At 71.0% G+C, this 54,820-nt stretch carries 52 protein-coding genes and 1 tRNA gene (2 of these 53 only partly in view); 23 read left to right on the top strand and 30 right to left on the bottom strand.

Annotated features, from left to right (window positions below; genetic code table 11):
- The 3 genes in view from ACFWYW_RS10605 to ACFWYW_RS10615 are tightly spaced (each overlapping or abutting the next) and all read right to left on the bottom strand, a layout consistent with a single transcriptional unit that may run on beyond the window.
- Positions 1-275, bottom strand: the beginning of a protein-coding gene (locus tag ACFWYW_RS10605) for a dipeptide/oligopeptide/nickel ABC transporter permease/ATP-binding protein (RefSeq protein ID WP_379619566.1). It extends 1,678 nt beyond the left edge of the window; the window shows 275 of its 1,953 coding nt (coding positions 1-275); it begins with the start codon at positions 273-275; its stop codon lies beyond the left edge, outside the window.
- Positions 272-1,231, bottom strand: a complete 960-nt coding sequence (locus ACFWYW_RS10610; RefSeq protein ID WP_379619568.1) for an ABC transporter permease — start codon at positions 1,229-1,231, stop codon at positions 272-274. Before ACFWYW_RS10610 ends, ACFWYW_RS10605 begins: the two co-directional genes overlap by 4 nt.
- Positions 1,228-2,826 (bottom strand): ABC transporter substrate-binding protein, encoded by a 1,599-nt coding sequence (locus ACFWYW_RS10615; protein ID WP_379619570.1) that lies wholly within the window; start codon positions 2,824-2,826, stop codon positions 1,228-1,230. Before ACFWYW_RS10615 ends, ACFWYW_RS10610 begins: the two co-directional genes overlap by 4 nt.
- 164 nt (positions 2,827-2,990) lie before the next feature.
- On the opposite strand from ACFWYW_RS10615, the gene ACFWYW_RS10620 reads away from it, so the two are divergent.
- Complete coding sequence (locus ACFWYW_RS10620) at positions 2,991-3,695, top strand: FadR/GntR family transcriptional regulator (protein ID WP_379632762.1); 705 nt, start codon at positions 2,991-2,993, stop codon at positions 3,693-3,695.
- On the opposite strand, the gene ACFWYW_RS10625 is transcribed toward ACFWYW_RS10620, so the two are convergent.
- On the bottom strand, positions 3,686-4,864 hold the full coding sequence (locus tag ACFWYW_RS10625; RefSeq protein ID WP_379619574.1) for an esterase-like activity of phytase family protein: 1,179 nt from the start codon (positions 4,862-4,864) through the stop codon (positions 3,686-3,688). The genes ACFWYW_RS10620 and ACFWYW_RS10625 overlap by 10 nt on opposite strands.
- A 159-nt stretch (positions 4,865-5,023) precedes the next feature.
- Here ACFWYW_RS10625 and ACFWYW_RS10630 point away from each other — a divergent pair, with 159 nt between their 5' ends.
- Entirely contained in the window at positions 5,024-6,397 is a 1,374-nt protein-coding gene (locus ACFWYW_RS10630; protein ID WP_379619576.1) for a glycoside hydrolase family 16 protein, read from the top strand.
- Here ACFWYW_RS10630 and ACFWYW_RS10635 read toward each other — a convergent pair.
- The 4 genes from ACFWYW_RS10635 to ACFWYW_RS10650 form a co-directional block, all read right to left on the bottom strand.
- Positions 6,390-8,915, bottom strand: a complete 2,526-nt coding sequence (locus tag ACFWYW_RS10635) for a M48 family metalloprotease (protein WP_379619578.1) — start codon at positions 8,913-8,915, stop codon at positions 6,390-6,392. The two genes, ACFWYW_RS10630 and ACFWYW_RS10635, sit on opposite strands and share 8 nt — an antisense overlap.
- Positions 8,912-9,373 carry a hypothetical protein gene (locus tag ACFWYW_RS10640; RefSeq protein ID WP_379619580.1) on the bottom strand — a complete coding sequence of 154 codons (462 nt, stop codon included), beginning with the start codon at positions 9,371-9,373 and terminating at the stop codon, positions 8,912-8,914. Before ACFWYW_RS10640 ends, ACFWYW_RS10635 begins: the two co-directional genes overlap by 4 nt.
- 235 nt (positions 9,374-9,608) lie before the next feature.
- Positions 9,609-12,077, bottom strand: coding sequence for a PEP/pyruvate-binding domain-containing protein (locus tag ACFWYW_RS10645; protein ID WP_379619582.1), 2,469 nt, complete (start codon positions 12,075-12,077; stop codon positions 9,609-9,611).
- On the bottom strand, positions 12,074-12,787 hold the full coding sequence (locus ACFWYW_RS10650) for a TetR/AcrR family transcriptional regulator (RefSeq protein WP_379619584.1): 714 nt from the start codon (positions 12,785-12,787) through the stop codon (positions 12,074-12,076). The genes ACFWYW_RS10645 and ACFWYW_RS10650 overlap by 4 nt, the downstream gene beginning before the upstream one ends.
- Positions 12,788-12,899: 112 nt before the next feature.
- Between ACFWYW_RS10650 and ACFWYW_RS10655 the strand changes: the two genes are divergently transcribed.
- Positions 12,900-13,445, top strand: a complete 546-nt coding sequence (locus tag ACFWYW_RS10655; protein ID WP_379619586.1) for a hypothetical protein — start codon at positions 12,900-12,902, stop codon at positions 13,443-13,445.
- 50 nt (positions 13,446-13,495) lie between these two features.
- On the opposite strand, the gene ACFWYW_RS10660 is transcribed toward ACFWYW_RS10655, so the two are convergent.
- Together ACFWYW_RS10660 and ACFWYW_RS10665 are read right to left on the bottom strand one after the other, a co-directional pair.
- Complete coding sequence (locus ACFWYW_RS10660) at positions 13,496-13,999, bottom strand: DinB family protein (RefSeq protein ID WP_379619588.1); 504 nt, start codon at positions 13,997-13,999, stop codon at positions 13,496-13,498.
- Positions 13,996-14,784, bottom strand: a complete 789-nt coding sequence (locus tag ACFWYW_RS10665; RefSeq protein WP_379619590.1) for a 1-aminocyclopropane-1-carboxylate deaminase/D-cysteine desulfhydrase — start codon at positions 14,782-14,784, stop codon at positions 13,996-13,998. Before ACFWYW_RS10665 ends, ACFWYW_RS10660 begins: the two co-directional genes overlap by 4 nt.
- 43 nt (positions 14,785-14,827) lie before the next feature.
- Here ACFWYW_RS10665 and galK point away from each other — a divergent pair, with 43 nt between their 5' ends.
- The 4 genes from galK to bla all read left to right on the top strand — a co-directional run bounded on the left by galK (position 14,828) and on the right by bla (position 19,071).
- Entirely contained in the window at positions 14,828-15,940 is a 1,113-nt protein-coding gene (gene galK, locus ACFWYW_RS10670) for a galactokinase (RefSeq protein ID WP_379619592.1), read from the top strand.
- A 185-nt stretch (positions 15,941-16,125) separates the two neighbouring features.
- On the top strand, positions 16,126-17,259 hold the full coding sequence (locus ACFWYW_RS10675) for a nitric oxide synthase oxygenase (protein WP_379619594.1): 1,134 nt from the start codon (positions 16,126-16,128) through the stop codon (positions 17,257-17,259).
- 45 nt (positions 17,260-17,304) lie between these two features.
- Positions 17,305-18,078: an enoyl-CoA hydratase-related protein gene (locus ACFWYW_RS10680; protein ID WP_379619596.1), complete on the top strand. Its 774-nt coding sequence runs from the start codon at positions 17,305-17,307 to the stop codon at positions 18,076-18,078.
- A gap of 93 nt (positions 18,079-18,171) precedes the next feature.
- Positions 18,172-19,071 (top strand): class A beta-lactamase, encoded by a 900-nt coding sequence (bla, locus tag ACFWYW_RS10685; protein WP_379619598.1) that lies wholly within the window; start codon positions 18,172-18,174, stop codon positions 19,069-19,071.
- On the opposite strand, the gene ACFWYW_RS10690 is transcribed toward bla, so the two are convergent.
- Positions 19,068-19,760, bottom strand: a complete 693-nt coding sequence (locus ACFWYW_RS10690) for a cytidylate kinase family protein (RefSeq protein ID WP_379619600.1) — start codon at positions 19,758-19,760, stop codon at positions 19,068-19,070. The genes bla and ACFWYW_RS10690 overlap by 4 nt on opposite strands.
- A 210-nt stretch (positions 19,761-19,970) precedes the next feature.
- Between ACFWYW_RS10690 and ACFWYW_RS10695 the strand changes: the two genes are divergently transcribed.
- Together ACFWYW_RS10695 and ACFWYW_RS10700 are read left to right on the top strand one after the other, a co-directional pair.
- Positions 19,971-20,231 (top strand): CopG family transcriptional regulator, encoded by a 261-nt coding sequence (locus ACFWYW_RS10695; RefSeq protein WP_379619602.1) that lies wholly within the window; start codon positions 19,971-19,973, stop codon positions 20,229-20,231.
- Positions 20,228-20,641 carry a type II toxin-antitoxin system VapC family toxin gene (locus ACFWYW_RS10700; protein WP_379619604.1) on the top strand — a complete coding sequence of 138 codons (414 nt, stop codon included), beginning with the start codon at positions 20,228-20,230 and terminating at the stop codon, positions 20,639-20,641. The genes ACFWYW_RS10695 and ACFWYW_RS10700 overlap by 4 nt, the downstream gene beginning before the upstream one ends.
- Positions 20,642-20,685: 44 nt before the next feature.
- Here ACFWYW_RS10700 and ACFWYW_RS10705 read toward each other — a convergent pair whose 3' ends face one another.
- Entirely contained in the window at positions 20,686-21,051 is a 366-nt protein-coding gene (locus ACFWYW_RS10705) for a hypothetical protein (RefSeq protein ID WP_379619606.1), read from the bottom strand.
- A 277-nt stretch (positions 21,052-21,328) separates the two neighbouring features.
- Between ACFWYW_RS10705 and ACFWYW_RS10710 the strand changes: the two genes are divergently transcribed.
- On the top strand, positions 21,329-22,315 hold the full coding sequence (locus ACFWYW_RS10710) for a hypothetical protein (RefSeq protein ID WP_379619608.1): 987 nt from the start codon (positions 21,329-21,331) through the stop codon (positions 22,313-22,315).
- A gap of 402 nt (positions 22,316-22,717) precedes the next feature.
- Here the strand turns inward: ACFWYW_RS10710 and ACFWYW_RS10715 are convergent.
- A tRNA-Asn gene (locus ACFWYW_RS10715) sits at positions 22,718-22,790 on the bottom strand.
- Between the two features lie 123 nt (positions 22,791-22,913).
- Here ACFWYW_RS10715 and ACFWYW_RS10720 point away from each other — a divergent pair.
- On the top strand, positions 22,914-23,207 hold the full coding sequence (locus tag ACFWYW_RS10720) for a YtxH domain-containing protein (RefSeq protein WP_379619610.1): 294 nt from the start codon (positions 22,914-22,916) through the stop codon (positions 23,205-23,207).
- Here the strand turns inward: ACFWYW_RS10720 and ACFWYW_RS10725 are convergent.
- Positions 23,201-23,782, bottom strand: coding sequence for a TetR/AcrR family transcriptional regulator (locus ACFWYW_RS10725; RefSeq protein ID WP_379619612.1), 582 nt, complete (start codon positions 23,780-23,782; stop codon positions 23,201-23,203). The genes ACFWYW_RS10720 and ACFWYW_RS10725 overlap by 7 nt on opposite strands.
- A gap of 101 nt (positions 23,783-23,883) precedes the next feature.
- Between ACFWYW_RS10725 and ACFWYW_RS10730 the strand changes: the two genes are divergently transcribed.
- Entirely contained in the window at positions 23,884-24,660 is a 777-nt protein-coding gene (locus tag ACFWYW_RS10730; protein ID WP_379619614.1) for an alpha/beta fold hydrolase, read from the top strand.
- On the opposite strand, the gene ACFWYW_RS10735 is transcribed toward ACFWYW_RS10730, so the two are convergent.
- The 5 genes from ACFWYW_RS10735 to ACFWYW_RS10755 form a co-directional block, all read right to left on the bottom strand.
- Positions 24,657-25,133, bottom strand: a complete 477-nt coding sequence (locus ACFWYW_RS10735; protein ID WP_379619616.1) for a hypothetical protein — start codon at positions 25,131-25,133, stop codon at positions 24,657-24,659. The two genes, ACFWYW_RS10730 and ACFWYW_RS10735, sit on opposite strands and share 4 nt — an antisense overlap.
- Positions 25,130-26,407, bottom strand: a complete 1,278-nt coding sequence (locus ACFWYW_RS10740) for an amylo-alpha-1,6-glucosidase (RefSeq protein ID WP_379619618.1) — start codon at positions 26,405-26,407, stop codon at positions 25,130-25,132. The genes ACFWYW_RS10735 and ACFWYW_RS10740 overlap by 4 nt, the downstream gene beginning before the upstream one ends.
- A 149-nt stretch (positions 26,408-26,556) precedes the next feature.
- Positions 26,557-27,768, bottom strand: coding sequence for an iron uptake transporter deferrochelatase/peroxidase subunit (gene efeB / locus ACFWYW_RS10745; protein ID WP_379619620.1), 1,212 nt, complete (start codon positions 27,766-27,768; stop codon positions 26,557-26,559).
- Positions 27,769-27,771: 3 nt separating this feature from the next.
- Complete coding sequence (gene efeO / locus ACFWYW_RS10750; RefSeq protein WP_379619623.1) at positions 27,772-28,953, bottom strand: iron uptake system protein EfeO; 1,182 nt, start codon at positions 28,951-28,953, stop codon at positions 27,772-27,774.
- A gap of 84 nt (positions 28,954-29,037) precedes the next feature.
- Positions 29,038-29,193, bottom strand: a complete 156-nt coding sequence (locus tag ACFWYW_RS10755) for a hypothetical protein (RefSeq protein ID WP_379619625.1) — start codon at positions 29,191-29,193, stop codon at positions 29,038-29,040.
- Positions 29,194-29,294: 101 nt separating this feature from the next.
- On the opposite strand from ACFWYW_RS10755, the gene ACFWYW_RS10760 reads away from it, so the two are divergent.
- Genes ACFWYW_RS10760 through ACFWYW_RS10790 form a run of 7 tightly spaced genes read left to right on the top strand, consistent with a single transcriptional unit; the run spans position 29,295 to position 37,588 of the window.
- Positions 29,295-30,485 carry a hypothetical protein gene (locus ACFWYW_RS10760; protein WP_379619628.1) on the top strand — a complete coding sequence of 397 codons (1,191 nt, stop codon included), beginning with the start codon at positions 29,295-29,297 and terminating at the stop codon, positions 30,483-30,485.
- Positions 30,482-32,611, top strand: coding sequence for a tetratricopeptide repeat protein (locus ACFWYW_RS10765; protein ID WP_379619630.1), 2,130 nt, complete (start codon positions 30,482-30,484; stop codon positions 32,609-32,611). Before ACFWYW_RS10760 ends, ACFWYW_RS10765 begins: the two co-directional genes overlap by 4 nt.
- A complete protein-coding gene (locus tag ACFWYW_RS10770) occupies positions 32,608-33,432 on the top strand; it encodes a PP2C family serine/threonine-protein phosphatase (protein ID WP_379632727.1) in 825 nt (274 codons plus the stop codon). The genes ACFWYW_RS10765 and ACFWYW_RS10770 overlap by 4 nt, the downstream gene beginning before the upstream one ends.
- On the top strand, positions 33,425-34,699 hold the full coding sequence (locus ACFWYW_RS10775; protein ID WP_379619634.1) for a VWA domain-containing protein: 1,275 nt from the start codon (positions 33,425-33,427) through the stop codon (positions 34,697-34,699). Before ACFWYW_RS10770 ends, ACFWYW_RS10775 begins: the two co-directional genes overlap by 8 nt.
- Entirely contained in the window at positions 34,699-35,388 is a 690-nt protein-coding gene (locus ACFWYW_RS10780) for an FHA domain-containing protein (RefSeq protein ID WP_379619637.1), read from the top strand. The genes ACFWYW_RS10775 and ACFWYW_RS10780 overlap by 1 nt, the downstream gene beginning before the upstream one ends.
- Positions 35,385-36,788, top strand: coding sequence for a hypothetical protein (locus ACFWYW_RS10785; RefSeq protein WP_379619639.1), 1,404 nt, complete (start codon positions 35,385-35,387; stop codon positions 36,786-36,788). The genes ACFWYW_RS10780 and ACFWYW_RS10785 overlap by 4 nt, the downstream gene beginning before the upstream one ends.
- Positions 36,785-37,588 (top strand): transporter substrate-binding domain-containing protein, encoded by an 804-nt coding sequence (locus tag ACFWYW_RS10790; protein ID WP_379619641.1) that lies wholly within the window; start codon positions 36,785-36,787, stop codon positions 37,586-37,588. The genes ACFWYW_RS10785 and ACFWYW_RS10790 overlap by 4 nt, the downstream gene beginning before the upstream one ends.
- A 50-nt stretch (positions 37,589-37,638) precedes the next feature.
- Here the strand turns inward: ACFWYW_RS10790 and rpoD are convergent, their stop codons facing one another.
- On the bottom strand, positions 37,639-38,742 hold the full coding sequence (gene rpoD / locus ACFWYW_RS10795; protein ID WP_312896804.1) for an RNA polymerase sigma factor RpoD: 1,104 nt from the start codon (positions 38,740-38,742) through the stop codon (positions 37,639-37,641).
- 258 nt (positions 38,743-39,000) lie between these two features.
- The gene (locus ACFWYW_RS10800; protein WP_379619643.1) at positions 39,001-39,867 is read right to left on the bottom strand and encodes an SDR family oxidoreductase; all 867 of its coding nucleotides are present in this window, start codon (positions 39,865-39,867) and stop codon (positions 39,001-39,003) included.
- Between the two features lie 56 nt (positions 39,868-39,923).
- Here ACFWYW_RS10800 and ACFWYW_RS10805 point away from each other — a divergent pair, with 56 nt between their 5' ends.
- Entirely contained in the window at positions 39,924-40,922 is a 999-nt protein-coding gene (locus ACFWYW_RS10805) for a helix-turn-helix transcriptional regulator (RefSeq protein ID WP_379640960.1), read from the top strand.
- Between the two features lie 17 nt (positions 40,923-40,939).
- On the opposite strand, the gene dnaG is transcribed toward ACFWYW_RS10805, so the two are convergent.
- On the bottom strand, positions 40,940-42,781 hold the full coding sequence (gene dnaG, locus ACFWYW_RS10810; RefSeq protein WP_379622112.1) for a DNA primase: 1,842 nt from the start codon (positions 42,779-42,781) through the stop codon (positions 40,940-40,942).
- A gap of 10 nt (positions 42,782-42,791) precedes the next feature.
- Positions 42,792-43,409 (bottom strand): GNAT family N-acetyltransferase, encoded by a 618-nt coding sequence (locus ACFWYW_RS10815; protein ID WP_379622110.1) that lies wholly within the window; start codon positions 43,407-43,409, stop codon positions 42,792-42,794.
- A gap of 217 nt (positions 43,410-43,626) precedes the next feature.
- Between ACFWYW_RS10815 and ACFWYW_RS10820 the strand changes: the two genes are divergently transcribed.
- Positions 43,627-44,484: a M23 family metallopeptidase gene (locus tag ACFWYW_RS10820; RefSeq protein WP_379622122.1), complete on the top strand. Its 858-nt coding sequence runs from the start codon at positions 43,627-43,629 to the stop codon at positions 44,482-44,484.
- On the opposite strand, the gene ACFWYW_RS10825 is transcribed toward ACFWYW_RS10820, so the two are convergent.
- From ACFWYW_RS10825 to ppdK, 3 genes are all read right to left on the bottom strand, one after another.
- Positions 44,444-45,607, bottom strand: coding sequence for an NAD(P)/FAD-dependent oxidoreductase (locus ACFWYW_RS10825; RefSeq protein ID WP_379622108.1), 1,164 nt, complete (start codon positions 45,605-45,607; stop codon positions 44,444-44,446). The two genes, ACFWYW_RS10820 and ACFWYW_RS10825, sit on opposite strands and share 41 nt — an antisense overlap.
- Before the next feature lie 27 nt (positions 45,608-45,634).
- Positions 45,635-46,852, bottom strand: a complete 1,218-nt coding sequence (locus ACFWYW_RS10830; protein ID WP_379622106.1) for a deoxyguanosinetriphosphate triphosphohydrolase — start codon at positions 46,850-46,852, stop codon at positions 45,635-45,637.
- A gap of 118 nt (positions 46,853-46,970) precedes the next feature.
- Entirely contained in the window at positions 46,971-49,604 is a 2,634-nt protein-coding gene (gene ppdK, locus ACFWYW_RS10835) for a pyruvate, phosphate dikinase (RefSeq protein ID WP_379622104.1), read from the bottom strand.
- A 230-nt stretch (positions 49,605-49,834) separates the two neighbouring features.
- Here ppdK and ACFWYW_RS10840 point away from each other — a divergent pair, with 230 nt between their 5' ends.
- Both ACFWYW_RS10840 and ACFWYW_RS10845 read left to right on the top strand, forming a co-directional pair.
- On the top strand, positions 49,835-51,160 hold the full coding sequence (locus tag ACFWYW_RS10840) for a cytochrome bc complex cytochrome b subunit (protein WP_379622102.1): 1,326 nt from the start codon (positions 49,835-49,837) through the stop codon (positions 51,158-51,160).
- 13 nt (positions 51,161-51,173) lie between these two features.
- Positions 51,174-51,611 carry a hypothetical protein gene (locus ACFWYW_RS10845; RefSeq protein WP_379622100.1) on the top strand — a complete coding sequence of 146 codons (438 nt, stop codon included), beginning with the start codon at positions 51,174-51,176 and terminating at the stop codon, positions 51,609-51,611.
- On the opposite strand, the gene ACFWYW_RS10850 is transcribed toward ACFWYW_RS10845, so the two are convergent.
- From ACFWYW_RS10850 to ACFWYW_RS10865, 4 genes are all read right to left on the bottom strand, one after another.
- The gene (locus tag ACFWYW_RS10850) at positions 51,608-52,777 is read right to left on the bottom strand and encodes a sensor histidine kinase (protein WP_379622098.1); all 1,170 of its coding nucleotides are present in this window, start codon (positions 52,775-52,777) and stop codon (positions 51,608-51,610) included. The two genes, ACFWYW_RS10845 and ACFWYW_RS10850, sit on opposite strands and share 4 nt — an antisense overlap.
- The gene (locus ACFWYW_RS10855) at positions 52,774-53,436 is read right to left on the bottom strand and encodes a response regulator transcription factor (RefSeq protein ID WP_379622096.1); all 663 of its coding nucleotides are present in this window, start codon (positions 53,434-53,436) and stop codon (positions 52,774-52,776) included. Before ACFWYW_RS10855 ends, ACFWYW_RS10850 begins: the two co-directional genes overlap by 4 nt.
- Before the next feature lie 5 nt (positions 53,437-53,441).
- Positions 53,442-54,146 carry a S1C family serine protease gene (locus tag ACFWYW_RS10860; protein ID WP_379622094.1) on the bottom strand — a complete coding sequence of 235 codons (705 nt, stop codon included), beginning with the start codon at positions 54,144-54,146 and terminating at the stop codon, positions 53,442-53,444.
- Between the two features lie 128 nt (positions 54,147-54,274).
- A protein-coding gene (locus tag ACFWYW_RS10865) for a VWA domain-containing protein (protein ID WP_379622092.1) crosses the window boundary here: on the bottom strand, positions 54,275-54,820 show its 3' portion. It continues 396 nt past the right edge of the window; 546 of the gene's 942 nt are visible here — the last part of the coding sequence; its start codon lies off the right edge, out of view; its stop codon occupies positions 54,275-54,277.

Below are 54,820 nucleotides of genomic sequence, written 5' to 3' on the forward strand. Positions count from 1 at the left end.
GTGGCGCCGAGGCCGATGAGCAGGGAGAAGCGCGCGCCGTACAGGAGCCTCGAAAGGATGTCGCGGTTGGCGCTGTCGAGCCCCATCCAGTGCGCGGCCGACGGGCCGCCGCCGGCGGCCTCCTGGAAGTACGGCGAGTGCGGCGCCAGCAGCGGCGCGAACAACGCGGCGAGCACGACCAGCGCGATCATCACGACGGCCGCCCACGACAGCGGTGGCAGGCGGCGGAAGGCGATGCCCGGCCGGGCCAGCCGATCGGCGAGTCCTCGTCTCATGCGGCGCTCCTGAGGCGGGGGTTGACCAGCAGGTACAGGATGTCGACGAGCAGGTTGACCAGCATGAACCCGACCGCGATGGTCAGCACCACACCCTGCACCACGGCGGGGTCGCCGTCGCGCACCGCGTTGATCATGAGCTGGCCCATGCCGGGCAGGCCGTAGATCTGCTCGATCACGACCGCGCCGCCGATGAGGTAGCCGATGCGCAGGCCGAGCACGGTCAGCGGGTTGATGAGGGCGTTGCGCAGCACGTTGCGGCCGACCACGACGACCGGCGGCAGGCCGCTGCCGATGGCGGTGCGGACGTAGTCGCGGTCGAGTTCCTCGACCATCGAGGTGCGTACGATGCGGATGAGCTGGGCGGCGACGGGCAGCGACAGCGACAGGGCGGGCAGCGTCATCGAGCGCAGCCAGCCGGCGGTGGAGTCGGCGGGGTTGATGTAGCCGCCGGTCGGGAACAGCCCCTCCCCCACGGCCAGCCATTGGATCATCAGCAGCGCCAGCCAGAACGCCGGAGCGGCCACGCCGACCAGCGACACCAGCCGGATCACCTGGTCGGGCCAGCGGTCGCGGAACAGCGCCGCGGTGACGCCGAACACCAGCGCCAGCACGGTCGCGACGGCCAGCCCGAGCAGGGTGAGCTGGAGCGTCAGCGGCAGCGCGGTGAGCACCGACTCCAGCACCGGCTTCTTCGTGAGCACGCTGGTGCCCATGTCGCCGGTGGCCAGCTCGCCGACGAAGCGCAGGTAGCGCACCGGCAGCGGGTCGAGCAGGCCGTTCTCCAGCTGGAACTGGCGGATCTGCTCGGCGGTCGGGTTGGCGCCCTGGAAGTAGGCGTACTCGGGCTTGCTGGAGGAGAAGCGCATCACGATGAAGACGAACGCGATGACGCCGAGCAGCAGCGGGACGAGGATCAGGACGCGGCGGACCAGCATCCGGGCGACGAGGATCATGTCCTTTTGGCCTGCAGGAGGTTGATACCGGGGTAGGCCTGGGCGCGGATGCCCGACAGTTTCTTCGCGTCCCAGGCCGTCATCAGCTCGGTGTGGACGACCGGGTAGAGGACGGCCTGCTCAGCGATCACATCCAGATATTTCTGGACCAGGGCGGTCTTCTGGGCCTTGTCCGGCTCGCGGGTGGCCTCGTCCATCATGCGGAACAGGGCCTTGGCGTCCTTGCTCGCCTCCCAGTGGGAGTACTTCATCCACAGGCCGTCGGGCACATAGTTGTAGTGCAGGATCAGGTCGGCGTCCATGCCGAACTGGTTGGGGTTGGAGGCCGCCGCGACCACCTGGTAGTCCTGCATCTGGTCCATCTTGGCGAACAGCGCCGCGGTGTCCTGCGGCTCCAGCGTGGTCTTGACGCCGATCGCCTCCCAGGAGGCGGCGATCGTGGGCAGGCAGTCGGCCAGCCAGCTCACGTTGACCGCCATGAGGTTGACCGTCAGGTTGGTGACGCCCGCCTCCTTGAGCAGCGCCCTGGCCTTGTCCGGGTCGTGGTCGTAGACGACCGCCGCGCGCTTGTGGTCGGGGTGGCCCTCGTTGAGGAACGAGCTGGAGGGCGTGCCGTGGCCCTTGAGCGCCACGTCGATCATCTTCTCGCGGTCGATGGCGTAGTGGAGCGCCTGCCGTACGCGCACGTCGTCGAAGGGTTTGGCGGCGGTGTTGAACATGAGGAACAGGTGGTTCATGCCCTTGCCGCCCTCGACGTTCAGGCCCTGCTGCTTGAGCCGGTCGATGTTGGCGTAGGGGATGTTGTCGGCGATCTGGGCCTCGGCGCCGCCGCCGGAGATCTTGGCCACGCGGGCGGCGGCGTCCACGATGGTCAGCCAGTTCATGCGCTTGGCGGTGGCCGGGCGCGGGCCGTTGTAGCCGGCGAAGGCCTCGAAGGCGGTGTTGGACTTGGGGTTGTGCGCGGTCATCTTGTACGGCCCGGAGCCGACCGCCTTGCCGCCCTTGGCCGCGTCCCAGCCACCGGCGGCGCCGAACACGTGCTTGGGCATGATCTTGGCGATGGTCAGGCGCGGCGCCGCGTCCGGGAAGGGGAAGTTGAAGACCAGCTCGACGCTGCGTTCGCCGGTCTTCTTGACCTCCTTCAGCCAGGCCTTGAAGAAGTTGCCGACCAGCACGTTGGCCGCCGGGTCCAGGACCCGCTCGAAGGTGAAGACCACGTCGTCGGCGGTCACGGGCTGCCCGTCGTGCCACGTGGCGCCTTCGCGGAGGGTGAAGGTCCAGCTCGTCGCGTTGAGGTCCGCCGGCAGCGCCGTCGCCAGCGCGGGGTACGGCTCGCGCGTGATCGGATCGGTGTCGAGCAGGCCTTCGTAGATGTGGGTGATGCCGGCCATGGCGAAGGCCGACGCCGTCTGGGTGGGGTCCCAGCTCTGGTCGTTGCCGTAGCCGATGACGGCGGTGATGAGGTCCTTGTCCGATCCGGCGCCGACGGAGCCGGTCGAGGCGGGGCCGCCGCTGCAGGCAGCGACGGTGGCGACGACGAACGCCGAGGCGCTGGTGTAGCGCAGGAAGTCGCGGCGGCTGAACTCAGGGCTCACGGATGCCTCCTGGGGGATACGCTGGCCGGAAATGGCCAGGGGTAGAACGTGGGACATCCCATGTCCTATCTTGTGCGTAACGTGGACGCTAAGCCGGGAGACAGCTTGCGGTCAACGGATGGTTTCCGGAATGTTACGCAGTGATCGCCAAGAAGGGGCTCTACATGCGTTCACGACCCAGCCGTGCCGTCGAGGCCCAGGAGGCCGTCAAGGAGATCATTCTCGGGCGCGGCCTGGCCGCTGGGGATCCCCTGCCCACCGAGTCGGAGCTCATGGAGGAGCTCGGCATCAGCCGCAACTCGGTCAGGGAGGCGCTCAAGGCGCTCCAGGCCGTCGGGATCGTGGACATCCGCCACGGCTTCGGCATGTTCGTCGGCCGGATGTCGCTGGCCGGCCTCGTGGACGAGCTGACCTTCCACAGCCGCATCACCCTGCAGGACGGCCGCAGCCACATCGCCCACCTCGTCGAGATCCGCGAGATGCTGGAGACCGGCCTCGTCCAGAAGCTCATCGACCTGGGCCCGGAGGCCGACCTGTCGGCCGCCGCCGAGGTCATGGCCAGGATGGAGGACGAGGCCGAGCGCGGCGGGGTCTCCCCCGAGATCGACCGGCTCTTCCACGACGTGCTCTACCGCCCGCTGGGCAACCCCCTGGTCAGTCAGCTGCTCGGCGCGTTCTGGGACGTCTACCACCAGCTACGCGACCAGATCGGCGCCCCGGACGAGCCGCCCGCCGACGTCGCCCGCCGTCACCGCGACATCTACGCCGCGGTGACGGCCGGTGACAAGAGCGCCGCGATCGCCGCCGTCCGCGCCCACTTCGAGGGGGTACGCAACCGGGTGGCCCGGCTGGGCGTTCCTCAGAGGTAGACGCGGGGGTCGGCGCGCAGCCCGCGCGTCAGCCGTACTTTGATGAACTCGTTGTCGTCGGGCGCGCCCGCGGTGCGGCCGGAGGAGAACGGGAAGTTGTTGTCGTTGAGGATGCCCAGCGTGCGGTCGTCGAGGATGATGACGTCCTCGATGGTCTGGAACGGGAAGGTGAAGGTGGCGCCGCCCGGGGCCGCGAGGTCGAGCAGGTCGGCCACCTGGGTCTTGTCGAGGGCGCCGTCGCGGTCCCTGTCGCGGGTGTCGGCCAGGTAGACGCGTTTGAAGCGGGCCTCGGCCCCCTGGAGGTTGTCCCGCTCGATGATCAGGAAGCGGTGGCGGTCCACGGCGATGGCGTCGCCGATCGCGTGCGAGGGGTCCTCCAGGCGGTAGGTCCAGCGGCGCTCGCCGTAGGAGCGCTTACGCAGGTCGAACTCGTACATGCGCAGCGTGCCCGCGGGGTCGCCGGTCACGGTCCCCTCCAGCAGCGGGTACAGGCGGCGCCCGTCCACGGATCTGGCCATGCCCTCGAAGCCCTTGCTGCGGCCGAGGTTCGGCTGCTCGCCGTTGAGGCCGGGGTTCTCCGGGGCCTTCACGCCGGGCAGCGGGACCGGCGCGTCGAGCAGCTCACCGCGCGCGTTGGCGTGCAGCAGGAACGGGCCGAACTCGTCGCCGAACCAGTAGGTGCCGTCGAGCGAGCGCACGATCGACTCGACGTCGAAGTCGGCGCCGGTCAGCTTGCGGTCGGGGCGGGTGAGCGGGAAGGGCACGAGCTTACGCGGGTCGGACAGGTTGAAGCCGCCGCGCAGGCTCAGCTTCTTCGCCCGGAAGTCGGGGCGTACGTGGTGCACGCGCAGCAGGAAGTCGGCGCTGTTGGCCTGGGCGCCGAAGCCGTTGTCGGACAGGACGTCGTAGCCTCCGTCGTGGCGGCGGGCGATGCCGCTGAATCCCTGCACGGGCTGACCGGGGAAGGGCGGGGTGAGCCCGTTGACGGGAGCCGTGCCCAGCTGCGCGCCGGACCGCTCGCTGCCCGGCACGTACGTCTGCGCGGGCAACGACGCGAACCCGGCCAGGGCGGCCCTGCCGAAACCGCGCTCGGGGGTGGCGGTGGCCGGGACCGCGGCAGTCCCGAAGGCCAGCGCGCCGGCGCACATCACGATGGCGAAACGTCTCATGGCGCGCACCCTAGGCCGGTCAGGTGACGGGACGTCGAACAACATGCGAACCGCCCAGACGCGAGAGCGCTCTCATCCAGGTTGACACGGCGCTAACCGTATGTTTCTTTCAGGTGTGAGAGCGCTCTCTGCACCATTCACCCCCCGCTAGGAGCAGTGATGCCGCGCCGCCGTCTCGCCGTCGCCGCCGCCGCCTTGTCGGCCGCCTTCTCCCTCGTCCTGTACGCCGCTCTCGCCGCCTCGGCCGCCGTGCCGCCCCCGCCCTCCGGGTGGTCGCTGGTCTGGGCCGACGACTTCAACGGCCCCGCCGGATCGTTACCGGACTCCGGCAACTGGATCATCGACACCGGCCACTCCTACCCGGGCGGCCCCGCCAACTGGGGCACCGGCGAGATCCAGAACTACACCTCCAGCCCCTCCAACCTCAGCCTCGACGGAACCGGCAACCTGCGCATCACCCCGCACGGCGCCAACCGCGACTGGACCTCCGCCCGCATCGAGACCCGCCGCTCCGACTTCAAGCCCGCCGACGGCCGCGTGCTGCGCATCGAGGGCAGGATCCAGATGCCCAACGTGACCGGGCAGGCCGCGCTCGGCTACTGGCCGGCGTTCTGGGCGCTCGGCTCGCCGTACCGGGGGAACTACTGGAACTGGCCGGGCATCGGCGAGTTCGACATCATGGAGAACGTCAACGGCATCAACTCGGTGTGGGCCGTGCTCCACTGCGGCGTCGCGCCCGGCGGGCCGTGCAACGAGTTCAGCGGCCTCGGCGCCAGCCGCGCCTGCCCCGGCGCCTCCTGCCAGTCGGCCTTCCACACCTACCGGTTCGAGTGGGACCGCAGCGTCTCGCCCAACCAGTTGCGCTGGTACGTGGACGGCCAGCAGTTCCACTCGGTCAGCCAGTCGCAGTTCGACGCCGCGACCTGGAACAACATGACCGGTCACGCCGGCTACTTCATCCTGCTGAACGTGGCCATGGGCGGCGCCTTCCCCGACGGCGTGGCCGGATTCTCCACCCCCACCGCCGCGACCGTCTCGGGCCGGCCGATGGTCGTCGACTACGTGGCCGTCTGGCAGAGCGGCACCACCGGCCCCACCCCCACCGATCCGCCGGGTGACGTCGACGCCCGCTCCACCATCCAGGCCGAGCGCCACCAGGCCCAGTCGGGCACCATCGTCGAGACGACCACCGACACCGGCGGCGGCCAGAACGTCGGCGCGATCACCAACGGCGACTGGCTGCGCTTCGACAACGTCCGCTTCGGTGGCACCGCCGCCACCCAGTTCCGCGCCCGGGTGGCCTCCGGGGCCGCGGGCGGGGTGAGCGGGCTCGTCCAGGTCCGCCTCGGCAGCCCGACCGCGCCGCCGATCGGCGACTTCGCGCTGGCGAACACCGGCGGATGGCAGAGCTGGCGCACCGTACCCGCCAACATCGCACCGGTGACCGGCACCCACACGGTCTACCTGACCTTCAGCAGCGGCCAACCGGCCGACTTCGTCAACGTCAACTGGTTCACCTTCTCCACTAACTGACCCGCACGCAGTACGCGTTGAGCGGGGTGGTGAAGTCCCGCAAACGGTACTGGGCGGCACGGGCGTCGGCGTAGCCGACCTGCCCGAGCGTCACCAGGAAAGGGCTCCGGCCGGCGCCGAGCCTGACGAAGGCGGTCGCCCACGCGGTGTAGTAACCGTCTCCGATGTTCGGCGCCAGCGAGGCGTTCGCCATCGCCGCGCACGCCTCGCGGTCGGTGACCGTGCCGGGCGGGCCCGGCGAGACGGCGTTCCCCGCGATGACGAAGCTGCTGCTCTGCCGGAGGTCGACGAAGCCGTACTGCAGCAGCCAGTTCGGCGCCGTCCCGGCGATCCACAGCGCCGACGCCCCCAGGGCGCCGGCCGCCAGCGTACGGCGCAGCCACGCACGCGCCGGGCGCACCAGGGGCCGGACGGGAGCCGGGGACGTCAACGCCACGAGGGCGCGCACCGCGCTCACCGCACCCGCTCCCAGCAGGCTCACCGGCACCCCGAAGCCGAGCACGCCCATGCACAGCGCGGCGAACTGGGACAGGAGGTCCGCGGCCACGCACTGCCCGGTGGCACACGTCCTGGCCAGCGGCTCCCAGACGATCGCCACCGAACAGCCCAGCCCTCCGGCGACCGCGGCCAGGACGGCATGCGAAGGACCCAGCCCGCGGCCGGTGAACGCCGACACCACGACCGCGATCAGCGTCTGCAGCAGCCCCAGGACGACGACGATCGCGGCGGCCACGGCCATCATGTCGCCGAGGGAGTCGGTACGCACACCCGGGCCGAACCCGGCGATCAGCGACAGCAGAATCGGCTCCGTCGTGGCCAGTTCCGCGGCCACGACCAGCGACGTCAGGACCGCGGCGGGGGCGAGCGCCACGAGCGGCCTGACCCGGGCGGCCGGCAGGGCGTACTCCCGCGGCGAGTCCAGGTACAGCCGCCGCCCCCGCGCTCGCGAGGTGTACAGCAGCCAGGAGCCCAGCGGATACAGCGCGGCCAGGAGCAGGACGGTCAGCTTCCCGGCATCGAACACCGACATCAGGATCGCCCAGACGGCCGTGCCGGGCGCGCGCGTCTCGATGCCGATGGCGGCGGACATGACCCAGGCGCCGAAGAAGGGCCCGAACAGCAACGTGGCCGGCACCAGGGCGCCCAGATAGACGGGCGACAGCGTGCGCGACCTCGCCACGGGCAGCCACGCGCCGGCGCACGCCGACAGCCAGCGCACGTACGTCACGCACAGCGCGAGCAGGAAGACCGCCATGACGGCGGCGGCCACGGGCGCGGCGGCGATGGACTCCGCCCAGGACAGGCGCATCCGGCTCGGCGCGCCCAGCAGGCCCAGGACGATTCCCGCCGCCAGCGCCACCCCCGCCGCGACGCCCCTGGGCGCGGGCCGGCCGGCCGCCATGGCCGCGAGCGTCGCACGGAACGCCCCGGCCAGCAGGATCGCCGCCACCGGCAGCCCCGCGAGCAAGGCGCTCGCCAGGTACGCCAGCCGATCCAGGTTGCTCAGCCACAGGCTGACGAACTCCATCAGGTGCGGCAGCACCAGCCCGGCCGCGATCCCGGCGCCCAGCGCCTCGCCCGGCATCCACCGCAGCAACCGCCCCGGCTGCCGGACCACCTCGGCCCGGTCGGCCGCGCGCGGATGCAGCCGCAGCAGCCTGACCAGGCTGCCCTTCACATCGCCCCAGGAGCTGACCGGGGCGCCGCCGGACATCGCCGCCCGCACGTCCGCGTAGTGCTCGCGGGCGCGCAGCACCGACGCCGCCAGCAGGACGACCAGGACGACGCCGACCAGGGTCCTGATCGACAGGGGCGCCAGCCGTACCGGATCGAAGATCGCGGTGTGGACCAGCAGCGGCGCGCCGACCAGCACCGCGAAGACCCACACGGCCGACAGCGTGAGGTTGGTCAGGTCCACGTCGCGGTTGCGGAGGTGGGCGAGCTCGTGCAGGACGATCGCCTTCAGCTCGCTCCGGTCGCCGCGCCGCCTGGCCTCGTGGAGCGTTCCGATGTTGAGGCGGAGGTAGTAGCGCGGGTAGCGGCCGAACGCGCGCCCGCCCGGCGTGCCGCGGTTGGCGTCGAGAAGCACCTCGGGCGTACGGCGCAGCCCCTCCTCTGCCGCCAGCCCCGCGACCAGGCCCGACAGCTCCTCTCCCGCGGGCACCAGATGCTGGCGAGCGATCGTCAGCCGGGGCCTGACCAGGTACAGGACCAGGATCGCGACGGCCACCGCGAGCATGGCGCCCAGCGCGACCGCGGCCCGCTCCAGGCCGACCGCGCGCAGGCAGCCGAGGTAGCCGGCGGCCAGCGCCCGCGCGTCCCGGGTGCCGGCTCGGGCGGCTGCGTCGGCGGCGAGGTCGCAGGGCGCGTAGGCCGCGCTCCACTGCGAGGCGCCGCCCGCGACCAGGTCGAAGGAGGAGGCCGCGGCCGCGAGCACGATCGTGACCAGCAGAACGAAGCGGGAGGTGGTCGCCGCCGGTAACAGGAACGGGTTGCCGGGACGCTCCCCGCCGCTCACTGGGGAGGGGTCCAGTCTCGGCGGCGCCAGCGGTCCACGGCGCGTTCGGCGATGGCCTCCGCGTGGTCGCGGCCGGCGGCCTCCAGATCCTTGGCGATGCGCCGCCTGGCCTGGTCGCCGGATTCGCCCAGATCGGGCACCGGCGCGTCAGGGCCGCCCGCCCCGCGGCGCTCGCGGCGGCGCCGCAGCCTGGACCTGCCGTCGCGCACGCCGGCGACCACCATCTCGGTCATGAGGCCGCCGACGACGGCCCACAGCAGGTTGGTGAGGGTGGGGTCGCCCAGGTCGATGCCGGAGGCACCGGGCTCGTCGCGGGCCCTGCGCGCGCGGCGGGCGGCTCCGGGGGCGGCGAAGTACACGCCGGTCATCAGGTCGAAGTCGGGGAGTTCCTGGGGGGCGAACTCGGCCACCAGCGCGCGTACGAGCGCACGGCGATCACCGTCACTGTCCGTCGTCACGCCCGCACTGTAGATCGGCCCGCGGCCCGGGGTGAAGCATTGACGGGGAGGAGACAACCGGTGCCACGCAACCGGTCAGCAATCGAGGCGCGTATCCGTCGTCGCATGAGGCGGCCGGCGCCCGGTCGAGGGCCAGCTTGGCGCGCCGGTAGACGACGCACCGTGCCTCCCATTCCATCTCGTCGGTCATGACCGCCATCGTGGCCACAAGAGGTGATCGTTCGCACGCGTCTTGTCATCCGTTGAGGACTTCCACAGTCCCCCGTTCCCCGTCGACGCGGACGCGGTCGCCGTCGTGGATGCGCGCGGTGGCGTTGCCGGTGCCGACGACGGCCGGAATGCCGAGCTCGCGGGCGACGATCGAGGCGTGGGAGAGCGGCGCGCCCATGTCGGTGACGACGGCGGCGGCGCGCGGGAACATGGGCGTCCAGCCGATGTTGGTCAGCGTCGTCACCAGGATCTCCCCCGCCTTCAGCCGCTCGCCCTCCTCGGGACCCGACAGCACGCGGGCCACGCCCTCGACGACGCCGGGCGCGCCGGGGAAGCCGGACACCGTGTCCGCCGGGGGCGCCTGGCCGCCGCGGGCGTCGTAGAGGTCGACGCGCCGGTCGGGCGAGGCGGCCCAGCGGACCGGGTCGAAGGGGCCGACGATCAGCATGGGGTAGATCGGCAGGGCGGCGTACCTCCGGTAGGTGGCGCGCCGTACCGGGATCGAGGCCAGTGGGGTGCGCCCGCCGCGCAGCACGTCGAGGATCTCGTCGATCTCCAGGGAGAAGATGTCGTCGCCGAGGCCGGTCAGCTCCCCCGCCCGCAGCACGAACGCGCGCATCGCCCAGAAGACCCGCATGTTCTCCGACCGGGTGTCCTCCCGGTCTCTGACGATCGCGTTCCACCTGTCCACCCGCGCGCGCATCGCCGCGCCCCTGCGCGGGTAGCGGTGGTCGAAGCGGGCCCAGGCCGCCGCGCGCGCCTCTTCCTGCCGGGTGAGCAGGTCGCGGGCGGCACCGGAGGCGACCTCGGCGAGCCGCCTGTCGATCCAGCCGGGGTCCTCGCCGGGCCTGGGCACGCTCACCTCGAACTCGTGGGCGCCGCGATGCCCGTAGACGGCGGCGAACTCCGCCCGGTCGATCTCGCCCCTGGCCAGCTTGTCCAGGCCGATGATCGGGCCCATGCTGGCCAGCTCGCCGCCGGCGTTGGCACCGGTGAGCATGGCCTCGGCGTCGCTGTCGCCGACCATCTTGCGCAGCTTGTCGCGGGTCATGACGAGCGCGGCGCCGCCCTGGCGTCCGGCCGCCTCCAGCATCTGGCAGGTCTCCACGACGTACGGCCGCAGCGCCTCCTCCCAGAAGGCGGCCAGCTCCGCGCTCTCGGAGATCAGCCCGGCGCCCTCGCGCAACTCCTCACAACGCGACCGGGCGGTGGCGAGGAAGGGCCGCAGCCGCTTCACGTTGGCGGCGACCCGGCGGCGCACCCTGATCGCCATCGGCAGCAGGGCCTTGATCAGCTGCCACCGGGAGGCGGGCAGCAGCGGCACGTCGAGACCCGGCGGAATCCTGCCGAAGACCTGCTCGATCGCGCCGAGTCTGCTGCTCATGCCGAACGCCTTGGCGGCGGAGATGGCGATGCTGAGGTTCAGGTAGAAGCGCCCGCCGATGTTGCCGACCAGACGGTAGCCGGGGATCGCCGACGCGGACATGGCCTCGCGGATGAACAGCCGCACCAGCGACCAGGTGACCGGGGTCATCACGTCGGGGATGGCCTCGCCGAGGTTGCCGCTGGTCCACAGGTATTGGCCGGTGAGGCTGTCGTTCCACTCCTCCACCTCCTCGGCCAGGCCGGTGATCGGGCGGGCCTGGACGACGAAGAACTCCTCGCCGCGCCTGGCCCACTCGACGTCCATGGGCGTGCCGTACAGCCGCTGGATCTTCTCGCCCAGCGCGGCGAGGCGCAGGACCTGCTCGTCGGAGAGCACGCGCTGGGAGCGGCGCGCGGCAGGGACCTCCCGCTCGCGGGTGCCTCCGGGCTCGCGCACGGTCATGACGGCCTTGTCGGCCACGGTGTACGAGCGCACGCGCCCGCCGGCGACCACGGCGTTGTCGGGCGTCACCTGGCCGCCGACGACGGCTTCGCCGAGTCCCCAGGCCGCGTTGATCACGCTGTGCCCGCGCGCGCCGGTGACGGGGTCGGCGGTGAACATGACCCCGGCGGCGTCGGCGTCGACCAGTTCCTGGACGACCACGGCGAGCGCCACGTCGTCGTGCGGGACGTGGTTGCGCTCGCGGTAGGCGACGGCCCGCGGGTTCCAGAGCGAGGCCCAGCAGCGGCGGACGGCGTCGAGCAGGTCCACGCAGTGGACGTTCAGGTAGCTGTCCTGCTGGCCGGCGAAGGACATCCCGGGCAGGTCCTCGGCGGTCGCCGACGAGCGCACCGCCACCGCCGCCGCGCCGTCGCCGAGCTTGGCGTAGGCGGCGAGGATCTCGGCGGCCAGGTCCGGCGGGATCTCGTGCGCGGCGAACAGCTCCCGCGCGCCGGGAGCGCCGAGCCGCTCGCGGAAGGGCGCGGTGAACGCGCGGTAGGCGTCGGTGGTGATGTGGAAGCCCGGCGGGACCGGCAGCCCGGCGCGGCTCAGCCGGGTCAGCGACGCGCCCTTCCCGCCCGCGACGGCGAGATCGGCGGCCGCGTCGTCGAGAGGGAGAACGTTCATGGCAGTTGCCCTTCGAGAGCGGTCTCAAGCTTGTGCCCGGCCATGCCCGCGGCCCGCGCGACGTAGGCGCGGACGGCTTCCGCGACGGCGCGGGCCTCGCGCGGCGACGGTTCGCGCCCCGCTCCGAGCGCGCGGTGCGCGGTGTCGGCCAGCAGTTCGGCCAGCCGTTCCGCGGGCACGCGGTAGGGCTCCGGCGTGAGCCGCGTGGCGGTCAGGAACCCGAAGACGACCGAGGCGAGCACGCTCACGTGCTCGGCGTCGGTGAGGTCGGGGCGGATCGCGCCGTGTTTCCTGAGCGCGCCGAGCAGCCGGTTCAGCGCCTCGACCTGGCCGGGGTCGTGGGGACGGGCGCCCTTCATCGTGGTCAGCTTGCCGAGAACGTCGGTGTCGGCCAGCAGCACGGCGCGCATGAGCGGCCGGCGCATGATCTCGGCGGCCACCACCCCGACCAGCTCGCGCAGGGTGCCCGGATCGGCCCGCCGTACCTCCTCCAGGGTGGCGACGCGCTCGCGGCGCAGCAGCGCGGCGAACAGCAGCTCGCGCGTCTTCCAGTGCAGGTAGATCGTGCCCTTGGCGACGCCGGCGGCGCGCGCGACGTCCGCGATGGTGGTCTTGTCGTAGCCCCAGCGCAGGATCAGCTCGGCGGCGGCGTCGAGCACGCGGTGGGCGCGCTCCCGCTGCCGCGCGGGATCGGCGGGCGGCCTGGCCATGCGCGTTCTCCATTCTATGACCAGATAAGCGTAATCGGTCAGAAAATTCAGCACAAGGGACGTTCCCGGATCTTCAGCCCCCGAGCCCGCGCCGCGCCGTACGGTAGATCCCATGGCCAAGGCCTTCTGGATCGATCAGGACTTCGACAGGGACCGCCACGGGCGCTACGCCGCGCACGTGGAGAAGAACCTGCCGGAGTTCGAATGGGGCGACATCGCTCCGGTGCGCTTCGCCTGTGCCGCCTGGAGGCTGGCCACGCCGCCGTCGCTCGACCCCGGCTACGTCCGCTGGGACCGGCGCGTGCTCGACGCCACCTGCGCGCGCAACACCTGGGACGGCACGCTGATCGCCCGCGTCCGGATCGTCTCGCCGCTGCCCGAGCCGCTCACCCGCTCGCGCGCCTGGTGGCGCGACCGCGGCTGGCAGGGCTGGCAGGAGCTGTTCGGCCAGTACGTCGAGCCGACCCAGCAGGACTTCGCCAGAAGCCCGTTCCTGCGCGCGACGCTCCTGGTGGAGGCGCCGGTGCCGCTGGCCGGGCTGCCGCCGGAGCCGGAGGGGCCGCACGAGCGCGTCGAGGAGAGCGCCCAGCGGGCCGTCGCGGTACTGGTGCGCGAGCTCAACGAACTCGTCTCCCCGATCCTCGACCAGCTCGGCTAGCCGGGCGGCGCGCCGGACTCGGCCGGGCGCTCGAAGGCGTGCGCCGAGCGCTAGTCGCCCTTGGTGCCGTCGATCAGTTCGCGGATGATGTCGAGGTGGCCGTTGTGGCGTGCGGTCTCCTCGGTCATGTGGCCGATCACCCAGCGCAGCGTGACGTGCCGGTCGCCGTCGATCGTGCCGTGGGACATGGTGTCCAGGCCGATCCCGGCGATCTTCCGGCGGACCCGCTCGCACTGCTCCTCGTACTCGGCCAGCAGCCTCGCGATCGGCACCCGCAGGGCGACGGTGAACTCGGCGTCCGGGTCGTCCTGGGTGTAGGGGCCGAGGTCGGTGCCGCCGAGGAACATCACCTCGAACCAGTAGTGCTCGTTCCAGCGCAGGTGGTTGACGATTCCGGCGGGCGTCATCAGCGGCGAGGCCGGCAGCGGGGCCTTCGTGGCGGCCTCGTCGTCGAGTCCGGCGCATTTGTGCACGACGGTGGCGCGGGCGTAGTCGTGGAAGGTGTCGAGCGTGGTCCGCTCGTCCCACGTGCCGGGGGTGTCGCTTCGTGTCATCGCTCCAGGATGCCCGAGGTGACAAGGGCGACGATCCGGGTGCCGGGGGCGAAGGCGCCCTGCCGTACCAGATCGAGGGCGCCGTAGAGCATTTTGGCGACGTAGATCTTCTCCACGCCGTGGTGGGCGGCGAAGGCGTCGAGTTCGGGGGTGGTCTTGGCGTAGCCGCCGAAGTGGTAGCCGGTCTCCAGGCGCCAGTTGGGCCAGATGCGGCCGTAGGCCTCGTGCTGCAGGCGCTCCACCTCGCCGGCCAGGAAGCCGCCGCCCTTCAGGACCGGGAAGCCGATCGCCCGCCGCCCCTCGGGCAGCCCGGCGGAGATGCCGGCCAGCGTGCCGCCGGTGCCGACCGCGCAGCAGATCACGTCGTACGGCTCGCCGATCTCGCCCGGCAGCTCCGCGCAGCCGCGTACCGCCGCCGCGTTGCTGCCGCCCTCGGGCAGGATGGCCACCTCGCCCCACCGCTCCCGCAGCATCTCCTGTACGGCCGGCGTGTGCTTGAGCCGATAGGTGGCCCGGTCGAGATAGCCGAGGCGCATGCCGCACGCGACGGCGTGGGCGAGGCACGGGTTGAGCGGCAGGTGCTCCTCGCCGCGGATGATCCCGATCGTCTCGATGCCGCGCTCGCGCCCCGCGGCGGCGACGGCGCGGATGTGGTTGGAGTAGGCGCCGCCGAAGGTGAGGATGCGCGGGTGGCCGAGGTTGTACTTCAGCTTGCGCGGTTTGTTGTCGTCGGCCTTCAGCATGACCCGTACCGAGCCCAGCGACGGATCTGCCAGCGTCCGCATGGCGCTAGTCTACGGACGGGCCGTTGTTGAGGAGTGTTCGATTATGCGGGTTACTGAAGCTTTCCGTGCGGCGTTCGGCGCCGATCCCCTGACCGTCTGGCACGCGCCCGGCCGGGTCAACCTGATCGGCGAGCACACCGACTACAACGACGGCTTCGTCCTGCCCTTCGCGGTGCCGTGGGGCGTGACGGCCGCGGTCAGCCCGCGCGCGGACGGCGTCGTGCGCCTCCTGTCGCTGCAGGCCGAGGGCGGCCCGGTCACCCGCGAGCGGCTCGACGACACCCGGGGCTGGGAGCGGTACGCCGCCGGGGTGCTGGCCATCCTCGGCGACCGGGTGCGCGGCGCCGACATCGCGGTTGACGGCGACGTGCCGCAGGGCGCGGGGCTCAGCTCCAGCGCGGCGCTGGAGGTCTCGGTCGGCTCCGCGGTCAACGAGGTGTACGACCTGGGCCTGACCCCCATGGAGATCGCCCTGATCGGCCAGAAGGCGGAGAACGACTTCGTCGGCATGCCCTGCGGGATCATGGACCAGGCGGCGTCGGCGCTGTCGAAGGAGGGCCACGCGCTCTTCCTCGACTGCCGCTCGCTGGCCTCCCGCAACGTTCCGCTCGACCTGGCCGCCGACGGCCTGGAGATCCTCATCATCGACACCCGCGCCCACCACGAGCTGGCCGACGGCGAGTACGCCAAGCGCCGCGCGGAGTGCGAGTCGGCCGCGCGCACGCTGGGCGTGCCCGCGCTGCGCGACGTCATCGACCTGGCGGACGCGCTGGGCAGGCTCTCGGGCAACGAGCGCAAGCGGACCATGCACGTCGTGACCGAGAACCACCGGGTCGAGGCGCTCATCGGGCTTTTGCGGGCGGGCAAGGCGGCCGAGATCGGCGCGCTGCTCAACGCCTCCCACCTGTCGCTGCGCGACCAGTTCGAGGTGACCGTGCCCGAGCTGGACGTGGCGGCGGAGGCCGCGGTGCGGGGCGGTGCCCGGGGCGCCCGCATGACCGGCGGCGGCTTCGGCGGCTCGGTGATCGCCCTGACCGCCACCGAGCGCGTCGAAGCGGTTCAGCGTACGGTCACCGCCGCGTACGCGGAAAAGGGCTGGCAGGAGCCCCGCTACCTGCGCGCCACCCCAGCACAGGGCGCCCGCAAGCTCGCCTGAACATCACTCTATGTAGCCATAAGATCACTGAGTTTTCGATTTTGTGGGACAAATCCCCGCCTGTCGGTAAAGGATGTGAACTGCTGCGGAAACGGGGCGGCGTGGAGAGGGCGCCGCCACGAGGACGTCAGGCCGGCCCGGAACCGGCCAGGCGATCCGTGTTGCGGAATGCGTTGGTTCACTGCGTGCGTACCTGGATCAGGTCCCTGCGTCCCTTCGATGCCGTCTCCATCCACACGATCATCGAGCGAACGGTCGACCTCCGCGAGGCGGAGCGCTTCATCAGGCTTTTCCACGCCGAGAACCCCGGCGCCGGCGACCTGCTGCCCCGCCTGCGCCAGGTGGCCACCGACGTGGCCCGCCACGGCACCTACACCCACACCCCCGAGGAGCTCCAGTTCGGCGCCAGGGTCGCCTGGCGCAACAACGACCGCTGCATCGGCCGCCTCTACTGGCGATCGCTCAAGGTCCGCGACCGGCGCACGATCTCCAGTGCCGAGGGCGTGGCCCTGGAATGCGTCGAGCACCTGCGCCAGGCGACCGGCGACGGCAGGATCCGGCCCACGATCACGGTGTTCGCCCCCGACGCGCCCGCCCGCCCCGGTCCGCGCATCCTCAACGAGCAGCTCATCCGGTACGCCGGCCACCGCGCCCGCGACGGCTCGGTGATCGGCGACCCGCGTGCCGCCGGGCTGACGGCGCTGGCCCGCGAACTGGGCTGGCGGGGCGGCCTGGGGCGCTTCGACGTGCTGCCGCTGGTCATCCAGCCGGGGTTCGGGGAGCCGCTGTTATGCCATCTGCCCGGGGACGCGGTGCTGGAGGTGCCGATCGAGCATCCGGAGTACCGGTGGTTCGCGGATCTGGGGCTGCGGTGGCACGCCGTACCGGCCATCTCGAACATGTGCCTGGAGATCGGCGGGATCTGCTACCCGTGCGCGCCCTTCAACGGCTGGTACATGGGCGCGGAGATCGGCGCGCGCAACCTCGCCGACGCCGCCCGCTACGACCAGCTTCCCGTGGTGGCCGAGCGCCTCGGTCTCGACACCTCGACCGAGCGCTCACTGTGGCGTGACCACGCGCTGGTGGAGCTGAACGTGGCGGTGCTGCACTCCTTCGACCGGGCGGGGGTGACGATGACCGACCACCACACCGAATCGCGCCGCTTCCTCACCCATCTGGAGCGCGAGGAGAAGGCCGGGCGGGTCTGCCCGGCGGACTGGTCGTGGATCGTCCCGCCGATCTCGGGGGCGGCCACGCCGGTCTTCCACCGCTACTACGACCAGTCCACGCTCACCCCCGCCTACGTCCCGCGCCATTGAGCGGGGTCCTTGCGCGCGCGCCCTAGAACATGATTCGGTTACGGCATGCCGGAACTCGTTCTCTCCTCGCTCGACCGGGGCGTGCTGACGCTGACGTTCAACCGTCCGGAGCGGCTCAACGCCTGGACCGACGCGCTCGGCCGCCGCTACTTCGACCTGCTCGAACAGGCCGAGAAGGACACCGCGGTACGCGCCGTCGTCGTGACCGGAGCGGGCAAGGGCTTCTGCTCCGGCGCCGACTTCCAGACACTCACCGCGCTGCAGACCGGCGACTACGACGAGACTCCGGACCCACGCCCCAACACCTTCCCCACCACGATCCGCAAGCCGGTCATCGCCGCGGTGAACGGCGCCTGCGCCGGGCTCGGCATGGTCCACGCGCTCGTCTGCGACCTGGTCTTCACCGCGGCCGAGGCCAAGTGGACCACCGCCTTCCCCCGGCGCGGCCTGGTCGCCGAGTACGGGCTGTCGTGGATCCTGCCCCGGCTGATGGGCCAGCAGCGGGCGATGGACGTGCTGCTGTCCGGCCGCGTCTTCACCGGCGCAGAGGCGTACGAGATGGGCCTGGTCAACCGCGTCCTGCCCGCCGGCGAACTGCTGGCCGGCGCTCAGGCGTACGCGCGCGAACTGGCCGTGCACAGCTCACCCGCCTCGATGGCCGTCATCAAGCGCCAGGTGTGGAACGACTGGGACGTCACACTGGAGGCCTCCACCAAGACCGCCGTGCAGGAGATGCTCGCCTCGTTCGGCCGCCCCGACTTCGCCGAGGGCGTGGCCAGCTTCCTCGAACGCCGCGACCCCGGCTTCCCGCCCCTCTGACTCCACATCGAGCTGTCATATCCGTTTCGCCATCAATCCATGATCCATATCGCTATTGGACATGCGGCGGCGATCTCTGCTCTGCTCTCCGCTATGCGATTTCCCTTCCGGAGTGCCACGGCGGTGCTCACCGCGGCCGCATTGCTCGCCTCCGCCTCCCCGGTGCACGCGCGCACCGCCCAGACCGAGCTGGAGCGCAAACTGCGGGAGCTCGAGAAGTCCTACGACGGGCGCATCGGCGCCGCGGCCATCGACCTGGCCACCGGCAAGACCATCGGATATCGGGCGAACGAGCGGTTCCCCTTCAATTCCATGTTCAAGGCGTACGCGTGCGCCGCCGTCCTGCGAAAGGCCCGCGACACCGACCCCGGCCTCCTGGACCGCGTCCAGCGCTGGAAGCCGGAAGAGGTGCTGGAGAACTCCCCGGAAACCCGCGAATACACCGACACCGGCATGACCCCGGCCCAGTTCTGCCGCGCCGCGGTCACCAAAAGCGACGGCTTCGCGGGGAACATGCTGCTGAAGCAGATCGGCGGCCCGGCCGGCCTGACCGCGTACTTCCGCTCCCTGGGAGACCGCGCCAGCCGCCTGGACCGCTTCGAGCCCCACCTCACCGAATGGAAGCCCGGCGAGGTACGCGACACCAGCACCCCGGCGGCAGCCGCCGCCAGCCTGTCCAAAATCACCGCGGGCAAAGCCCTCCACCCCGGCGACAGAGACCGGCTGATCGGCTGGCTGCGCGCCTCCGTCACCGGCGCCGAGCGCATCCGTGCCGGACTCCCCAAGGACTGGACGGTAGGCGACAAGACGGGTACGGGCGGCGCGAGCAACTACGGCACCGCGAACGACATCGCGATCGCCTGGCCACCCAGGTCAAAGGCGCCGATCATCATCTCGATCTTCACCAACCGCAACACCAACGGCGTCTCCCCCGACCAGAAGGTCATCGCCACCACCGCCACCGAACTGGCCAAAGCCCTCGGCCGCCTCTAAAAGCTGCGCTCCACGTGTGGCCGGACTTCCCAGGCCGGCTGCTGAAGCTGGTCGTTGTACACGATGACGTCGGCATGGTCGGTCGGGCGGGCTGTGGCGAAGTAGAGCTGCTGGGCGGGGATGTAGCGGTGGCGCCAGGACCGTTCGATTTCGGCGGTGGATCCGGCCAGCGCTGCGCCTCGGGCCCGGGCGCGGTCCACCGTCCGCTCGAAAGGGACGGACACGAAGATACGCAGGTCCCACCGGTCAATGAGCTCTGGGCGTAGGAGAAAGACGCCGTCGAAGAGCAGTACGGCGTCCGCGGAGGCGGCCATGGCCGGCGGGGAAGAAGGGGTGTCGGTGTCCGCGTCGTAGACCGCGTGCCGGAACCTCCGGTCTCCGCCGGGACCCAGCGGATCGAGCAGAACCCGGCACAACGCGGCATGGTCGTGGGCGTCGAAGTAGCAGCCCTCGGCCGAGTACCGGCCGCGACGGTAGCGCTGCGCGCGGGGGACGAGGAAATCGTCGATGGTCGCCCGGATGACGTCGCAGTCCCGCGCACGCAGGACGACGGCGAGCTCGTCGGCCAGCGTGGTCTTGCCGGCGGCGGGCGGCCCGTCGATGGCGACCCGCAGCGGGTGCGCGGTCGTGACGGCCGCGATCGCCTCGGCCAGCCGGCTGATGAGCTCGCCGCGGGTGCCTTGGTCCATCGCCGCCTCCCTCACGGTGCCTCTGTCTAGCACTGCTTCCCTGCGGGACGTGGATCGGAACCGGACGTGCGTGACTGATCCGATCACCCGTCCAGGCTTTCTTTCCTGGTCAATGGCGTGCGCACAGCCGGGGTAGACGCGGAAGGACAGTGCCGAACAGATCGTTCCTGCCCACGATTCAGGCGATCGCGATGCACCAAGATAAAGAGCATGAGCGAGCCTACTGGCAAGTATTCGATCACGATGCCGCGTGACATCGCCGAGGCCGCCCGGTCCCGGAGTGGCCCTTCCGGGCTGTCCGCCTACGTCGCCGCCGCCGTGGCCCGCCAGATCGAGCGCGACAACCTCAACGAACTCATCCAGGTCGCGGAGGCCGAGCATGGCCCCATCACCGACGACGAGGTCCAAGCGTTGCGCGACCAGCTTCACCAGGCCCGGCGGGGACGGGCCGCTGGTGGGTCAGCCGCGTGACCCGTTCCCCCGCGGTTCCCAGCGGCACTCTTGTCCTCGACAGCGAGGGGCTGGCCAAGGCGGTTCTGCGTGATCGAACGGTCACTACCTGGCTCGCTCTCGCTCGTGCCGACGACCTCCGCGTCATCACCTCCGCCGCCGCTCTCGTCGAGGTGGTCCACCCCCGCGCCAATCGGCCCGCCCAGGAGTGGACGCTGTCCCGTCTCGTCGTCGAGCCGATCACGGAGACCGTCGCCCGCCACGCCGCCACGCTCCTGTCCGACGCCGGCCTGCATGGGCACAAGCACGCCATCGACGCCATGCTCAGCGCCACCGCGCTCGCCGCTCCAGGACCCGTCACGGTCCTCACGTCCGACCCTGAGGACCTTGCCGCGCTGTGCGGCGTACGCGTCACTGTCATCAAAGTCTGAGCTGTGCCCCGTGCCCGCTGGCTTCGACAGAGTGGCGATCCGGCTCAACGGCTTGCGAGGCCGCCTCTACGGTAGAACTCACCGTCGTTGGGGTCATCGAGTTCCGGTAGAGGCGGGAAGCCGTCGATGTAGGCCACACCGAAGGCGACCCTCGTCCCTGGGGGATACTGCCCGAGCTGCGCGATCAGATCCGCATCCTGTTCGGAATCAAGATCCTCGCGTTGCCCGATCTCGAACGCGTTCATCGCGGGCGCGAAGCGTCGCCGAAACCACTCCCTCGCGTAGGCGTGGGCCTCAGATTCAGACTCGCCCAGGTTGGGCGGGATGAACAGGAGCTCACCTGAATCCCGAACCAGTCGAGCAGTTGGGGGAAGCCAGCCTTCACCGCTTTCAAGGTCTCTCAGTGCCATGGAACCTCCGGTTCGGAGTCTGCCTCGCGCCGGGCCCTTGTGTGCGCCTGCGCTGAGCTTCGCTGCGGTCGTGATGGAGTGCAAGCGCCACTTTGCGCACCCCTGATGTCATTCACATCGCCACTCGGTCGCTGTTCTCAAAGGTTTCGTTGACCTGGGGCTGAGCGCTGATCTCGGCCTTGAGCTCACCTGATTCCTTTTGCGTTGACCAGGTTCGACGGACGCTCAAAACTAATCCTTGAGTGTTCGCCGGCAGCCAATCGGCCAAGGGGTTGACATGTCTTCGAAGCTGGTCCGGTTCTCGCCCGCGCTGAAAAGTGTGCTCGCCGTCGTGGTGCTCGTGGTCGTGGTGCTCGCTCTGTCGTGGGGGGCCGGCCAAGGCACTCCGGCCAGCCAGGCAGTGGTTCATTCAATGAGCTGGCTCCTGTGGCGAGTTACCGCGTCGGCCAGCGTGTTGCTCTTTCTCATCGTGCTGCTTCGGGGGATCGCCGAACTGCGGCACGAGTGGAACGCGGGTGATACTGCGCAGCATGCTCAGATAGTTGTTTACGTTCTGCTAGCAGTGGTGTTCGTGACCATCGGGGTCGGGGCTGTGACGCAGGCATCCGGCACAGCGTTCAGCCATATGCCACGGTTGCCTGTCACGCGCCTCGATGTCCGCGCCGGGGTTCTGGTCATTGTCGGCGCCGTCGCCGCGATACCTTGGCTGGCGATGGTTTGGCTGATCCACTCCGCCAGCCGCGATGTGCGAGCGGAGATCGAGGCGACGGCCGCAGCAGCAGTGGCGCCGGAAACCAGCGGCGAATCGCCACTCTTACCTGCTTTTCGCCGTTTAGCCGTGCTGTGGGAAGCGATAGTACGGTGCGCACTGGCTCTTTCGGTCCTCGTGGTCGCCACGATCTTGACCACCGGTGCTCTCCGAGGCGTATACATCGAGGCGTCCCCCGTCACGGAAGGTCAGCCCGACTGGTATCCGTCGGTCTACGTGTTGCTCTACGGCGCAACATTTGCCTTTCTCCTTCTCATACTCATGGTGCCTATGCTGGCGTACTGGCGGACGAGTGCGGCGCGGCTGGTAGAGGCGGCGATACCGGTGCCAACTGGGCTGCGCTTCGAGGAGGGCTGGGACGGTCAGCGTAAACACCTCGAACGGCTGCTGCATCTGGACGTGTCGCTGTTGGGCTCACCGCTGACCATGCTGACCGCATTGGCGCCTCTCGTATCAAGCGCCCTGGCGGCATTCATCCCCGAACTGGCGATGTAATCGGCTCGAACCAGGATCCCACCGTTTTGATCGGTCCCGGCTAGCCACCTATCTACCGCAACTCCCCAACGCCCCTATCGCCGAAGATCAAGAAGTCGCCGTGCCCTCGCTCTGCCGGTGCTCGTGGTCGAGGAACTCGAGAAGCACCGAGCCCGTCAGACCGCTCGGCGACTCGCCGCCGGTGAACTGTGGCAGGAACACGGACTGGTCTTCACCCGCGATGACGGAACGTTGCTCGATGCCCTGCGGGGCCTACGGGTGACCACCAAGAAGGCGGGCATGGCGCCCAGATCATCTTCGGCAACGACGAGCAAACGGGGTAGTGGCCCCCGGAACGGCTCAGGCCCCCTACCTGTTGTCTGGGTAGAGGGCCTGAGCTGTGCCTCGGTGGGCACTGTCCTGCTCCCGCGATAGGACTCGAACCTATAACCTGCCGGTTAACAGCCGGCTGCTCTGCCGGTTGAGCTACACGGGATCGAACTTCGCGCTGATCGGCGGGGCTTTGGGCCTCTCGTTCGGCGCATGAATAGATTAGCGCACTCCGGGAGTGCGTGTCGCATCGATAGTGGGGTAGGCCGGGAGACAGCGGAGGTGCAAGATGCGTTATCGGATGACATTCGCGATTGGCCTGGCTGTGGGCTATGTGCTGGGCAGCCGCGCCGGTCGTGAGCGTTACGAGCAGATCAAGCGGGCCGCCCAGCGGGTGGCCGACAGTCCCACGGTGCAGGAGGCCGCGGGGCTGCTCGGAGCACAGGTCTCCAAGGCGGCTTCGAAGACGAAGGCCAAGGTCGGCGACCGGGTTCCGTTCCTGTCGCGGTTCAACCACCATGACACGGGCACCGGCTGGCCGGACGAGGAACGCAAGCCCGAGGAGACCGGCGTTCCCTACTGAGAGACGATGCGGGCCAGCGCCCTCAGGCCGGCGACCACGTCGGCCCCGGCCGGGGTCTGGCCCGGATTGGTGAGCCACTGTGTCACCAGTCCGGTGAGCAGGGCCATCTGAACCGCGCCGAGTGTACGCGCCTCGGCGTCACCGGCGGCGCCCTCTTCGACGCCGCCCAGGATGGCGGCCAGCCCCTGCCGTCCCTGAGCCTGCCCGCCGGCCAGGTAGCGGCGTAGCTCGTCGGAGTGCTCGGCCTGGACGAGCGCCTCGATGGAGGCCAGCCACAACGTCCGGTGCGCGGAGAAGGATTCGATCACCCGGTCCCACATGGCCTCGTAGCGCTGGGCGGGCGTGGCGTCTCCGGCTCCGTAGGCGGCCAGCGTGCGGCCCGTTTCCGTACCCCAGTCGTCGAGTGCCTCGATGAGCGCGGCGGTGAGCAACGCCTCGCGGGAGCCGAAGTGGTAGCCGATGGCGGCCGTGCTGACGCCCGCGGCCGCGGCGATGTCGCGGACGGTGGTGCGCGCCCACCCCCTCTCCTCCAGGCATCGGCGGGCCCCGGCGAGGAGGTCTTCGCGATTTCCCATGCCGCGATCGTAGCGGAACATCTGTCTTAGACGGTTGTCTTGCGCGTTTGCGCAAACGGAGGCTACGGTTCTGCCACCATCACCGCGAAAGGGGTCACCTCATGGAGAACCGCGCCGAACTGACCATCGACGGCCGCCGCCTGTCCTATCTCGACTTCGGCGGCCCCGGCCGCCCGCTGGTCGCGCTGCACGGACACCTGTCCGAGGGCGCCACGTTCGCCCGCCTGGCCGCCGACCTGGGCCCCGGCCGGCGGCTGATCGCCCCCGACCAGCGCGGACAGGGCGAGTCCGACCGTGCCGCGGACTATTCGCGCGAGGGCTACCTGGCCGACCTGGAAGCCCTGCTTGACCACCTGAATCTGGACCGCGTCGCGCTCCTGGGGCACTCACTGGGCGCCATCAACGCCTACCAGTTCGCCGCCCGCCACCCCGGCCGCGTCAGCGCGCTCGTCAACGCAGAGGGACCGGCGGAACTGGGGCTGGACGGCAAGAACCCCTTCGGCTTCCTGCTGGACCTGCCCCACGAGGCGGCGACCCGCGACGCGCTGGTCACGGGCCTGGGCCAGGCCGCGCCCTTCTTCGCCGACCGGCTGAGGGAGAACCCCGACGGCACCTGGCGCCTGCCGTTCCACCCGAAGGAGATGTACGAGTCGGAGGAGCACGTGCACGGCGACCACTGGGCCGACTGGACGAAGAGCGGCTGCCCCGCCCTGCTCGTCCATGCGACCAGGGGCGTCATCCCCGCCGAGCAGGTGCGCGCCATGGTCGATCGCCGCCCCGGCACCACCGCGGCCCAGGTGGACGCCGACCACCTCGTCTACACCTCGGCCCCGGAGGCGTTCGCCGCCGCCGTCCGGGACTTCCTGGCGACGGCCTAGACGCCCATGCTCCGCCGTACACCCTCAAGGGCTTGTTCGGCCTGGGCGCGCACGCCCGGGTCGTCGGGGTCGATGCCCTCGTCGAACACGAGCGTCCATTCCTTCACGTCGCCGCCCGGCGGGCGGCGGGCGACCAGGCGCACTCCGCCCCGCCCCGGCAGCCGCACGTGCTTGTTGACCACGATCGTGGCGTTCACCCGCTCGCGTACCGTCTCGGGCAGGCGGCGCGGCTCGCGCACCGGCGCCTGGTGACGCTCGCCGGTGGTGGTCGCGATGTTCAGCACGCCGTCCTCGCTCCACGCCGCGCGGTCGATCGTCTCGTACGGCACCCGCCCCCCGTCAGGCAGGAACAACGCCCGATCGGTGGCCACCACGTACCCGTCGCCCGAGGGCGCGAAGGCGAGCACGCGCTCCCCAGGCTCGGTGGCCAGGGATTTGCGGACGTCGGCGGGCAGGCGGCTCAGGAAGCTCATTCCTCCACGCTATCGGCCAGCAGGTCGAGGGTGAGCGCCGCACTCCAGGAGAAGTCCCTGCACCCGCGCCCGCTGCCGTCGAACGGGTCGAAGCACTCGCGGAACCCGGCCTGCCTGACCAGACGCAGGGTGCCGGTGGTGAGCTGGCGGGAGAGCTGGCCGAGTGAGTGGACGGCGGCGGCACGGCGCAGCAGCCAGTTGGTGTTGACCCAGGACGGGCCGCGCCAGTAGCGGGTGCGGTCGAACTGGGCGGCCCTGATCTCGCAGCTCGGAACGGGATAGCCGGTGGCGCCCATGAACCTGGCCGACTCCAGCACGTCGATCAGGACGCGCACGTGGTCGGCGGGCAGGCCGGGGTCGAGCAGGGGGCCGAACGCGCCGATGGTGCTGACCCGGATGAGGCGGTCGGTACGCAGGTCGCGGGCGTAGAAGCAGCCGTCCCAGAGCCGGTCGAGCAGCGCCTGCCTGATGCGTTCCGCCTGCTCGCGGTGGGGTGCGGGGTCGGCTCCCGCGACCCGGGCGAGTTCGGCGAGGGCTTGGCAGGAGGCGAGCCAGATGCCGTTGAAGAACGGGTCCTCGACGGCGAAGGGGTGCTCGTCGCGCAGGTACTCGGGGCGGTATCCGGCGTTGCGGTAGCGCAGGGCGAGCCAGACGTAGCGGTCGTGGTCGCTGTCGGGGTGGCGTTCGTCGAGTTCGACGTTGCGGTAGCCGTACCGGATCTCGGGGAGGGCGGCGAGCGGCTCGTCCCAGGACGGGCTGTCGTCCATGCCGGACTCCCACGGATGGATGATCGCGGCGAGTCCCGAGCCGCCCAGGTCGCGGGCGGCGGCGAGGTAGGCGTGCTGGGCGGCGAGCTTCGGATACAGGTGGCGCGCGAAGGCGGCGTCGCCGCCGTGCCGCCAGATCCACCAGGTGGCGAGCGCGTGCAGCGGCGGCGCGGTGAGGCCGGAGGTGAGGACGCCGCCGGGCGCCGCGGCGTGATCCTGGGAGCGCCAGACGGACGGGCCGGGGAAGTACGCCTCGGGGGTGTGGAAGACGATGTGCGGCACCATGCCGGTGGACCACTGCCCGGCGAGCAGCCCGGCGAGTTCGGCGTGGGCGCGCTGGGGGCGGTGGCGGGCGAGGCCGATGGCGACGAAGCCGGAGTCCCAGCTCCACTGGTGGGGGTAGAGGCCGGGCGCGGGCACGGTAGCGGTCCCCGTCCAGTTCGCCTCGAGCACGGCCATGGCCTCGCGCCCGAGCGCGGCGTCATCGACCGCGGGCCGCGCTTCCATCAACCCACTATGCGCGCCCCACGTCAAAACCCAAACCCCCAAAAACCTGAGGATCTCGTACGGCTTTCGCCATCCCCCCGCCCCGCCGCCCCCAGCGGGCCTCCGTCGAGCGCCGCCCGTGAGGGCTCACGGGCCGCCCGCCGTAACGACTACGCCCTTACCCCGAACAACGCCTGCCCCCAGAACTGCCCGGGTGCGACGCCCGGCGGGCAGGCCCAGATCCCGGACCCGACATGCTGGATGTACTCGTTGAGCGGATCCTGCCGAGCCAACGCCCGCTGAATCGGGATAAATCCGGTTTCGGGGTTGCGTTGGTAGGCGAGAAAGAACAACCCCGCGTCCAGCCGCCCCAGCCCGTCGGTGCCGTCGGTGAACGAGTAGCCCCTGCGCAGGATGCGCACCCCGCCCAGCGAATCCGGGTTCGACAGCCGCACGTGCGAGTCCGCGGGCTGCCTGGCCAGGTCGACCGCGTCGTGCTCGCGCCGCCCGCCGTAGGGCGCGCCCTCCCCCTTGGTCCGCCCGAAGATGTCCTCCTGTTCCCGCAGCGAGGTACGGTCCCAGGTCTCGATGTGCATCCGGACCCGCCTGGCCACCAGGTACGAGCCGCCGCGCAGCCACGACGGCGCCTCCGCGCCCGCCCACACGTGCCGGTCGAGCGCGGCCCGGTCGTTGAAGGCGATGTTGTTGGTGCCGTCCTTGAACCCCATGAGGTTGCGCGGCGTCTGGGCGTCCGGCGTGGTGGAGGAGGTCTTGCCGAAGCCGAGCTGCGACCAGCGCACCGCGGCGGCGCCGAAGGCCAGCCTGGCCAGGTTCCTGACCGCGTGCACCGCCACCTGGGGGTCGTCGGCGCACGCCTGGACGCACAGGTCGCCGTCGCTGCGCGCCGGATCCAGCTTGTCGGCCGGGAAGTGCGGCAGCCTCCGCAGCTGGGCGGGCCGGTGGGCGGTCAGCTTGAGCCGGTCGAAGAACGACGGGCCGAAGCCCACGGTGAGCGTGAGCCGCGAGGCGGGCAGCCCGAGCGCCTCCCCGGTGTCGTCGGGCGGGGCCAGCGCCGAGCCCAGCGCACCCCTGCCGACCTCCTGCCCGGCGGTCATCCGTACGGCCGCCTCGGTCCACGCCTTCAGCAGCGCCACCGCCTTGGGCACTGAGGGCTCGACGAGGTCGAAGGCGGCGAAGTGCAGCCGGTCCTGGACCGGGGTGGCGATGCCGGCCTGGTGCGGGCCGTGGAAGGGGACGGCGGACGGCGCCGCCCGGGCGGGTTCCGGGCCGCCGAGCCGTACCAGGGAGACTCCCGCCACCGCGACGCCCGCGCCGGCCGCCAGGCCCGCGCCCGTGAGCAGCTTCCTGCGGGAGACGGCCACGGCTCAGCCCGCCACGGCGTCGGCCAGCCCGGACAGCGGCTCGGCGAGCGCGTTGACGCCGTCTGCCAGCTCCTTGACCTGGGCCTTGGACAGCTTGTCGTAGGTGACCCAGCCGTCGCCGGAGGCGTGCGCCTTCAGCAGCTCGTCCAGGTCGGCGAACTCGGTGTCCAGGGTGGTGACCAGGGCCGGGTTCTTCTCCTGCAGAACGGGCGTGAGCAGGTCGTAGACCTTCTTGGCGCCCTCGACGTTGGCGGCGAAGTCCCACAGGTCGGTGTGCGAGAAGGCCTCCTCCTCGCCGGTGATCTTCCCGGTGGCCACCTCGTCGAGGAGTTCCTTGGCGCCGTTGGCCATGGAGGTGGCGTCGATCTGCGCCTTGGGGATGCGGGACTTGAGGTCGGCGAGGTCCTTGAGCAGGAGGTCGCCGTACTTCTCCTCCTTGGCCAGCGTGCCGGGCGCGGTCCAGAGGGCCTTCTCCAGGCGGTGCCAGCCGGTCCACTGCTGCCCCTCTTCGAGGTCGGCCTCGCGCAGGTCGACCTTGGGGTCGATGTCGCCGAACGCCTCGGCCACCGGCTCGATGCTCTCCCAGCCGTAGCGGCTGGGGGCGTAGAGGTCCTTGGCCCGGTCCACGTCGCCCTTCTCGACCGCGGCGACGAACCCCTTGGTCTTGGCGATCGTATCGTCCACCTGCGCGGTGACGTAGGCGCGGTAGTCCTCGACCGCGCGGGTGACGCGCGGGTCGGCCTGCTTGGCCAGCTCGCCGGAGACCTTGAAGTCCTGGCGGATGCCCTCGCCCTTGTGGCCGGGCTTGCAGGCCAGCTGGTAGGAGCCGCCGCCCAGCTCGACGACGAGCTCACCGGAGGCTCCCGGCTGGATGTTGTTGCGTTCGGAGACCACGCTCTTGTCGGCGCGGTAGACGTAGACCGCGGTGGCCTGGGCGCCCTGGTTCTTGATCGCGAACTTGATGACTCCGGCGGCCAGGTCGGTCTTCTCGGCCACGCAGGTGGTGTCGGTGGCGGCCACCGCCACGGTCTCCTTGACCGCGCCGGTGGGCGCGGCCTGGGTGAAACCGGCGCTGCCGCTGCCGCTCCCGGTGCCGCCGTCGGCTCCGTCGTCAGTGCCGCCGCAGGCGGCCAGGGCGAGAGCGAGACAACCGCTCAGGGCGAGCGTCCGGAGCACGGAAGCCATGGGCTCTCCTGGTGACGTAAGGTGCCCCTAACTTAGCTTCCCCTAACCTAACAGTGGAGAGTGACGTACGCCACCAAGGCGACCTCAGTCGGTGAGCACCTTCTTCAGCAGCAGGACGCCGAGCCCGACGGCGCCGATGATCAGGGCCCACTTGATCAGCGTGAACACGAGGCCCACGAGCGGGCCGAGCAGAATGAAGGCCGCGACGAGAGCGGCGATGATCAGAAGAATTCGTCCCATGTCATCGACGGTATGCGCGGATTCAAGCCAAATGCAGGCGTCACAGGGTTGAATCAGGGTCAAGTCAGGGATCCCCCTACCTGGCCTGAACGGGGAGTGTGATGAGCCTGGGTCTGCCCATGAGCCGGGAAGGCGCCGACTATGAGCTCCGAGCACGCGCGGAGGAACGCGACCGCATCTCGGGCGACCTTCTCGATCTGGATGCCCACAACACCTACCAGTTGCTCAAGGGCGCCACCCTGCGGGGCGCCACGGCGAGCAGGTGGGCCGCCGCGCAGGCGTCGGTGGCCGCGATGTGGGCGCTGTACGACCTCTACCGCGCCGTGCTCCGGCAGGCGGAGGAGGTACGGGCACGGCGCGGTAAACCGGGTACCGCGGAACTGGCCGAGATCACCGCGCTGCTGACCGGCCCGTCCGTCGTGCTCAAGGCCGCGGCCAAGCCCGTGGAGCAGCGCACGCTGGGCGAGGCGGAACCGGACGAGCTGCTCACCCTCGACCAGACGGTGGCCAGGATGGACGCGGCGTTCGGCGAGATCGCCAAGACCCTGCAGGACGTCGACGCCGTCTGGAACCCCGCCCTGCCCCGCATCGAGCAGGCAGAGGCAGGAGCGCAGGCGCTCGCGGCGCTGACCGCCGAGCTGGGCGAGCGCCTGGACCTCAGCGCGATCGAGTCCGACCTCGCCCGCGTGCGCGCGCAGGTCGTCGAGGACCCCATCGGATGCGCTCCCCCAGGCCCCGAGCTGGACCGCCTCACCAAGCTCCTCGATGCGAGCCGCGCCGACCTGGAGCGCGCCGTGCGCGCCAAGCGCGACTACGCCACCCGCCGCGACCGGCTGCTGGCCGCCATCGACACGGTACGGCAGGCCGAGGCGGAGGCCAGGATGGCCCACGGCCAGGTCGTCGTCAAGATCGTCCTGCCGCCGTCCGCGGCGCCCAGGAACCGCCTGCGCGACCTCGTCGCCCACCTGTCCGGCCTCGACGCCGCGACCGAGGGCTGGCTCACGAGATCGGCCCGCCTCGACGCGCTGGAGAAAGCCGCCGCCGAGGCCGCCGACAAGGCGCGGGCCAGCACGCGGGCGCTGTTCGGCCTCATCGGCCGCCGCGACGAGCTGCGCGGCAGGCTCACCGCCACCCAGGCGAAGGCCGCCAGGGTCGGCCTGGCGGAGAACACCGAGTTCACCCGTCTGTACGAGCGGGCGCACCAGATCCTCTGGACCGCCCCCTGCGACCTGAGGCAGGCGGCCACCGCCGTCGACCTCTACCAGAACGCCATTCATGGAGGCAGCCGATGACCACGTGTGCCCAGCCGGGCTGCCCGGGCACCATCGAAGACGGCTACTGCGACTACTGCGGCCACCCGGCCGCCGCACCGCCCGCCACGCAGAGCGCTTCCCCGGCCACCGGTCCCCTGAGCACGCCCATGAGCACGCCGGTCAGCGGCCCGGTGAGCCGCTCGACCGGCGGCCGGCTGGCATCCTCGCTGGAGGACCTGCCGCCGGTGCCGGTCGTCAACCCCGACGACGTGGTGCTCAAGGACCCGCACGTGGCCGAGGACAAACGCTTCTGCACCTCGTGCACCCGGCCGGTGGGCCGCGGCAGGGACGGACAGCCCGGCCGTGCCGACGGGTTCTGCCCGAACTGCCGCACCCGCTTCTCCTTCAGCCCCAAGCTGGTGGAGGGCGACCTGGTCGGCGGCCAGTACCAGGTGCGGGGCGCGATGGCCCACGGCGGTCTCGGCTGGATCTACCTGGCCACCGACCAGAACCTCGACGGCAAGCCCGTCGTGCTCAAGGGACTGCTCAACACCAACGACGCCGAGGCCCTGGCCGCGGCCGAGGCCGAGCGGCGCTTCCTCACCTCCGTCGACCACCCGAACATCGTCGACATCATCAACTTCCAGCACCACGACGGCCTCAGCTACATCGTCATGGAGTTCGTCGGCGGCCAGTCGCTGCACCAGCTGCGCCGCCAGGGCGTGATCCCGCTGCGCGACGCGCTCAAGTACGGCAGGGAGATCCTGCGCGCCTTCGGCTACCTGCACGAGCAGGGCCTGGTCTACTGCGACCTCAAGCCCGCCAACGCCATCCGCGTCGGCAGGCGGCTCAAGCTCATCGACCTGGGCGCGGTCCAGCGGCTCGGCTCGCCACCGGGCACCTCGTGGGTGACGCGCGGCTACCACGCGCCCGAACTGGAAGACCTGCCCTCCTCCGTGGTCTCCGACCTCTACACCGTGGCCAGGACGCTGGCGGTGCTGGCCATACCCGGCTTCAGCCCGGTGCGCGACGGCAAGGAGAACCCGCTGCCGGCCGACTGCGGGCACGAGTCCTTCACCCGGCTGCTGCGCCGGGCGACCGCTCCCGAGCCGCTGGCCCGCTTCCAGAGCGCGGCGGAGATGGAGGAGCAGCTCACCGGCGTGCTGCGGGAGATCAGCGCCGAGGCGGAAGGCGTCCCGTTCCCGCAGGTGTCCGGGCTGTTCGGGCCGGAACGCCTGGCGGCGGGCGCGGCCCTGTCCCCCGACCCGGCCCGGGTCTTCGCCGAACTGGATCCGCTGGAGGCCGCGGCGGCGATGCCGGTGCCGCTGGCCGATCCCGCCGACCCCGCGGCCGGCGCGCTGGCGGGGCTCGCCGGGCGCTTCCCGCAGCAGCTGCTCGCCCAGGTGGAGGCGATGCCGCAGACGCCCGAGACCGTCCTGACGCGGATCAGGCTGCTGGCCGAGACCGGCAGCCCGGAGGCCGGGCAGGCGCTCACCGACGCCGCCGGCACGCTGGGCGGCGACTGGCGCCTGACCTGGTACCGGGGCGTGCACGCGCTGGCCACCGGCCACGCCGACACGGCCGCCGGGCTGTTCGACGAGGCCTTCACCATGCTGCCCGGCGAGCTCGCACCCAAGCTGGCCTACGCCCTGGCCCTGGAGGCCGCGGGCAAGGACGCCGGCCGCTGGTACGAGACCGTCTGGCGTACCGACCACTCCTACGTCAGTGCCGCCTTCGGCCTGGCCAGACGCCATCTGGCCGCGGGCGACACCGCCTCGGCGGTACGCGTGCTCGACCAGGTGCCGGCCAGCTCCAGCCACCGCGTGGCCGCCCAGCTCGCCTGCGTGGCCATCGGCGCCCGCACCCGGGCGGGCGACGCGCGCGAGGCCGCCGGCGCCGCCGACCGCCTCGACGCGCTGACCGACCTCGACCAGAGCCGCCGCGACGGCATGCTGGCGGAGGTCCTGACCTCGGCGCTGGCCGGGCTCGCGACGGCGGCCCCGCAGGCGGGCCTGACGATCGCCGGGCAGCCGCTCACCGAGGAGAGCGTGCGCGGCCAGCTGGAGGGCATCTACCGCCGCCTGGCCCACGCCGCGACCTCCCGCCGCGAACGCCACGCACTGGTCGACCGGGCCAACGCCGTCCGGGTGAGGACGTGGGTATGACCTGTCCCCTCTGCGCGGCCTCGGTGCTGCCGTCCGACTCCTTCTGCGAGGCTTGCGGCCACCCGCTCAACGCCCCCACGTGTACGGCGTGCGGCACCCCCACCGTGGACCCCGAGGGCTACTGCGAACGCTGCGGCCTGCGCCAGCCCACCGGCCGCGACCACGAGGAGGCGACCCTGGAGACGGGCGCCGCGGGGGTGACCGACAAGGGGCTGCGCCGTACCCGCAACGAGGACGCGATGGCGCTGCTGGAGGCGGGCGGCATGACCGTGGCGGTGGTCTGCGACGGCGTCGCCTCCTCGCCCAGGGCGGACGAGGCGTCGGCGGCGGCCGTCCGGACCGCCTCGGCCGCGCTGGCCGGCGGCGCCTCGTCGGAGGAGGCGTTCAAGCTGGCCTTCCGCGCCGTCGCCGATCTGGCCGACGACCCGGACAACCCGCCGGCCTGTACCTATGTCTCGGCGCTGGTGGGCGGCGGGCGGATCACGCTGGCCTGGGCGGGCGACAGCCGCGCGTACTGGCTGCCCGGCTGGACCCAGCTGACCGTGGACGACGCCGCGCCCACCGGCGAGATCACCGCCTGGCTCGGCGCCGACGCCGGTCCGGTCGAACCGCATGTGCGGACCTTCGCGCCCAGCGAGCCGGGCCTTCTGTGCGTGTGCACGGACGGCCTGTCCGGTTACCTCGGCGACGGTGTGCCCGACGCGGGCGAGCCTCAGGCGCTCGCCCGCGACCTGCTCAAGCACGCGCTCGACGCGGGCGGGCGGGACAACGTGACCGTCGTTCTGATCCCCGTGAACCCCCTAGGAGGCACTGATGGCTGACTTCAAGCTGAATATCGACCAGAACAAGTTCCTGCCGACCGATGGCCGCGAGGTGCACGCCGTCCTGACGATTGAGTCCTCCGGGACGGTCACCAAGGACACGGGGCCCACCGAGGCCGCGGAGATCATCATCATCGACGTGTCCGGCTCCATGAGCGGGAGCAAGATCAGGGATGCCAGGGAGGCCGCTTCCGCGGCGGTGCAGGCGCTGCGCGACGGCGTGCACTTCGCGGTGATCGCCGGCAACCACGAGGCCGCGGTGATCTATCCGCAGAGCGGCAGGCTGGTCCCGGCGCACGGTGCCTCGCGCAAGGAGGCGCTGGGCGCGATCAGGCGGCTGGGCGCCGGTGGCGGCACCGAGATCGGCCGGTGGCTCCAGCTGGCCGAGAACCTGTTCCGCTACCACCCGAACGCCATCAAGCACGCGATCCTGATGACCGACGGGCAGAACAACCAGAGCGCCGACGTCTTCGCCCGCGCGTTGCAGGCGTGCGAGGGCAGGTTCGTCTGCGACAGCCTCGGCATCGGCGAGGACTGGGTTCCGGCCGAGCTGCGCAAGGTGGCCGAGGCGCTGCTGGGCACCTCCGCCTTCGTCAGGAACCAGGGCGACCTGGCCGCGTTCTTCCGCGACCTGACCCAGCAGTCGATGGGCAAGACCGTGGCCGAGCTGGCCCTGCGCCTGTGGGCGCCGCAGAACTCGCGGATCAAGTTCGTCAAGCAGGTCAACCCCACGCTCGTGGAGCTCACCGGCAAGCGCACCGACGTGAACCCGCTGACCGGCGACTACCCGACCGGCTCCTGGGGCGCCGAGGAGCGCGTCTACCACCTGTGCGTGGAGCTCGACCAGCCCGGCCAGATCGGCAACGAGATCAGGGCCGGCTGGGTGAAGCTCGTGCTGCCGGACACGCAGGAGGTCTTCGCCAGCGGCAACGTGCTGGCCCAGTGGACCGACGACCTGGCCCTGTCCACCCGGCTCAACCCGAAGGTCGCCCACTACAGCGGCCAGGCCGAGATGGCCGTGCTGATCCAGGAGGGACTCAGCGCCCGCGACGCCGGCGACCTGGACACCGCCACCGCCCGTCTGGCCAGGGCCAGGAAGATCGCGGTCGAGTCCGGTCACGGCGACACCGCGAGGCTGCTGGACAAGGTGGTCGAGATCGACTCCTCCGGCACCGCCCGGCTGCGCCGCCAGGTCGACAAGGCCGACATGATCGAGCTCGACACGGGCTCGGTGCGCACCAGCAAGCTGAGGAAGGAGGAGGGCTGATGGCCACCTGCCCGAACGGGCACCCGTCGGGCGCCGACGACTACTGCGACGTCTGCGGCACCCAGATGTCCGGCGGCGGGGTCGCGGCCTCTCTGACCGTCCAGCCCCCCACTCAGGTCGCGGCGGCCCCGGCCGGCGGCGGCGAGCCGTGCCCGGTGTGCCAGGCGCCGCGGGCGGGGCAGTTCTGCGAGGTCTGCGGCCACGACTTCAACGCACCCGCCGACACGCAGGGCCACCCGGACCTGTCCTCCCCCGTCTCCCCCGGCCCTGGCGCGACCCCGCCGACGCGCTGGGAGGCGATCGCCGGCGCCGACCGGGCCTACTTCAACGAGATCATCGCCGAAGGCGGTCCCGACGCGGCCGCCATGGCCTTCCCGCCGTACTGCCCCGAGCGTTCGTTCGCTATGGCCGGCCGGCACGTGCGGATCGGCCGGCACCGATCCTCCGGCGGCAACGACCCCGAGATCGACCTCAGCGGCCCGCCGCAGGACCCGGGCGTCTCCCACCTGCACGCCGTCCTCCTGCTCAGGGACGACGGCGGCTGGGACCTCGTCGACCCCGGCTCCGCCAACGGCACCCGCGTCAACGGCAAGGCGCTCAAGGTCAACGTGCCGGTGCCGGTGAAGCCGGGCGACCGCATCCACGTGGGCGCGTGGACCGTCATCACCATCCGCGAGAACATGCCATGACGATCGTCCAGCCCGCCACCACGCCACCGCCCGCGCAGACTCAGAGCGCGGTCCCCGCGCCGGTGATCACGCAGCACGCCGTCTCGCGCCACAGCGTGCCCGGCCGCGTCCGCACCCTCACGGGCGCGGTGCTGATCGCGCTCGCGCTGCTGTCGGCGCTGCTCGCCTTCGGCAGCGGCAGCGCCCGCGAGGGCCTGCGGGTGATCGGCCACGACTCCGGCCCGCAGGTCGTCGCCACGGCCGGCCTCTATCTCGGGCTGAGCGACATGGACGCGCAGGTCGCCGACGTGCTGCTCATGGGCAGCCAGTACAAGGAGCGCCGCACCGCCGCCCTGGCCCAGTACGAGCGCCGCCGCACGGAGGCCAACCAGGCGCTGCTGGACGCGTTCGAGCTGGCCGACGGGGACCCGGCGGAGCGGCTCACCATCCAGTCCGTCCTGGACGGCCTGGGCCGCTACGAACGCCTGGCCGGCGAGGCCCTGCTGCTCAACACCCAGTCGGCCCACGCCGCGGGCGTACCTCCGGTGGAGGTGTTGCGCGTCTACCGGCAGGCCACCGACCTGATGCGGCTGGAGCTGCTGCCCAAGGCGTACAACCTGACGCTGGAGAGCGGCACGATCGTGCGCCGTACCCACGACGAGGAGAGCGCGGCCGTCCGGCTGCTCATGCTCGGGCTGATCGCCGCGCTGATCGCGGTCGGCGGGCTCATCGTGGCCCTGCAGCTCTATCTGGCCCGTGCCTTCCGCCGGCGGCTGGCGCCCGCGCTGCTCCTCGCGACCGGGCTGGCCGTCATCGCGGGACTGGTCGGGGTGGGCGTGCTGGGGCAGGCGCTGCAGTCGATCGCGGCGGCCAAGCGCGACGGCTTCGACGCGGTGCTGACCACCGCCCGCGCCCGCGCCATCGGCAACAGCCTCCACGCCGACCAGGCGCGCTACCTGCTCGACCCGGACAGAGCCGACACCTACGAGCACGCCTTCCTCGACAAGTCGCAGTCGCTCGTCTACGCCGACGGCGGCAACGTGGAGGCCTACCACGCCACCCTGGCCAAGAACGGGCAGGTCAGCCTGGGCCTGCTGGCCCCGGTCCGCGGCAACATCCCCGGTAACTTCGCCGCCTACCGGCGCTTCCAGGAGGCCGACGGCCGGATGCGCGCGCTGGCGACCTCGGGGCAGACCCCGCAGGCCGTCTCGGCCAAGCTCGACGAGCTGGCCAAGAGCTTCACGGCGTTCGACAAGGAACTGGTGACGGTCGGCGAGCGCTACGAGGCGACGTTCACCAAGACCGTCGCCGCCGGTGACGGGGCGCTGGACGGGCTGTGGCGGCTGGCGCCGTGGGCGCTCGGCGCGGCCGCCGTCCTGATCGCCGCCGGCGTGTGGCCCCGGCTGAGGGAGTACCGATGAGGCGGATCGCGGCGCTGGCCGTTCTGGCGCTCGTGGCGGTGTCCTGCGGGACCGGCGGGGTCGAGAGCGTGATGGGCAAGGAGACGATCAGGATCGGCGTCCGTACCGACCTGCCGGGGATCGGCGTGCGCACGGCTTCCGGCGGGTTCGAGGGCCTCGACGTGGACGTGGCCCGCTACCTCGCCGCCAAGCTCGGGGCACGGCCGCAGTTCGTGCCGGTGCTGGCCGCCGACCGGGAGAAGGTGCTCGCCGACGACCGGGCCGACCTGGTGCTGGCCACGTTCTCCATCACCCAGGAACGCAAGTCGCGGGTGTTGTTCGCCGGTCCTTACCACCTGTCGTACCAGGACATCCTGGTACGGCCCGACGAGGAGCGGATCAAGAAGGTCAGGGACCTGGCGGGACGGCGGATCTGCGAGGTGCAGGGCGCCAACGCCGGCCAGCGGGTGGTCGAGGAGCGCAAGGTGGCCGCCCAGCTCGTCCCGGTGCCCGACTACGGCACCTGCCTGCAGTACCTGAAGGCCAAGCAGGTGGACGCCATCACCACCAACGACATCATCCTCGCCGGCCTGGCCGCGAAGGACGGCTCCGGCCTGCGACTGCTCAACGCGCGCTTCAACGAGCAGCGGACCGGCGTGGGCCTGCGGGTGGGTGACGTGGAGGGCTGCGAGGCGGTCAACCGCGCGATCACCGACATGTACCAGGACGGCACGGCCAAGTCGCTGTTCAAGAAGTGGTTCGGCACGACCGGCCTGGACTTCTCGACGATCGCGGTGCCCCAGTTCGAGGGCTGCTCGTAGACACGGACGCGCGGGCCCGGAGGCGTCCGGGCCCGCGTGCGTCGGTGAACTCAGTCCAGGTAGTCCCTGAGCATCTGCGCGCGGGTGGGGTGGCGCAGCTTGGCCAGGGTCTTGGACTCGATCTGCCGGATGCGCTCGCGGGTGACGCCGAACTCGCGTCCGACCTCCTCCAGCGTGCGCGGATGACCGTCGGCGAGGCCGAAGCGCAACTGGATGATGCGCTGCTCGCGATCCGACAAGGTCGCCAGGATGTCGTCGAGCTGGTCCTGGAGCATGATGAAGGCGGCGGCTTCCATGGGGACCACCGCGTCGGCGTCCTCGATGAAGTCGCCCAGGTCGGAATCTTCCTCACCGATCGGCGACTGCAGCGAGACCGGCTCCTGGGCGATGCGCTGGATCTCCACCACGCGATCGACCGGCAGGTCCATTTCCTTGGCGATCTCTTCGGGGATGGGCTCACGCCCGAGGTCCTGGTGGAGCTGACGCTGCACCCGGACGAGTTTGTTGATCGTCTCCACCATGTGCACCGGAATGCGAATGGTGCGCGCCTGGTCGGCAATCGCCCGAGTGATCGCCTGCCGGATCCACCACGTGGCGTACGTGGAGAACTTGTAGCCCTTGGTGTAGTCGAACTTCTCGACCGCGCGGATCAGGCCGAGATTGCCTTCCTGGATCAGGTCCAGGAAGAGCATTCCGCGGCCCACATAGCGTTTGGCTATCGACACCACGAGTCGCAGGTTGGCCTCGATGAGGCGTTGCTTGGCCCTGGTCCCCTGCCAGACGAGCTCGCGTAGTTCGGGGAAGGCCAGGCGGGAGACCCCGTTGCCCAGCTTGTCCTCGGCGAACAGACCGGCTTCGATCGACTTGGCGAGTTCCACCTCCTCCTCAGCGGTCAGCAGCGGCACGCGGCCGATCTCGCGCAGGTAGATGCGGACAAGATCGCTGGTCGGCGCGCGTTTGCCTACGTCTTCCTCGTCGGCGCGGGTGGTCTCCTCGTCGCCCTGAGGCTCGAGGACCTCCACGCCGTTCTCGGCGAGCATGCGCACGACGCGTTCCAGCGCGTCGGACGGCAGCTCGGATCGGTCGAGCGCGGCGGCGACGTCATCGACGGTTACGCTGCCGCGCTCCCTTCCCTTCGCGACGAGGTCCGCCACCTGGTCGACCGATGGCGCTCCTGCTGGCAGTACCGATGCACCCACGGGACACAGTCTGCAGTATTGGTTCCATAAAATGGCAGACCCATTTTTGTCACAGAAGGTAAGGCTGAGGGTCTTGCCAAATTGAGATCGGTTTAAGGTTTAGCCGGAGTTTGATCAGGAAAGTAAAGTCAATTGCGCGCTCCGGTTAGGTGCGCCCGGGTGCCGGGCGCCCGCCTTTCCCTGCCCGAGACGTCGGGAATCAATCCACTGAATTCACCGGAAATCCCCGATGTGGTCGCGGGCCCAATCGGCGTACGTGCGTCCGGGACGGCCCAGCACCTGCTCCAGATCGGGCCACGGGCGCTCCAGCGCCGACCAGTCCTGCTCGGAGTAGCCGTCCTCGCCGGAGGCCGCGCCGCCGTCGTAGTCGACGAAGCCGAGCATGAGATCGGCCGACGCGGCGGCGAACCCGCCCTGCGCCTTGAGCAGTTCCCTGGCCCGCTCGCGCGAGACCTCCTCGTAGCGCACCGGCTCGCCGAGCGCCGCCCCGATGGCCGCGACCTGCTCGCGGACCGTCCACGAGGCGGGCCCGGTGATCGTGTACGCGCGGCCGTGGTGCCCGTCCTCCAGCAGCGCCCGTACGGCGACGGCGGCGATGTCGGCCTCGTGGACGAGGTTCATCGGCTCGTCGGCGAACGGATAGCGCACCACCCTCTCGGCCCGCACCGACGGCGCCCAGAGCTGCAGCATGTTCGCCATGAACCCGCCGGGCCGCACGTGCGTCCACTCCAGGCCCGACTTCTCCACGACCGTCTCGACCGGGTTGTGATGCAGCCCGACGCTGACCGAGGCGGCCGACAGATCGACGATCCGCCGCACGCCCGCCTCCTTGGCCAGCGCCACCACCTCCTCGGCGGTCTCCTCGACCGGGAACAGGTACAGCGCCCTGACCCCCGCCAGCGCCGTTTCCAGCGTCCCCGGCCGCTCCAGGTCGGCCCCGGCCACCTCGACCCCGTCCGGCAGCCCGTGCGCCGCCTCGGGCCTGCGCGTCGTCGCCCTTACCCGCACTCCCTCGTCCAGGAGCTGCTTCACCACGTTGCGGCCCACGAATCCCGTGGCGCCCGTCACCAGAACCGTCATGCCACCCACGCTAGAACCCATTCCGGCCACTTTCCGTCCGCAATATGCTTCCGGTCATGGCGAACACGAGCGGCCGGATGCTGCGCCTGCTGTCCCTCCTGCAGACACACCGCCACTGGCCCGGCACCGACCTCGCCGCCCGCCTCGGCGTCAGCGAACGCACGCTGCGCCGCGACATCGACCGCCTGCGCGAGCTCGGCTACCCGGTCGACGCCGCCCGCGGCGTCGACGGCGGCTACCAGCTCCGATCCGGTAAGGCCATGCCACCCCTCCTCCTGGACGACGACGAGGCGGTGGCCATCGCGGTCGGCCTCCAGGCGGCCGCGGACGGCGCGGTCGTGGGCGCGGAGGAGGCGTCCGTCCAGGCCCTCGCCAAAATCGTCCAGGTCATGCCGCCCAGGCTGCGGCGCCGGGTCGACGCCCTGGCCCGCTACACGGTCCGCCCGTTCACCTCGACGGGACCCCGGACCGACCCCGCCACCCTCACCACCCTCGCCCAGTCCTGCCGCGACACCGAACGCCTCCACTTCACCTACGACGCCCCTGATCCGGCGTCCCGTCCGGAACCAGGTGCGGAGGGCAAGCGGCAGGTGGAGCCGCATCGGCTGGTGTCCGTGCGGCACCGGTGGTACCTGCTGGCCTGGGACCTCGACCGGCACGACTGGCGGACCTTCCGGGTGGACCGGATGCGGGACCCGGCCACCACCGGCGTGCCGTTCCGCCCCAGGGAGGTGCCGGGCGGCGATCCGGCCGCGTTCGTGCGCGACCGCTTCACCTCGCAGTCCACCGCCTGGGAGATCGTGGTGATCGTCCAGACCTCGCTGGAGCACGCCCGGCGCGTGGTCGCGGCGACGGGCGGCGTCGTGGAACCCGTCGACGACGGGAGCTGCCGCCTCGTGCTGCGCGTGGACGAGTTCGACTGGCCGGTGCTCATCCTGACCGCGCTGGCCGCCGACTTCGAGGTGGTGAAGCCGCCCGAGTTCCGCGCGTACCTCGGGGAGACGGCGGCCCGCCTGGCCCGCGGCGTCAGCCGGACGGACGGACGGTCAGGCTGACGCCGCTCGCCCGCGGGTCAGCTGCCGGCGGCGCGGTCGCGCAGGACGCGGCGTTGTTGTTCGAGGGCGACCAGTTCGCCGAACATCCGGTTGTACTCCTGCTGCTCCTCCACCGGGTTGAGCCGCTGGATCCTCGCCTTGACCTGGGCGATGGCCCGGTCGACCGCGACCGCTTCGATGGCGGCCAGCATCGCCGCGCCGTACCTCTCCTCGACGTGTGCCTCGGCCCGGATGACCTCGACGGCGAAGCGCGTCACCAGCCCGCGCGCGGCCTCGTCGGGCGCGTGCTCCAGCAGGCGGTCGACCCACTCGCGCCCGCCGAACCCGGCCGCCGCCACGCCGCCCGCCGCGACGATCACGCCGTGGAGCAGCACGTGGTCGGCCCCGGTGAACGCCGCCGGGTCGAGCGCGTCGAAGCGCGGCCCGAGCAGCGCGGGACGCTGGATGGCCAGCTTGAGCAGCTCACCCTCGACCCGCACGTTGGGGTCGATCGGCGCCTCCCGCCGCGCCCGCTGCGGACGCCCCTGCTGCGCGCCGCCGACCTCGGCGATGCGCTGCATGACGAAGCGCTCGTCCATGAACCCGAGCCACCGGTCGAGGTCGATCGCGTAGCGCTTGCGCAGGCCGACGTCCTTGATCCCGGCCACGATCGGCGCCGCCGCGTCCAGCGCCGCGATCTTGCCCTCGTTGCTGCGCAGGTCGTAGCGGGCGATGGTGGAGCGGATCGCGAACTGGAAGAGCGGTTCGCGGCTGGCGATCAGATCGCGAACCGCCGCGTCGCCCTGCTTGATCCGCAGATCGCAGGGGTCGAGCCCGTCGGGCTGGATGGCCACGTAGGTCTGGGTCACGAACTTCTGCTCGTCGGCGAACGCCCGCAGCGCCGCCTTCTGGCCCGCCGCGTCACCGTCGAAGGTGAAGATCACCTCACCGGTGGCGGCCGACTGGTCGAGCAGGAAGCGCCGCAGGACCTTGATGTGCTCCTCGCCGAACGCGGTCCCGCAGGTGGCCACGGCCGTGGGCACGCCGGCGAGGTGGCAGGCCATCACGTCGGTGTAGCCCTCGACGATGACGGCCTGCGAGCGCTTGGAGATCTCCTTCTTGGACAGGTCGATGCCGTAGAGCACCTGGGACTTCTTGTAGAGCGGGGAATCAGGGGTGTTGAGGTACTTGGGGCCGTCGTCGGCCTCGATCAGCTTGCGTGCCCCGAACCCGATGACATCGCCCGTGGCATCGCGAATGGGCCAGATCAACCGGCCGCGGAACCGGTCGATGGGCCCCCGCCGCCCCTCCTTGGCCAGCCCGCCCTTGACGATCTCCTCCGCCGTGAAGCCCCGCCCCAACAGGTGGCGGGTCAGCGCCTCCCATTCGTTGGGCGCGTACCCCACGCCGAAGAGCTCGGCGTCGGCCCGCTCGAACCCCCGCTCCGACAGGAACTTCCGGCCCGGAGCCGCGTCCGGCGACAGCAGCCGGTCGCGGTAGAACTCCGCCGCCGCCTTGTGCGCCTCGATCAGCCGGGCCCGCTCCCCGTGATCGCGCTTGGGCACATAGCCGCCCTGCTCGTACTGGAGCGTGATGCCCGCCCGCGCGGCCAGCCGCTCCACCGCCTCGCTGAACGGCAGGTGCTCGGTCTTCTCCACGAAGGTGATGACATCGCCACCTTCGGAGCAGCCGAAGCAGTAATACATGCCGCGCTCGGGGGTGACGTTGAAGGACGGGCTCTTCTCGTCATGGAAGGGGCACAGGCCTTTGAGGTTGCCTCCGCCGGCGTTGCGCAACTGGATGTGCTCGCCGATCACCTCGGCGATGGGGGAACGCTCACGAACGAGTGCGATGTCGACATCACGGATCCGGCCAGCCACGCGGCTGAGTCTATTGCGACCCACCGACACAATCGCCGCCGCATGCGCGACGGGCTTCATTGATCAGGGCATGGAGGTGCACGTCGTGCCAGCCGTCGGCGTACAGGTGCGCGCTCCTTTTGACGCCTTCCAGGAGGAATCCGGCCTTTTCCGCCACCCGGCACGACGCTTCGTTGCCGGTCGAGTGCTCGATGACCAGCCGGTGCAGCCCCGCCCCGAACGCCCATCCGCCGACCGCCCGCACGCCCGCCGTCGCGACGCCCCTCCCCCGCGCCGCGGCCCGCATCCAGTACGCCACCTCCGCTTCGCCACCGGCCAGGTCGATGCCCCGGAGCGCCACCCGGCCCAGAACCTCCCCGGCCTCGCTCACCGCCGCCCACGTCGCGCTCGCCTCCTGCCGCCAGCCGTCCGCGTACCCCTCGATGAGCCGCTCGGCCTCGGCGACCGACTCGACGGTACGCGCGTGCCAGTGGCGGGTCGCCGGATCCCTGAAGGCATCGACGATCATCGGGGCGTCGGCCGGTTCCCAGGGGCGCAGCAGGATTCCGCCGGCCGCGGCCAGGACGGGCTGAGGGGCGTGGGCGGTCAGCTCACCGGGCGAGATCACCGGACTTACCTTCGGGGGCACCTGGCCATCATCCAACCGGGGGTGAGCGGAGCGGGCGGCTCGCCCGTATGGTGGGGGTCCGGGTGCATCCTGGGAGACACAGTCCGGATCCGCGCGAAGCGTGGCCCCAGCGATAGGCGCAGCCCCAAGCCCTTTCGGGCAAACAGGTGATGCGGGAGCTCCCGGTCGGCTACAAAGGGAACGGTTGTCGTTGGATACGGTGACACGGGTGGAGATCATGCGATCGGGGCTTTTGGGGCGTTGTGCCGCCGCTGCGGGGGCATTGCTGGTCAGCGCGGGTTGTGCGCAGGGTGCCGGTGTCGCCGGGGTCAGCGCCAGCGCGCCCACCACCGTCGCCCCTTCCGCCACCCCACAGGTCACCGGCACCATCCCGCCCAAGGAGCCGCAGGCACGGCCCCAGGGCGATGACCCCGTCAAGGTGCCGCCGCCGAAGATGTCCAAGTACGAGTACGTCTTCCCCGTGAAGGGCTGCCGGACCACGTACCAGCGGCAACTCCTCGTCCTTCCCAAGACCACGATCTGGGCCGCACAGGGGTGCTCGTTCGTCGCCCCCATCGGCGGGACGATCGACGAGGTCAACACCAAGAACCGCTGGCGCCCCTCCACCGACAAGGGCGCCGACCGCGAGGGCAGGTTCGTCACGCTCATCGGCGACGACGGCGTCCGCTACCTGGGCGGCCATCTCGACAGCGTCACCGAGGGCCTCGCCCCGGGCACCAAGGTCAAGGCGGGCCAGGTCCTCGGCCAGGTCGGCAAGTCGGGCAACGCCCGCGACACCGGCGCGAACCTGTACTTCGCCATCTCCTGGAAGACCGGCCCCGCCTACTGGTGGGTACGCCGCGGCATGGTCGAACCCTGGACGTACCTGGACGCCTGGGCCGAGGGCAACAAGACCTACTCCCCCCGCGACGCCGCCTTCGACCTGCGCAAGAAGCTGGGCGAGACGCCGCCCTGCCAGGTGCAGTGCAAGTCGAAGAAGGCGCCGCAGTCGACCACCGACACGAAGAAGCCGAAGGACGAGGAGCCGCCGGTCGTCATCGGTGACCCGACGACAACTCCTGCGAGTCGACCTTGACCCCCGACCTGATGAGGTCCTGGATGTCGCCGACGACGTCCCACACGTTGACGTTCATCCCGGCGACGACCCGGCCGTCGCGCAGCCAGTAGGCGATGAACTCCAGTTCGCCGACGTCGCCGCGGAAGACGACCTCGTCGTAGCCCTGGATGTCGCCGGAGAACTCCATCCCGATCTCGAACTGGTCGCTGAAGAAGTACGGCACGCGGTCGTACACCACGTCCTGCCCGAGCATGGAGCGCGCCGCGGCCGGGCCGCCGTTCAGGGCGTTGGCCCAGTGTTCGACGCGCAGCCTGCGGCCGTACAGCGGGTTGAAGGACTCCGCCACGTCGCCGGCGGCGTACACGTCGGGGTCGGAGGTGCGCAGCGCGGCGTCGGTCAGGATGCCGTCGGCGACGTCGAGCCCGGCGTCCACGGCCAGGCCGGTGTCGGGCGTGGCTCCGATGCCGACGAGGACGAGGTCGGCTTCGAGCCGTTCGCCGCTGCTGAGCCGTACCCCCGTCTGCGTGATCTCCGCGACGGGCGTGCCGAGGCGCAGGTCGACGCCGTTGCGGCGGTGCACGTCCGCGAAGACCTCGCCGAGTTCCGGCCCGAGCACGCGGTGCAGCGGCGTGGGCTCGGGCTCGACGATCGTCACCTGGCAGCCGGCCGCGCGGGCCGCGGCCGTGGTCTCCAGGCCGATCCAGCCGGCGCCGACGACGAGCACCCGTCCGCCGCGGGCGAAGCGCTCCTTGAGCGCCTCGCTGTCCTGCACGGTGCGCAGGTAGCGTGCGGGTCCCGGCAGCCGCCGCGGGCTGGATCCGGTCGCGATGAGCAGCTTCTGGTACGGCTGCCGCGACCCGTCCGACAGCCTGACGGTGCGGCTGCCGAGGTCCAGCCGGGTCGCCCGGAGGCCGAGGCGCAGGTCGATATCGTGCTCCGCGTACCAGCCGGTGGCATGGACGAAGATCTTTTCTCTCTCGCTCTTGCCCTGCAGATAGCCCTTGGACAGGGGCGGGCGCTCGTAGGGCCGTTCCGTTTCCGCGCCGATGAGGACGATCTCGCCGTCGAAGCCCTCTTCGCGCAGCGTCTGCGCCGCCTTGGCCCCAGCAAGCCCGGCACCGACGATCACAAATGTGGCCATGGGGGCAGTATCCGCCCCCGCAGGTCGTCAGGAAAGTCGCCGGTGCCAGGCGACGGCTGAAGTGTCGGTGAGAGAGGCGATCTGGTCGATGACGACACGAACGCGCCCGGCGTCGTCCTCGGCCTTGAGGTAGTCGGGGCGGAAGGCGGGTTCGAGCGTGCGGGGCGCGCCGAGCGTGATGAGGGAGGCCAGTTCGGTGATGAGCTCGCGCTGTCTGGCCTGGTTGGCGTGGTGGTCGTCGCGGGTCATCACGTAGTGGGCGGTGACGCCTTTGAGCAGCGCGCATTCGAGCCGGGTGTCGTCGGGCACGACGAGGTCGGCGCGGTGGCGCGGGCCGTACGCGCCGATGGTGGCGCTCTGCGCGGAGCGGCAGAAGCGTCCGATGAGGCCGCTGGTGAGGGCTTTGAGGCCGGCCAGGTCGGCCAGGGTGGCGGCGAACGTGCGGGGCCAGAGCGGGTCGGCGATGAGCTTGGCGAAGACCTCTTCGAGCCGGCCGGGGTCGGCGTCGCGGGCGTACCAGAGGCGGGTGACCTCGCAGACCTGACGGCGCTCCTCCGCCGACTGGAGGGCCTCCGGGGTGACGTACCCGGCGTGCAGCGCGTCTTCGAGGTCGTGGACGGAGTACGCGACGTCGTCGGCCCAGTCCATGATCTGCGCCTCGAAGCTGACCCGGCCTTCCGGGGCGCCGTCGCGGATCCACGCGAAGACCGGCAGGTCGTCCTGGTAGACGCCGAACTTGGGGGACTTGTCGCAGGTCCAGGGGTACTTGATGGAGGCGTCGAGCGCGGCCCTGGTCAGGTTGAGCCCGGCGCTCTCGCCCGTCTCCGTGAGGACCTTGGCCTCCAGGCGGGTGAGCAGGCGCAGGCTCTGGGCGTTGCCCTCGAAGCCGCCGCACGAGGGGGCGAGCGCGTTGAGCGCGACCTCGCCGTTGTGCCCGAACGGCGGATGCCCGAGGTCGTGCGCGAGGCAGGCGGTCTCCACGAGGTCGGGGTCGACGCCCAGGGTGGCGCCCATCTCCCTGCCGACCTGGGCGCACTCCAGCGAATGCGTCAGCCGGGTACGCGGGATGTGCTGGCCGACGCCCAGGGTCTCACCGGGCCCGACGACCTGGGTCTTGGCGGCGAGGCGGCGGAGGGCGGCGCTGTGGAGCACGCGGGCCCGGTCCCGCCCGAACGGGCTGCGCTCGGGGTTGCCGGGTGGTTCCGGCACCCAGCGTTCCTGATCATGCTGGTCATAGCGGGACATAAGAACGGTGAGTCTACTCCTGTCCACCCAACCCCTCCTGTGCTGGGAGTACTGCCCCGGTTACCACCTCCCTACGCGTGGATGAAGCGCCAGGCCGCCCGGCCTGGCGCCGTTGCCGTCAGCGGGTGTCGGAGTCGTTCCGCGTCAGTACGGCCCGGCCGGCTTCCAGGCGGGCGACCGGGATGCGGAAGGGCGAGCAGGAGACGTAGTCGAGCCCGGCCTCGTGGCAGAAGTGGACCGACTCGGGGTCGCCGCCGTGTTCGCCGCAGATGCCGAGCTTGAGGTCGGGCCGGGTGGCCCTGCCCTCCTCGACGGCGATGCGGACCAGGCGGCCGACGCCGTCGCGGTCGAGGGTCTCGAACGGGGAGACGCCGAAGATGCCGAGCTCCAGGTAGCGGGAGAAGAAGGCGGCTTCGACGTCGTCGCGGGAGAAGCCCCAGGTCATCTGGGTGAGGTCGTTGGTTCCGAAGGAGAAGAACTCGGCGGCCTCGGCGACCTGCCCGGCGGTGAGCGCGGCGCGCGGGGTCTCGATCATGGTGCCGACGAGGGCGTCCACGCCGGTCGCCTGGAGGATCTTGACGGCTTCCTCGCGGACCGCCTCCAGTTCCTGGACGGCGGCCACGAGCGGGATCATGATCTCCGGGCGGGCGCCCGGCACCTCGCGGGCGGCTTCGGCGATGGCCCGGACCTGCATGGCGAACAGGCCGGGGATGACCAGGCCGAGCCGTACCCCTCGCAGGCCCAGCATGGGGTTCTGCTCATGCAGTCTCTTGACGGCGGCCAGCAGCGCGCGGTCCTTGTCCGTGGCCTCGCCCGTGGCGGCCTTGACCGAGAGGGCGACGAGGTCGGGCAGGAACTCGTGCAAGGGCGGGTCGATGAGGCGAATGGTGACAGGAAGACCCTCCATAGCCCGAAAAATGCCGATGAAGTCGGATTTCTGGTGTGGCTCCAGCGCGTCCAGCGCCGCCTGCCGTTCCTGCTTGGAGGTGGCCAGGACGAGGTCCTCGACGAGCTGGCGGCGCTCGCCCAGAAACATGTGCTCGGTACGGCACAGCCCGATCCCCTGGGCCCCGAAGCGCCGCGCCCTGGCCGAGTCCTCGGGGTTGTCGGCGTTGGCCCGCACCCCGAGCCGGCGTACCGAGTCGGCGTGCGCCATGATCCGGTCCACCGCCTTCACCAGTTCGTCGTCGGGTTGTGCGCCCTCGAAGTACTCCACGACCACCGAGTCCACGACCGGCACCTCGCCGAGGAACACCTCCCCGGTGCTGCCGTCGATCGAGATGACGTCACCCTCGCGCACCTCGATGCCCCCCGGGGCGGTGAAGCGCTTCTGCGAGGCCGAGACCTCCAGCTCCTCCGCGCCGCAGACGCAGGTCTTGCCCATGCCACGGGCGACCACGGCGGCGTGGGAGGTCTTGCCGCCGCGCGAGGTGAGCACGCCGCGGGCGGCGATCATCCCGGACAGGTCGTCGGGGTTGGTCTCGCGGCGGACGAGGATCACGTCCTCGCCCTGGCCGGCCAGCTCGACCGCGCGCTCGGAGGTGAAGACGACCTTGCCGACGGCGGCGCCGGGCGAGGCGTTCATGCCCTTGGTGATCTTCTTGCGGTCGCCCTCCTTGGAGAAGCGGGGGAACATCAGCTGCGCGAGCTGGTCGCCGCTCACCCGGGTGACGGCCTCGTCGAGCGTGATGAGGCCCTGGTCGACGAGCTGGACGGCGATGCGGAAGGCGGCGGCCGCCGTACGCTTGCCGACCCGGGTCTGCAGCATCCACAGCTTGCCGCGCTCGATCGTGAACTCGATGTCGCACAGGTCGCGGTAGTGGGTCTCCAGCGTCTCCATGATCGACAGGAGCTCGTCGTAGGAGCGCTTGTCGATGCGCTCCAGATCTTGCAGGGGGACGGTGTTGCGGATGCCGGCGACGACGTCCTCGCCCTGGGCGTTCTGGAGGTAGTCGCCGTAGATGCCCTGGCGGCCGGAGCCGGGGTCGCGGGTGAAGGCGACGCCGGTGCCGGAGTCGTCGCCGAGGTTGCCGAAGACCATGGCGACGATGTTCACCGCGGTGCCGAGGTCGGCGGGGATACGTTCCTGGCGGCGGTAGAGGATGGCGCGGGGCGCGTTCCACGAGTCGAAGACGGCCATGACGGCCAGGCGCATCTGCTCGCGGGGGTCGGCGGGGAAGTCCTTGCCGGTCTGCTCGCGCACGACGCCCTTGTAGGTCTCGACGAGCCCCTGGAGCTCCTGCGCGGTGAGGTCGGTGTCCTGGCGTCCGTTCTTGAGCTCCTCCAGCGCGTGCTCGAACAGCTCGCCGTCGATGCCCTGGACGGTCTTGCCGAACATCTGGATGAGCCTGCGGTAGGAGTCCCAGGCGAAGCGGTCGTTGCCGCCCGCCTGCTTGGCCAGGCCGTGGACGGATTCGTCGTTGAGCCCGATGTTGAGGACGGTCTCCATCATGCCGGGCATGGAGAACTTGGCGCCCGAGCGCACGCTGACGAGCAGCGGGTCGTCGGCCTGGCCGAGCTTCTTGCCCATGGCGCTCTCGAGCGCGCTCAGGTGGTCGGCGATCTCCCGCTCCAGTCCCTCGGGGACGGAGCCTTCCGCCAGGTAGTGGCGGCACGCCTCGCTGGTGATCGTGAACCCGGGGGGAACCGGCAGCCCGAGGTTGGTCATCTCGGCGAGGTTGGCTCCCTTGCCGCCGAGCAGGTCCTTGAGATCCCTGTTGCCCTCGGTGAAATCGTAAACGAACTTGGCCACCACAGCTCCAATCAACGCCTCTGCCCTGGACTGTACCGGCGAAAAAGATGATGAAACTGCACACGTCGGTTAAGTCACTGTTTCCCCAGGTCAATGGCCTTCATGAGGTCTAATCCAATTAAAACTCTAGTCTCCCGGAAATTGGTTTATACCAATTGGTTTAAACCAATTCTTGAGAAAGATGTGGGGCAGGAGGAGAATGAGGGACACCCCCTGACCGGGAGGCGCCGATGGCCACCCCCACCACCAAGCCGACACGCCGCGCGCGCCTGACCGCCGGATCGGCGCGGGCCGCGGCCGGCAGCGCCCGCTACCTCGACGACCGGCTCGGCACCGGCCGCTGGCTGGCACCCAACCTGCGCAAACTCTTCCCCACCCATTGGTCGTTCCTGCTGGGCGAGTTCGCGCTCTACTCCTTCGTCCTGCTCGTGCTGACCGGCACGTTCCTCACGTTCTTCTACAAGCCGGAGGCGGGCGCGGCGTTCGAGTCGGTGCGCGAGCTCACCGTGGACGTGCGCGGTGGGCTGCTCATCCGCCAGATGCACCACTGGTCGGCGACGATCTTCGTGCTGGCGATCGTGGCCCACATGTTCCGCGTCTTCTTCACCGGGGCGTTCAGGAAGCCGCGTGAGCTGACGTGGGTGCTGGGGGCGCTGCTGTTCGGGCTGGCGCTGTTCGAGGCGTTCCTCGGGGTGACGCTGCCGGCCAACCAGCTCGGGATGTCCGGGCTGCGCGAGACCCAGGGCCTGCTGCTGTCGATCCCGCTGGTCGGCACGTACTTGTCGTCCTTCGTCTTCGACGGCCCCTTCCCCGGTCAGGTGATCCCGCGCGCGTTCGTCGCCCACGTCCTGCTGGTGCCCGGCCTCCTGCTGGCGCTGGTGCCGCTGCACGCGCTGGTGCTGACCTGGCGGCAGAAGCACACCGAGCACCACGGCGAGGGCCGCAAGGTCACCGGGGTGCCGTTCTTCCCCGCCTTCTCCCTCAAGCAGGGCATCACCTCGCTGGGCACGTTCACGGTCATCACCGCGCTGGCCACGTTCGTCATCGTCAACCCCGTCTGGACCGCCGCGCAGGCCTATCGGGCCGGCGCCGCGCCGCCGTCGGCGCAGCCGTTCTGGTACTACGGCGTGCTGGAAGGCATGCTGCGCCTGCTGCCGCCGTGGGAGTTCACGATCGCGGGCTTCACCTTCGCCGCCGGGCTCTGGATCCCCATGCTCGTCCTCGGCGGCTTCTTCACGGCCCTGCTGTTCTGGCCGTTCATCGAGCGCCGCTTCACCGGCGACCGCGCCTACCACCAGGTCGTGCAACGTCCCGCCGCCGCGCCCGTACGGACCGCGCTGGGTGTCGCGGTCGTCGTCTTCTTCACCGTCATCTGGTCGGCGACCTGGTTCACCACCGACCTCACCGCCGGCCTGCCCCTGCTCGCCGTCCCCGCCGAGGTCTATCCGGCCATCCTGAACGGCTTGCGCGCCGCCCTCATCGTCCTGCCCGGAGTGGCGTACGCGCTCACGTTGTGGCTGTGCAAGAGGCGATATCGCGATGTGATCTCCGAATGACACGCTGCCCTGCGTGCGATCCCTGTTAGCCGCCGCGGCGCTGCTGGCGGCCACCTCCTGCTCCGCCTCCTCCGGCGCGGCCGCACCCTCGGCGGCGCCGTCGGCCACCCCGGAGACCTACCACGCCACCGATCTGCGCCCCGGTGACTGCTTCGACGACATCTCCCCCGACGGCTTCGCGACGCTGGTGGGTTGCGAGAAGGCGCACGTCTACGAGTTCGCCGGGATCTGGGTCCTGCCCGATGAGCCGTGGCCGGGCGACGACAAGGTGATCGAACGCTCCACGAAGGGCTGCGAGGAGAAGGTCAGGATCAAGAAGGCGCTCCGTGACACGGTGACCTGGACCGCCTTCGCCCCGGTGCAGGCGACCTGGCCGAAGCACCGGACCGCCTACTGCGTCGCCCTGTCGGTCGAGGAGGGCGTCAAGCTCACCGGCCACGTGCTCGGCTAGGGGAACGGGTTCCCGGCGGGGACCGCGGTGCCCGCGCCGCCCAGCGGCGGCAACCACAGCACGAACGTCGCCCCGGCGCCGAGCCGGGAGAAGACCGCGACCCTGCCCCCGTGCGACTCCACGATCTGCCGGACGATGGCCAGGCCCAGGCCCGTGTGCCGGTCGCGGCGGCTGCTCTCGCCCCGCCAGAACCGGTCGAAGACCCTCGGCTGGTCCTCCTCCGCCAGGCCGGGGCCGTCGTCGGCGACCGCGGTCCAGAGCCAGCCGTCCTCCCGGCCCGCCGCCACCCGGACGCGGCCGTCGGGGGGCGAGAGCCGTACCGCGTTGGACAGGAGGTTGGCCACGGCGCGGCGCAGCGCGTCGTGGTCGCCGCTCATCGCGAGGTCCTGTTCCAGCCGCCGGGTCAGCGTGAGGCCGCGGGCGGCGGCCAGCGCGGCGTACTCCTCGCTGGCCTCCTGCACGACGCGGCCCAGGTCGAGGTCGGCGTCGGCGAAGGCGGCGCCCTGGCGTCTGGCGCTGGCCAGCAGGTCCTCGACCAGGCGGGTCATGCGGGTCGTGGCGCGGTCGACGACGGCGACCGCGCGGGTGCGCTCCTCGTCGCTGGCGTCGGGGGTGGCGAGGACGGCGTCCACGTTGGCCCGGATGATCGTGAGCGGGCTGCGCAGCTCGTGCGAGGCGTCGTCGATGAGCCTGCGCTGGGCGCTGAAGGCGGACTCCAGCCGGTCCAGCATGGTGTCGACGGTGTCGGCCAGGTCGCGCAGCTCGTCGCGCGGGCCGTTCAGCCGGATGCGCCGGGTCAGGTCGGTGGCCTGGATCTCCTCGGTCGTGCGCGTGATGGCCCGCACCGGGCGCAGCACGCGGCCGGACAGCACCCAGCCGATGCCGAGGCTGGCCAGGAACAACGCGCCCAGCGTCACCAGCGAGTAGTCGCGCAGCGTGGCCATGGTCCTGACGTTGATCGCGTTCTCGACCTCCTCCACGAACACGACCTCCTCCTTGCCCACGTACTCGCCGCCCCGGTAGGCCTTGGCGTACTCGGTGGTGTAGGGGCGCTGGTCGGTGGTCTTGGAGAGGCCCCAGTAGATGCCGCCAAGCACCAGCGCGGCCAGCACGAACAGCAGCCCCGAGTACAGCACCGTCAGCCGGAACCGGATCGTGTGGATCATGCCGGCTCCTTCAGCCGGTAGCCCCTGCTGATGACGGTCTCGATGAGGCCGTCCTCCTGGAGCTTGCGCCGCAGGTTGCCGACCGTCACCCGGACGGTGTTGGTGAACGGGTCGGCGTGCTCGTCCCAGACGTGCTCCAGCAGTTCCTCCGAGGACACGACGTGCCCCGGCCGGGTCATGAGGTAGTGGAGCACGCCGTACTCCTTGGGGGTGAGCGCGAGCGCGCGGCCGCCCAGCGACACCTCCATCCTGGCTGTGTCGATCCGCAGCTGTCCGACTTCCAGGACGGAGGTGCCGCCGGTGTCTCTGCGCAGGAGCGCGCGCACCCTGGCCAGCAGTTCGGGGAAGGCGAAGGGTTTGACGAGGTAGTCGTCGGCGCCTTCGTCGAGCCCGCGGACCCGGTCGTCGAGCCGGTCGCGGGCGGTCACCATGATGACGCGCACGCCCTTGCCCGCCGCCCGGATCTCCCTGCAGACCTGGAAGCCGTCGCCGCCGGGCAGGTTCAGGTCGAGCAGCACCAGGTCGTACGTGTTCACCTGGAGTTTCTCATGGGCGACTGGCGCGTCCAGAGCCACGTCCACGGCATATCCGGCGCGGGCCAGGCCGACGCGCAGCGCGTCGACCAGGTCCTCTTCGTCTTCGACGACCAACAGGCGCATATTTCCTAGTCTCTGATGATTTGTTCGGCTATGGGAGCTGCGCGATCGATCGGGATCGCGAAGCCTATGCCGATGTTGCCGCCGCCCCGGCCCGACGCGATCGCCGTGTTCACCCCGACGACCTCGCCGCGGGCGTTGACCAGCGGGCCGCCGGAGTTGCCGGGATTGATCGAGGCGTCGGTCTGCACCGCGCTGCGGGAGGTGCCGCCCAGCCGTACCGGACGGTCGAGGGCGCTGACGATGCCCGACGTCACCGTGCCCGACAGGCCCAGCGGCGAACCGATCGCCAGCACCTGGTCACCGACCGCCAGGTCGGCCGAACGGCCCAAGGTGGCGGGCGCGAGCCCAGTAACGCCCGCCACCTCCAGCACCGCCAGATCCTCATCCTGATCAGCACCCAGGACTCTGGCGGAGAACCTGCGACCGTCGTTCAGCACCACGCTCACCGTGCTCGCCTCGCCGACGACGTGCGCGTTGGTGATGATGTGGCCGGCCCCGTCCACGATGAAGCCGGAACCGCCGCCCCGGCCCACGTCGATCGAGACCACGCTCGGCAGCAGCCGCGCCGCCGTACCGGACAGTCCCGTCGTGTTGGGCGCGGCGGGGGCCGCGCGGGGCAGCGTCACCGGCGCCGGACCCGTCGCCAGCCCCGCGCCCGCGAACCCGGCCACCGCCCCGGTCAGCCCGGCGACGAGCACCGCGCTGAGCAACAGCACTCCTCTGCGAGGAGCCCGCCCAGCCGGTACGGCTCCCGCCCCCTCCCGGGGTGGCGTGTGATCCAGCAGCGGCGAGACGAAGTCGGGCCCACGCGGCGTCCCCAGCCCCCTGTGCGCCCCGGTCATGGCAGCCTCGAGAACCAGATCATGGACCCGACAGCCGCGAGCAGCGCCGCCACCAGGCCCGCCGCGACGAACCACATCCAGATCTCCTGCCGTTCGGTCCGGTAGCCGACCGAGGTGCCGATGTCCTCGTACACGGCCTGCAGTTCGTCGCCGCTGGCCGCCTCGTAGAAGCCGCCGCCCGCGGCTCCCGCCAGCTCGCGCAGCGCCGGGCCGTCCACGGGCACCGGCACCCGGTTGCCCTGCAGCTCGACGGTGCCGCCAGGCGTGCCGTACGCGATGGTCGTGACCGGGACGCCGCGCGCGGCGGCCTGCTCGGCGGCCTCGCGGATCCCGCGGCCGGTGGTGTTGGAGCCGTCCGACAGCAGGACGATGTGCGCGGGCGGCGGCTCCGCCTCGCCGTCCACGCCGGCGATGGCCTCCAGCGAGGAGTAGACGGCATCGCCGATCGCGGTGCCGGAGGAGGTGGTCAGGCGGTCCAGCGCGCCGAAGACGGCCTGCCGATCCGTGGTCGGCGGCACCGCCACCGACGCCTCCGACGAGAA

Origin of the sequence: Nonomuraea sp. NPDC059023, from assembly GCF_042740095.1 — a bacterium.
GTDB lineage: Bacteria > Actinomycetota > Actinomycetes > Streptosporangiales > Streptosporangiaceae > Nonomuraea.

Excerpts from the sequence above, each read along its gene's own strand:
- ACFWYW_RS10755 (WP_379619625.1), bottom strand. The coding sequence starts at position 29,193 with ATGGGACGAATTCTTCTGATCATCGCCGCTCTCGTCGCGGCCTTCATT.
- ACFWYW_RS10765 (WP_379619630.1), top strand. The coding sequence starts at position 30,482 with ATGACCACGTGTGCCCAGCCGGGCTGCCCGGGCACCATCGAAGACGGC.
- ACFWYW_RS10655 (WP_379619586.1), top strand. The coding sequence starts at position 12,900 with ATGGCCAAGGCCTTCTGGATCGATCAGGACTTCGACAGGGACCGCCAC.
- ACFWYW_RS10660 (WP_379619588.1), bottom strand. The coding sequence starts at position 13,999 with ATGACACGAAGCGACACCCCCGGCACGTGGGACGAGCGGACCACGCTC.
- ACFWYW_RS10820 (WP_379622122.1), top strand. The coding sequence starts at position 43,627 with ATGCGATCGGGGCTTTTGGGGCGTTGTGCCGCCGCTGCGGGGGCATTG.
- ACFWYW_RS10680 (WP_379619596.1), top strand. The coding sequence starts at position 17,305 with ATGCCGGAACTCGTTCTCTCCTCGCTCGACCGGGGCGTGCTGACGCTG.
- ACFWYW_RS10805 (WP_379640960.1), top strand. The coding sequence starts at position 39,924 with ATGGCGAACACGAGCGGCCGGATGCTGCGCCTGCTGTCCCTCCTGCAG.
- ACFWYW_RS10785 (WP_379619639.1), top strand. The coding sequence starts at position 35,385 with ATGACGATCGTCCAGCCCGCCACCACGCCACCGCCCGCGCAGACTCAG.
- ACFWYW_RS10735 (WP_379619616.1), bottom strand. The coding sequence starts at position 25,133 with ATGAGCTTCCTGAGCCGCCTGCCCGCCGACGTCCGCAAATCCCTGGCC.
- ACFWYW_RS10825 (WP_379622108.1), bottom strand. The coding sequence starts at position 45,607 with ATGGCCACATTTGTGATCGTCGGTGCCGGGCTTGCTGGGGCCAAGGCG.
- galK (WP_379619592.1), top strand. The coding sequence starts at position 14,828 with ATGCGGGTTACTGAAGCTTTCCGTGCGGCGTTCGGCGCCGATCCCCTG.
- ACFWYW_RS10645 (WP_379619582.1), bottom strand. The coding sequence starts at position 12,077 with ATGAACGTTCTCCCTCTCGACGACGCGGCCGCCGATCTCGCCGTCGCG.
- ACFWYW_RS10830 (WP_379622106.1), bottom strand. The coding sequence starts at position 46,852 with ATGTCCCGCTATGACCAGCATGATCAGGAACGCTGGGTGCCGGAACCA.
- ACFWYW_RS10720 (WP_379619610.1), top strand. The coding sequence starts at position 22,914 with ATGCGTTATCGGATGACATTCGCGATTGGCCTGGCTGTGGGCTATGTG.
- ACFWYW_RS10800 (WP_379619643.1), bottom strand. The coding sequence starts at position 39,867 with ATGACGGTTCTGGTGACGGGCGCCACGGGATTCGTGGGCCGCAACGTG.
- ACFWYW_RS10695 (WP_379619602.1), top strand. The coding sequence starts at position 19,971 with ATGAGCGAGCCTACTGGCAAGTATTCGATCACGATGCCGCGTGACATC.
- ACFWYW_RS10705 (WP_379619606.1), bottom strand. The coding sequence starts at position 21,051 with ATGGCACTGAGAGACCTTGAAAGCGGTGAAGGCTGGCTTCCCCCAACT.
- ACFWYW_RS10840 (WP_379622102.1), top strand. The coding sequence starts at position 49,835 with ATGGCCACCCCCACCACCAAGCCGACACGCCGCGCGCGCCTGACCGCC.
- efeO (WP_379619623.1), bottom strand. The coding sequence starts at position 28,953 with ATGGCTTCCGTGCTCCGGACGCTCGCCCTGAGCGGTTGTCTCGCTCTC.
- ACFWYW_RS10790 (WP_379619641.1), top strand. The coding sequence starts at position 36,785 with ATGAGGCGGATCGCGGCGCTGGCCGTTCTGGCGCTCGTGGCGGTGTCC.
- ACFWYW_RS10710 (WP_379619608.1), top strand. The coding sequence starts at position 21,329 with ATGTCTTCGAAGCTGGTCCGGTTCTCGCCCGCGCTGAAAAGTGTGCTC.
- ACFWYW_RS10650 (WP_379619584.1), bottom strand. The coding sequence starts at position 12,787 with ATGGCCAGGCCGCCCGCCGATCCCGCGCGGCAGCGGGAGCGCGCCCAC.
- bla (WP_379619598.1), top strand. The coding sequence starts at position 18,172 with ATGCGATTTCCCTTCCGGAGTGCCACGGCGGTGCTCACCGCGGCCGCA.
- ACFWYW_RS10725 (WP_379619612.1), bottom strand. The coding sequence starts at position 23,782 with ATGGGAAATCGCGAAGACCTCCTCGCCGGGGCCCGCCGATGCCTGGAG.
- ACFWYW_RS10630 (WP_379619576.1), top strand. The coding sequence starts at position 5,024 with ATGCCGCGCCGCCGTCTCGCCGTCGCCGCCGCCGCCTTGTCGGCCGCC.
- ACFWYW_RS10760 (WP_379619628.1), top strand. The coding sequence starts at position 29,295 with ATGAGCCTGGGTCTGCCCATGAGCCGGGAAGGCGCCGACTATGAGCTC.
- ACFWYW_RS10620 (WP_379632762.1), top strand. The coding sequence starts at position 2,991 with ATGCGTTCACGACCCAGCCGTGCCGTCGAGGCCCAGGAGGCCGTCAAG.
- ACFWYW_RS10775 (WP_379619634.1), top strand. The coding sequence starts at position 33,425 with ATGGCTGACTTCAAGCTGAATATCGACCAGAACAAGTTCCTGCCGACC.
- ACFWYW_RS10690 (WP_379619600.1), bottom strand. The coding sequence starts at position 19,760 with ATGGACCAAGGCACCCGCGGCGAGCTCATCAGCCGGCTGGCCGAGGCG.
- ACFWYW_RS10850 (WP_379622098.1), bottom strand. The coding sequence starts at position 52,777 with ATGATCCACACGATCCGGTTCCGGCTGACGGTGCTGTACTCGGGGCTG.
- ACFWYW_RS10730 (WP_379619614.1), top strand. The coding sequence starts at position 23,884 with ATGGAGAACCGCGCCGAACTGACCATCGACGGCCGCCGCCTGTCCTAT.
- ACFWYW_RS10770 (WP_379632727.1), top strand. The coding sequence starts at position 32,608 with ATGACCTGTCCCCTCTGCGCGGCCTCGGTGCTGCCGTCCGACTCCTTC.
- ACFWYW_RS10855 (WP_379622096.1), bottom strand. The coding sequence starts at position 53,436 with ATGCGCCTGTTGGTCGTCGAAGACGAAGAGGACCTGGTCGACGCGCTG.
- ACFWYW_RS10610 (WP_379619568.1), bottom strand. The coding sequence starts at position 1,231 with ATGATCCTCGTCGCCCGGATGCTGGTCCGCCGCGTCCTGATCCTCGTC.
- ACFWYW_RS10740 (WP_379619618.1), bottom strand. The coding sequence starts at position 26,407 with ATGGAAGCGCGGCCCGCGGTCGATGACGCCGCGCTCGGGCGCGAGGCC.
- ACFWYW_RS10780 (WP_379619637.1), top strand. The coding sequence starts at position 34,699 with ATGGCCACCTGCCCGAACGGGCACCCGTCGGGCGCCGACGACTACTGC.
- ACFWYW_RS10665 (WP_379619590.1), bottom strand. The coding sequence starts at position 14,784 with ATGCGGACGCTGGCAGATCCGTCGCTGGGCTCGGTACGGGTCATGCTG.
- ACFWYW_RS10625 (WP_379619574.1), bottom strand. The coding sequence starts at position 4,864 with ATGAGACGTTTCGCCATCGTGATGTGCGCCGGCGCGCTGGCCTTCGGG.